The sequence below is a fragment of the uncultured Bradyrhizobium sp. genome (assembly GCF_936943645.1).
In the GTDB taxonomy this organism is placed as follows: Bacteria; Pseudomonadota; Alphaproteobacteria; order Rhizobiales; family Xanthobacteraceae; genus Bradyrhizobium.
On the sequence record NZ_CAKZJO010000049.1, the window covers coordinates 1 to 55118 of the forward strand.

57 protein-coding genes, 1 tRNA gene and 1 pseudogene (1 of these 59 running past the window's edge) are annotated in these 55118 nt (G+C 65.8%); 32 read left to right on the forward strand and 27 right to left on the reverse strand.

The annotated features are described in order from the left end of the window. Positions 1-158 precede the first annotated feature (158 nt). From Q0743_RS07920 to mgtE, 4 genes are all read right to left on the reverse strand, one after another. Positions 159-1151, reverse strand: coding sequence for a hypothetical protein (locus Q0743_RS07920; protein WP_298241008.1), 993 nt, complete (start codon positions 1149-1151; stop codon positions 159-161). A 49-nt stretch (positions 1152-1200) separates the two neighbouring features. After that, positions 1201-2019, reverse strand: coding sequence for an aldo/keto reductase (locus Q0743_RS07925; RefSeq protein ID WP_298241009.1), 819 nt, complete (start codon positions 2017-2019; stop codon positions 1201-1203). Between the two features lie 171 nt (positions 2020-2190). Further along, a complete protein-coding gene (locus Q0743_RS07930) occupies positions 2191-2502 on the reverse strand; it encodes a helix-turn-helix domain-containing protein (RefSeq protein WP_298241010.1) in 312 nt (103 codons plus the stop codon). Positions 2503-2839: 337 nt separating this feature from the next. After that, positions 2840-4261: a magnesium transporter gene (gene mgtE / locus Q0743_RS07935; protein WP_298241011.1), complete on the reverse strand. Its 1422-nt coding sequence runs from the start codon at positions 4259-4261 to the stop codon at positions 2840-2842. Positions 4262-4377: 116 nt separating this feature from the next. Between mgtE and Q0743_RS07940 the strand changes: the two genes are divergently transcribed. Together Q0743_RS07940 and Q0743_RS07945 are read left to right on the forward strand one after the other, a co-directional pair. Continuing rightward, entirely contained in the window at positions 4378-5151 is a 774-nt protein-coding gene (locus Q0743_RS07940; RefSeq protein WP_298241162.1) for a polysaccharide deacetylase family protein, read from the forward strand. Between the two features lie 179 nt (positions 5152-5330). After that, a complete protein-coding gene (locus Q0743_RS07945; RefSeq protein WP_298241012.1) occupies positions 5331-6605 on the forward strand; it encodes a polysaccharide deacetylase family protein in 1275 nt (424 codons plus the stop codon). A gap of 3 nt (positions 6606-6608) precedes the next feature. Here Q0743_RS07945 and Q0743_RS07950 read toward each other — a convergent pair whose 3' ends face one another. Continuing rightward, positions 6609-6983 (reverse strand): hypothetical protein, encoded by a 375-nt coding sequence (locus Q0743_RS07950; RefSeq protein WP_298241013.1) that lies wholly within the window; start codon positions 6981-6983, stop codon positions 6609-6611. A gap of 288 nt (positions 6984-7271) precedes the next feature. On the opposite strand from Q0743_RS07950, the gene Q0743_RS07955 reads away from it, so the two are divergent. After that, positions 7272-7529, forward strand: a complete 258-nt coding sequence (locus Q0743_RS07955; RefSeq protein ID WP_174719081.1) for a hypothetical protein — start codon at positions 7272-7274, stop codon at positions 7527-7529. A 21-nt stretch (positions 7530-7550) separates the two neighbouring features. Here Q0743_RS07955 and Q0743_RS07960 read toward each other — a convergent pair whose 3' ends face one another. The 8 genes and pseudogenes from Q0743_RS07960 to Q0743_RS07995 form a co-directional block, all read right to left on the reverse strand. Continuing rightward, positions 7551-7739, reverse strand: coding sequence for a hypothetical protein (locus Q0743_RS07960; RefSeq protein ID WP_298241014.1), 189 nt, complete (start codon positions 7737-7739; stop codon positions 7551-7553). A gap of 11 nt (positions 7740-7750) precedes the next feature. Then, on the reverse strand, positions 7751-8080 hold the full coding sequence (locus tag Q0743_RS07965; RefSeq protein WP_298241015.1) for a four-helix bundle copper-binding protein: 330 nt from the start codon (positions 8078-8080) through the stop codon (positions 7751-7753). Positions 8081-8195: 115 nt separating this feature from the next. Then, a pseudogene (locus Q0743_RS07970) lies at positions 8196-8453 on the reverse strand (NAD(P)H-dependent oxidoreductase); the annotation flags it as partial. 123 nt (positions 8454-8576) lie between these two features. After that, a complete protein-coding gene (locus Q0743_RS07975) occupies positions 8577-8777 on the reverse strand; it encodes a hypothetical protein (RefSeq protein ID WP_298241016.1) in 201 nt (66 codons plus the stop codon). Positions 8778-8779: 2 nt separating this feature from the next. Then, positions 8780-8986, reverse strand: a complete 207-nt coding sequence (locus Q0743_RS07980) for a hypothetical protein (RefSeq protein ID WP_298241017.1) — start codon at positions 8984-8986, stop codon at positions 8780-8782. A 489-nt stretch (positions 8987-9475) separates the two neighbouring features. Next, positions 9476-10282, reverse strand: coding sequence for an N-acyl homoserine lactonase family protein (locus tag Q0743_RS07985; RefSeq protein ID WP_298241018.1), 807 nt, complete (start codon positions 10280-10282; stop codon positions 9476-9478). Positions 10283-10293: 11 nt separating this feature from the next. Next, positions 10294-10683: a carboxymuconolactone decarboxylase family protein gene (locus tag Q0743_RS07990; RefSeq protein WP_008557256.1), complete on the reverse strand. Its 390-nt coding sequence runs from the start codon at positions 10681-10683 to the stop codon at positions 10294-10296. A 43-nt stretch (positions 10684-10726) separates the two neighbouring features. Beyond that, positions 10727-12064: an MmgE/PrpD family protein gene (locus Q0743_RS07995; protein ID WP_298241019.1), complete on the reverse strand. Its 1338-nt coding sequence runs from the start codon at positions 12062-12064 to the stop codon at positions 10727-10729. Positions 12065-12318: 254 nt separating this feature from the next. Between Q0743_RS07995 and Q0743_RS08000 the strand changes: the two genes are divergently transcribed. The 16 genes from Q0743_RS08000 to Q0743_RS08075 all read left to right on the forward strand — a co-directional run bounded on the left by Q0743_RS08000 (position 12319) and on the right by Q0743_RS08075 (position 27181). Next, positions 12319-13212, forward strand: coding sequence for an NAD(P)-dependent oxidoreductase (locus Q0743_RS08000; protein ID WP_298241020.1), 894 nt, complete (start codon positions 12319-12321; stop codon positions 13210-13212). A gap of 31 nt (positions 13213-13243) precedes the next feature. Then, the gene (locus Q0743_RS08005; RefSeq protein ID WP_298241021.1) at positions 13244-14638 is read left to right on the forward strand and encodes an MmgE/PrpD family protein; all 1395 of its coding nucleotides are present in this window, start codon (positions 13244-13246) and stop codon (positions 14636-14638) included. Positions 14639-14717: 79 nt separating this feature from the next. Next, the gene (locus tag Q0743_RS08010; RefSeq protein ID WP_298241022.1) at positions 14718-15653 is read left to right on the forward strand and encodes a branched-chain amino acid ABC transporter permease; all 936 of its coding nucleotides are present in this window, start codon (positions 14718-14720) and stop codon (positions 15651-15653) included. Then, complete coding sequence (locus tag Q0743_RS08015) at positions 15650-17425, forward strand: ATP-binding cassette domain-containing protein (RefSeq protein ID WP_367184862.1); 1776 nt, start codon at positions 15650-15652, stop codon at positions 17423-17425. The genes Q0743_RS08010 and Q0743_RS08015 overlap by 4 nt, the downstream gene beginning before the upstream one ends. After that, positions 17412-18119, forward strand: a complete 708-nt coding sequence (locus Q0743_RS08020) for an ABC transporter ATP-binding protein (protein WP_298241023.1) — start codon at positions 17412-17414, stop codon at positions 18117-18119. The genes Q0743_RS08015 and Q0743_RS08020 overlap by 14 nt, the downstream gene beginning before the upstream one ends. A gap of 32 nt (positions 18120-18151) precedes the next feature. Beyond that, positions 18152-19387 (forward strand): ABC transporter substrate-binding protein, encoded by a 1236-nt coding sequence (locus tag Q0743_RS08025; RefSeq protein ID WP_298241024.1) that lies wholly within the window; start codon positions 18152-18154, stop codon positions 19385-19387. Between the two features lie 33 nt (positions 19388-19420). Then, the gene (locus Q0743_RS08030; RefSeq protein ID WP_298241025.1) at positions 19421-20653 is read left to right on the forward strand and encodes an ABC transporter substrate-binding protein; all 1233 of its coding nucleotides are present in this window, start codon (positions 19421-19423) and stop codon (positions 20651-20653) included. Between the two features lie 30 nt (positions 20654-20683). Beyond that, positions 20684-21064 carry a carboxymuconolactone decarboxylase family protein gene (locus Q0743_RS08035; protein ID WP_298241026.1) on the forward strand — a complete coding sequence of 127 codons (381 nt, stop codon included), beginning with the start codon at positions 20684-20686 and terminating at the stop codon, positions 21062-21064. 15 nt (positions 21065-21079) lie between these two features. Beyond that, positions 21080-21850 carry an SDR family oxidoreductase gene (locus tag Q0743_RS08040; RefSeq protein WP_298241027.1) on the forward strand — a complete coding sequence of 257 codons (771 nt, stop codon included), beginning with the start codon at positions 21080-21082 and terminating at the stop codon, positions 21848-21850. A gap of 25 nt (positions 21851-21875) precedes the next feature. After that, positions 21876-22616 (forward strand): SDR family oxidoreductase, encoded by a 741-nt coding sequence (locus Q0743_RS08045; protein WP_298241028.1) that lies wholly within the window; start codon positions 21876-21878, stop codon positions 22614-22616. A gap of 23 nt (positions 22617-22639) precedes the next feature. Further along, on the forward strand, positions 22640-23356 hold the full coding sequence (locus Q0743_RS08050) for a GntR family transcriptional regulator (RefSeq protein WP_298241029.1): 717 nt from the start codon (positions 22640-22642) through the stop codon (positions 23354-23356). A 24-nt stretch (positions 23357-23380) separates the two neighbouring features. Continuing rightward, the gene (locus tag Q0743_RS08055) at positions 23381-24355 is read left to right on the forward strand and encodes a tripartite tricarboxylate transporter substrate-binding protein (protein WP_298241030.1); all 975 of its coding nucleotides are present in this window, start codon (positions 23381-23383) and stop codon (positions 24353-24355) included. A 146-nt stretch (positions 24356-24501) separates the two neighbouring features. Next, a complete protein-coding gene (locus Q0743_RS08060; protein ID WP_298241031.1) occupies positions 24502-24873 on the forward strand; it encodes a hypothetical protein in 372 nt (123 codons plus the stop codon). A gap of 1 nt (position 24874) precedes the next feature. Then, positions 24875-25441 (forward strand): DNA-binding protein, encoded by a 567-nt coding sequence (locus Q0743_RS08065; RefSeq protein WP_298241032.1) that lies wholly within the window; start codon positions 24875-24877, stop codon positions 25439-25441. A 238-nt stretch (positions 25442-25679) separates the two neighbouring features. Then, entirely contained in the window at positions 25680-26309 is a 630-nt protein-coding gene (locus Q0743_RS08070) for a DUF1326 domain-containing protein (RefSeq protein WP_298241033.1), read from the forward strand. A 50-nt stretch (positions 26310-26359) separates the two neighbouring features. Then, positions 26360-27181 (forward strand): DUF2182 domain-containing protein, encoded by an 822-nt coding sequence (locus Q0743_RS08075; protein WP_298241034.1) that lies wholly within the window; start codon positions 26360-26362, stop codon positions 27179-27181. A 131-nt stretch (positions 27182-27312) separates the two neighbouring features. Here Q0743_RS08075 and Q0743_RS08080 read toward each other — a convergent pair. Further along, a tRNA-Leu gene (locus Q0743_RS08080) sits at positions 27313-27397 on the reverse strand. A 165-nt stretch (positions 27398-27562) separates the two neighbouring features. Continuing rightward, the gene (locus tag Q0743_RS08085) at positions 27563-27805 is read right to left on the reverse strand and encodes a FliM/FliN family flagellar motor switch protein (protein ID WP_018647371.1); all 243 of its coding nucleotides are present in this window, start codon (positions 27803-27805) and stop codon (positions 27563-27565) included. 101 nt (positions 27806-27906) lie between these two features. Here Q0743_RS08085 and lipB point away from each other — a divergent pair, with 101 nt between their 5' ends. Beyond that, positions 27907-28644: a lipoyl(octanoyl) transferase LipB gene (gene lipB / locus Q0743_RS08090; protein WP_298241035.1), complete on the forward strand. Its 738-nt coding sequence runs from the start codon at positions 27907-27909 to the stop codon at positions 28642-28644. A 199-nt stretch (positions 28645-28843) separates the two neighbouring features. Beyond that, positions 28844-29557 carry a DNA helicase gene (locus tag Q0743_RS08095; protein ID WP_298241036.1) on the forward strand — a complete coding sequence of 238 codons (714 nt, stop codon included), beginning with the start codon at positions 28844-28846 and terminating at the stop codon, positions 29555-29557. Between the two features lie 43 nt (positions 29558-29600). Here the strand turns inward: Q0743_RS08095 and Q0743_RS08100 are convergent, their stop codons facing one another. Beyond that, on the reverse strand, positions 29601-30023 hold the full coding sequence (locus Q0743_RS08100) for a 4-oxalocrotonate tautomerase family protein (RefSeq protein ID WP_298241037.1): 423 nt from the start codon (positions 30021-30023) through the stop codon (positions 29601-29603). Between the two features lie 113 nt (positions 30024-30136). Here Q0743_RS08100 and Q0743_RS08105 point away from each other — a divergent pair, with 113 nt between their 5' ends. Further along, positions 30137-30991 (forward strand): LysR substrate-binding domain-containing protein, encoded by an 855-nt coding sequence (locus tag Q0743_RS08105; RefSeq protein WP_298241038.1) that lies wholly within the window; start codon positions 30137-30139, stop codon positions 30989-30991. A 4-nt stretch (positions 30992-30995) separates the two neighbouring features. On the opposite strand, the gene Q0743_RS08110 is transcribed toward Q0743_RS08105, so the two are convergent. From Q0743_RS08110 to Q0743_RS08120, 3 genes are read right to left on the reverse strand one after another with little or no spacing between them, the layout of a single operon-like run. Continuing rightward, entirely contained in the window at positions 30996-32432 is a 1437-nt protein-coding gene (locus Q0743_RS08110; protein ID WP_298241039.1) for a TIGR01777 family oxidoreductase, read from the reverse strand. Continuing rightward, on the reverse strand, positions 32429-33094 hold the full coding sequence (locus tag Q0743_RS08115) for a DUF4166 domain-containing protein (RefSeq protein WP_298241040.1): 666 nt from the start codon (positions 33092-33094) through the stop codon (positions 32429-32431). The genes Q0743_RS08110 and Q0743_RS08115 overlap by 4 nt, the downstream gene beginning before the upstream one ends. A 16-nt stretch (positions 33095-33110) precedes the next feature. After that, positions 33111-33668, reverse strand: a complete 558-nt coding sequence (locus Q0743_RS08120; protein WP_298241041.1) for a MarR family transcriptional regulator — start codon at positions 33666-33668, stop codon at positions 33111-33113. Between the two features lie 144 nt (positions 33669-33812). On the opposite strand from Q0743_RS08120, the gene Q0743_RS08125 reads away from it, so the two are divergent. Further along, positions 33813-35333 carry a PAS domain-containing sensor histidine kinase gene (locus Q0743_RS08125; protein WP_298241042.1) on the forward strand — a complete coding sequence of 507 codons (1521 nt, stop codon included), beginning with the start codon at positions 33813-33815 and terminating at the stop codon, positions 35331-35333. Between the two features lie 186 nt (positions 35334-35519). Here Q0743_RS08125 and Q0743_RS08130 read toward each other — a convergent pair whose 3' ends face one another. The 4 genes from Q0743_RS08130 to Q0743_RS08145 form a co-directional block, all read right to left on the reverse strand. Beyond that, positions 35520-35819, reverse strand: a complete 300-nt coding sequence (locus tag Q0743_RS08130) for an acylphosphatase (protein WP_298241043.1) — start codon at positions 35817-35819, stop codon at positions 35520-35522. Next, positions 35816-36682 (reverse strand): isocitrate lyase/PEP mutase family protein, encoded by an 867-nt coding sequence (locus tag Q0743_RS08135; protein WP_298241044.1) that lies wholly within the window; start codon positions 36680-36682, stop codon positions 35816-35818. Before Q0743_RS08135 ends, Q0743_RS08130 begins: the two co-directional genes overlap by 4 nt. Positions 36683-36846: 164 nt before the next feature. Further along, positions 36847-38862, reverse strand: coding sequence for an acetyl/propionyl/methylcrotonyl-CoA carboxylase subunit alpha (locus tag Q0743_RS08140; RefSeq protein ID WP_298241045.1), 2016 nt, complete (start codon positions 38860-38862; stop codon positions 36847-36849). Between the two features lie 175 nt (positions 38863-39037). Then, the gene (locus Q0743_RS08145; protein ID WP_298241046.1) at positions 39038-40120 is read right to left on the reverse strand and encodes a putative zinc-binding peptidase; all 1083 of its coding nucleotides are present in this window, start codon (positions 40118-40120) and stop codon (positions 39038-39040) included. A 222-nt stretch (positions 40121-40342) separates the two neighbouring features. Between Q0743_RS08145 and Q0743_RS08150 the strand changes: the two genes are divergently transcribed. From Q0743_RS08150 to Q0743_RS08165, 4 genes are all read left to right on the forward strand, one after another. Next, positions 40343-42832 (forward strand): PAS domain-containing sensor histidine kinase, encoded by a 2490-nt coding sequence (locus Q0743_RS08150; RefSeq protein ID WP_298241047.1) that lies wholly within the window; start codon positions 40343-40345, stop codon positions 42830-42832. Positions 42833-43037: 205 nt separating this feature from the next. Beyond that, on the forward strand, positions 43038-44312 hold the full coding sequence (locus Q0743_RS08155; RefSeq protein ID WP_298241048.1) for an MFS transporter: 1275 nt from the start codon (positions 43038-43040) through the stop codon (positions 44310-44312). 25 nt (positions 44313-44337) lie between these two features. Then, on the forward strand, positions 44338-45588 hold the full coding sequence (locus Q0743_RS08160) for an arsenic transporter (RefSeq protein WP_298241049.1): 1251 nt from the start codon (positions 44338-44340) through the stop codon (positions 45586-45588). Between the two features lie 97 nt (positions 45589-45685). Next, a complete protein-coding gene (locus Q0743_RS08165) occupies positions 45686-45922 on the forward strand; it encodes a hypothetical protein (protein ID WP_298241050.1) in 237 nt (78 codons plus the stop codon). Between the two features lie 67 nt (positions 45923-45989). Here Q0743_RS08165 and Q0743_RS08170 read toward each other — a convergent pair whose 3' ends face one another. Further along, positions 45990-47354 carry an MFS transporter gene (locus Q0743_RS08170; RefSeq protein ID WP_367184865.1) on the reverse strand — a complete coding sequence of 455 codons (1365 nt, stop codon included), beginning with the start codon at positions 47352-47354 and terminating at the stop codon, positions 45990-45992. A 24-nt stretch (positions 47355-47378) separates the two neighbouring features. Beyond that, complete coding sequence (locus Q0743_RS08175) at positions 47379-48143, reverse strand: GntR family transcriptional regulator (RefSeq protein WP_298241052.1); 765 nt, start codon at positions 48141-48143, stop codon at positions 47379-47381. A gap of 189 nt (positions 48144-48332) precedes the next feature. Here Q0743_RS08175 and Q0743_RS08180 point away from each other — a divergent pair, with 189 nt between their 5' ends. Genes Q0743_RS08180 through Q0743_RS08190 form a run of 3 tightly spaced genes read left to right on the forward strand, consistent with a single transcriptional unit; the run spans position 48333 to position 51364 of the window. Further along, complete coding sequence (locus Q0743_RS08180; RefSeq protein WP_298241053.1) at positions 48333-49532, forward strand: mandelate racemase/muconate lactonizing enzyme family protein; 1200 nt, start codon at positions 48333-48335, stop codon at positions 49530-49532. A gap of 11 nt (positions 49533-49543) precedes the next feature. Beyond that, on the forward strand, positions 49544-50311 hold the full coding sequence (locus Q0743_RS08185; RefSeq protein WP_298241054.1) for an SDR family oxidoreductase: 768 nt from the start codon (positions 49544-49546) through the stop codon (positions 50309-50311). Between the two features lie 21 nt (positions 50312-50332). Then, positions 50333-51364, forward strand: coding sequence for an L-idonate 5-dehydrogenase (locus Q0743_RS08190; RefSeq protein WP_298241055.1), 1032 nt, complete (start codon positions 50333-50335; stop codon positions 51362-51364). Here the strand turns inward: Q0743_RS08190 and Q0743_RS08195 are convergent. Next, entirely contained in the window at positions 51354-52268 is a 915-nt protein-coding gene (locus Q0743_RS08195) for a DUF3280 domain-containing protein (protein WP_298241056.1), read from the reverse strand. The two genes, Q0743_RS08190 and Q0743_RS08195, sit on opposite strands and share 11 nt — an antisense overlap. Positions 52269-52460: 192 nt before the next feature. Between Q0743_RS08195 and Q0743_RS08200 the strand changes: the two genes are divergently transcribed. Both Q0743_RS08200 and Q0743_RS08205 read left to right on the forward strand, forming a co-directional pair. Beyond that, a complete protein-coding gene (locus Q0743_RS08200; RefSeq protein ID WP_298241057.1) occupies positions 52461-53837 on the forward strand; it encodes a sensor histidine kinase in 1377 nt (458 codons plus the stop codon). After that, complete coding sequence (locus tag Q0743_RS08205; protein WP_298241058.1) at positions 53834-54496, forward strand: response regulator transcription factor; 663 nt, start codon at positions 53834-53836, stop codon at positions 54494-54496. The genes Q0743_RS08200 and Q0743_RS08205 overlap by 4 nt, the downstream gene beginning before the upstream one ends. Before the next feature lie 3 nt (positions 54497-54499). On the opposite strand, the gene Q0743_RS08210 is transcribed toward Q0743_RS08205, so the two are convergent. After that, positions 54500-55118, reverse strand: the 3' portion of a protein-coding gene (locus tag Q0743_RS08210) for an MBL fold metallo-hydrolase (RefSeq protein ID WP_298241059.1). It continues 353 nt past the right edge of the window; only the last 619 of its 972 coding nucleotides appear in the window; its start codon lies off the right edge, out of view — the gene reads right to left on this strand; the stop codon is at positions 54500-54502.

The window sequence follows — 55118 nt, forward strand, 5'->3', positions numbered from 1 at the left end:
GCCCGGCTCGCGATCAAGACGACCTCGAGATCGCCCCTCTTGGTGAGCCGGGATGGCCCACACATACGCCAAAACCGAATTTCGGTAAAGTGGAATATTCTTGCGCGCGTGGATTGACAGAGGCCGACACAGGGCGACGCCCATTCCGTCATCCGGAGCTAGCCTCCGAAATCCCGCGGGCTGAACGGCAGATCCATGATCTTCCATTCCTCGTACAGATTGGGCGGCAGCATCTTGTAGGGCTGGCAGTTCTGGATCGCGCTCATCGCGGACTTCATGAGCGCCACGCCCTTTGCCGACGGCGGGGCCTCGATCAGGATCGGCTCGCGCGCCAGCGTGCCGTCGGTCGCGAACACCGTGCGCAGCTTGATGTGAACGTTGTCGGCAGGGCTCAGTCCGGCGGGCAACTTCGCGCAGCTCCGCAAATGACGGCGCAACTCGGCGACGATCTCGGGCGGCAGCTTGGCTCCGATCGAATCCTTGGCGTCGCCGCCATCGTCCTTGGGAGCGTCCTTCGGCAGCGGCGCCGGCAATTCAGGCGGCAGGCCCAGCATGACGCCGTATTTGACGGTGACGTCAGGCTGCGGCGCCTGATAGGCAGGCGGCGGAGCGGACTGAGGCGGCGGTTGCTGTGCCTGCGGCTGCGGTGGCTGCGGCATCGCCTGAGGTGGCGGTTGCTGCATCGGCTGAGGCTGCTGCGGCGGCGGCTGTTGTTGCGGCGGCTGTTGCGGTGGAGGTTGTTGCGGCTGCGCGTTGGCCTCGCGCGGCTGCGGCGTCTGCGCGGGCTGTGGCTGCTTCTGTTGCGCCGGTTGCTGTGATGCTGGCGGCGAAGCCTGCGGCTTGTCCGCCGGCTTTGGGGCCGGCTCTGCCTTGTCGGTGAAATCAAGCTTCGGCAGCTTCAGCTCGGGCTCCGGCGGCTTCTCCTTGGGCTTTTCCTTGGGTTTTTCCTTGGCCTCCTCCTGGGCTTTCTCTTCTGCCTTGGCCTCCTCCTGCTTCACCTGCTCCGGCGTGACGATATCGACCGTCACTGTCTCCGGCTGCTGGCTGCGAAACGGATGGACTTCGCCGATCACGATGATCAGCGCCACCAGCGTCAGATGCGCGAGCACCGAGGCTGCAATGTCCGTCCGTATGAAGGTCCGCAGTTCCATCGCCTGATCTTGGATTGCCGCCCTGCTGTTAGCATACCGCGGTCTCCCCTCAATCCCATTTCGGGGCGAAGCCGAAATCGGTCAGACGGCCCTTCGGATTGGCGAGCGCGGCGATCTGGTTCATCTCGTCCGCCGACAGCTCGAAATCGAAGATCTCGATGTTTTCGGACAGCCGCTCGATGCGCGAGGTGCGCGGGATCGCAGCGACATTCTGTTGCACCAGCCAGCGCAGGCAGATTTGGGCCGGCGATTTGTGGTGGGCGCGCCCGATCTCGGCCAGCGTCTGGTCGGTCTTGATGCGCCCCTTGGCGATCGGGCTGTAGGCGACGAGGGCAAGGCCATGCTGGTCGCAGGCCGCCCTCACCTTCGCCTGGTCGAGATAAGGATGATATTCGACCTGGTTGCAGACGAGCGGCTCCGGCGACAGCGCCACCGCCTGCTCGAGCAGCGCCACCGTGAAATTGGAGACGCCGATGTGGCGGGTCAGCCCCATCGTCTTCGCACGCGACAACGCGCCCAGCGTTTCCGCCAGCGGCACGTGCGAGTTGGGCCAGTGCAGCAGCAAGAGATCGACGGATGGAAGCCGCAAGCGCGCCAGGCTCTCCTTGACCGAGCGCTCGAGATCATGGGGCGCGAAATGGTTGGTCCAGACCTTGGTGGTGAGGAACACGTCGTCGCGGCGCACGCCCGAGGAACGCAGGCCGTCGCCGATCTCGCGCTCATTGTCGTAGACCTGCGCGGTATCGATGTGGCGGTAGCCGAGCCGCAGCGCCTGCTCGACCACACGCGCGGCGGGCCTTCCGCTCAGCTCCCAGGTCCCGAGCCCGATCGCCGGAATTCTTGCGCCATTGGCCTCGACGAACAGCATGAGGACTCCTCTTCCGTTGCGGCAGCCCCTGACGTCATCAGGCCTCATTATGGACCCGGCCCCTGACGCTGCCAACGGAGGCGGCGGCAGTTCGGCCGGGATATTTGGCGCAGTGCTAACGGGAGGTTCGCGTCCGGCCGCGTCGGCGCGCGACGTCCGGCCCTTGAGGCATCAGGCTTTGGCGAGCGCCTGGAACACGGTATCCGGGGCATGTGCGATCACCGCGAGCAGTGCGCGGGCCGGTCCCCGCGGAGCCCGCTTGCCCTGTTCCCAGTTGCGGATGGTCTCGACGGGAACGCCGAGTTTTGCCGCGAACTCCATCTGGGTCAGGCAGGCGCGGCGGCGCAGATCGCGCACCGCGAGCGATGAGGTCTCGCCGGTCGCGACAGTGGCCGTGGGCTCGACCGCAGACGGCTGGACCGGAAATTCCTGTCCGTCCCGCAACTCAACGACCCGCCCGTCCGCCTTCAGCCGCAACCGCATGTCCAGTCCCCCAAGCGTGGGCGATGATGCGGCAGGTCGCTTAAGGTCGGATTAAAGATGACGGTCTCGTGCCCCGGACGCAGCGCATCGCGCCGCGTTTGCGGCGTCGTGCGCTGTTGAGCCGGGGCCCATCTGGCCGCGGAGTATGCCGCGTGCCGGGTCCCGGTTCTGCGCAGCAACGCGAAGAGCGTTGCAGCGCGCCCGGGACACAGAGCGAGGGCGCCGCTGCCCACCCCGTCATTGCGAGCGCAGCGAAGCAATCCAGACTGCCTCCGCGGAGACAGTCTGGATTGCTTCGTCGCAAGAGCTCCTCGCAATGACGGGGAGAGACCGCCCCCTACCTCAACCCGAACCACAGCGTGGCGATGCCGAGGAAGGAGAAGAACCCGACCACATCCGTCACCGTCGTCACGAACGTCCCCGACGCCACCGCCGGATCGGCCCGGACGCGCTCCAGCGCCATCGGGATCAGGATGCCGCCGAGCGCGCCGGCGACGAGGTTGCAGATGATCGCGAGCCCGATGACGATGCCGAGGCCCGGGATCTTGAACCAGGCCACCGCCGCGATGCCCGTGATCACCGCGAAGGCGAGCCCGTTGACGAGACCGACCAGCGCCTCGCGCATCACCACGCGCCAGGCGTTGGAGGAGCCGAGCTCGCGCGTCGCCAGCGCCCGCACCGCCACCGTCATGGTCTGGGTTGCGGCGTTGCCGCCCTGGCTCGCCACGATCGGCGCCAGCACAGCGAGCGCGACCATCTTCTCGAGCTGGCCCTCGAACAGGCCGAGCACGGAGGATGCCAGGAAGGCGGTGGCGAGATTGACCAGCAGCCAGTTGAACCGGCCGCGCGCAATGGTCAGGAAGGTATCCGACAGCTCTTCGTCGCTGGTGACGCCGCCGAGCGCCTTGAGGTACTCATCCGCCTCCTCCTCGATGACGTCGACGACGTCGTCGACGGTGATGACGCCGACCAGGCGGTCCTGGGTGTCGAGCACCGGGGCTGCGACCAGATTGTACTTGCCGAACATGCGCGCGACCTCTTCCTGGTCCTCCAGGACGGAGACGCGGCGGCGGTCCTCGTCGGTCAGCTCAGTCAGCGCCACCGGCCGACGCGCGCGCAGCAGCACGTCGAGCGGGACCGCGCCCTGCCAGTGCTGGTCCTTGTCGACGACGTAGATCTCGTAGAAGCGGTCGGGCAGATCCGGCGTCTCCCGCATGTAGTCGATCGCCTGCCCCACGGTGAAATCCTGGGGCACCGCGATGAACTCGGTCTGCATCCGGCGGCCCGCGGAATTCTCGGGATACAGCAGGCTGCGCTCGAGCGCGACGCGTTCGCGCAGCGGCAGCTTCTCGAGGATCTCCTCCTGCTCGGCCTGGTCGAGGGTCTCCAGCAGTTCGACCGCGTCGTCGGATTCGAGCTCGCGGACGCCCTCGGCGACCGTCTCCGGCGGCAGCTCGTCCAGGATCTCCTCGCGGACGCCCTCGTCGACCTCGTTCAGCGCGGAGAAGTCGAAGTCGGTCCCGGTCAGCTCGACCAGGCGGACACGGTCGTCGGGCTCGAGAGCGCCGATGAGATCGCCGAGATCGGCCTCGTGCAGCTCGGCGACGCAGGCGCGCAGCGATGCGCTGTCGCCGGCCTCGATCGCATGCGCGATCTCCTCGACGAATTCATGCCTGATTTCGCCGTCTTCATTGCGCATCGGCACGTGGTCGAGTACCGAATCCGCAGCGGTCGGGGCGCCGTCCATATGTTCATCCATGGTGCGCCTCGCCGTTTGACAGGTTGGAACGAGTGGTCTGGGCTGATGGTTCAGGCAATACCCACAAGGCGACTCCAAGCGCAATGACAAAGATGCTTCGACTGAGGTGGACCTCGATGTCGCTGGGCGCGGTGCTTGCGGCCCTTGCCGGCATCGCCTCGACCGATGCCGCCGAGTGTCCACGCAAGGACGCGCTCGGCACCTTCCGCGTGCTGAGCGTCGATGCCAGGACCACGCCGCGCGTCGGCCTGAAGAGCTTTCCGCAGACGCTGCCGCTCGCCGATCGCGAGGTCGTGCTGACCTTCGACGACGGGCCTTATCCGCCGACGACCTCGAAGGTGCTGGCGGCGCTGGCACAGGAATGCGTGCGCGCGACCTTCTTCCTGATCGGCCTGCACGCCTCCCAGTATCCCGACATGGTCAAGCGCATCGCCCGCGAAGGCCACACCATCGGCCACCACACCTTCTCGCATCCGTTCATGGCACGGATCCCGTTCGAGAAGGCCAGGAGCGAGATCGACCGCGGCATTTCGGCGGTCGAGACGGCGCTGCACGGGGTCTCAACCACGACGCCCTCGACGCCGTTCTTCCGCTTCCCCTATTTCGAGGCCACCCAGGCCGAGCTCGATCTGCTCCAGTCGCGCGGCATCGTCGTGTTCGGGGCCGATCTGTGGGCCAGCGACTGGAACGAGATGACGCCGGAGCAGGAGCTGAAGCTCGTCACCGAGCGCCTCGCGGCCAGCGGCAAGGGCATCGTCCTCTTCCACGACCCCAAGGCCCGCACCGCCGCGATCATGCCGGCCTTCCTGCGCTATTTGCGCGAGAACGGCTACCGGATCGTCCACATCGTACCGTCGGGCACGTCACAGAAGAACGCCGACGCGCGCTGATGCCGGAATGTCACGCCTGACCAAAATGGGGTGATTTGGGCCCTATTAACACTCTGTTCATGCTACGCCCTGCAAATGGACGGGGACTTTGTCTCGGGAAAGGCCCTTGGCGCCTGAACCGTTTCCTGATGTCTCCGACCTACTATGGCGGCAATCGCATATGAGGGCAGACCGGGTTCATGATCGGAAGTAGCGTTGTTTTGCGGACGCGATCGTGGATCGTCCTTTGCCTCGGTGGTTTCCTCGGATGTTCGGTCCTGGGAGCGCCGGCAGCGCGCGCGGCCGACTGTCCGGGCCATCCGGATGCGCTCGGGACGTCCCGCACCCTCGTGGTCGATCCGCGCGAGCATCCGCGCATCGGCACCATGCAGTACCGCGAGACGCTGCCGCTGAAGGATCATGAAGTCGTCCTGACCTTCGATGACGGTCCCTTGCCGAAATATTCCAACCAGGTCCTCAAGATGCTCGACGACGAGTGCATCAAGGCGACCTTCTTCATCATCGGCAGCCAGGCCAAGGCGAACCCGGAGGGCGTGCGCAAGCTGGTGGCGGCGGGGCACACTGTCGGCACCCACAGCATGAACCATCCGCTGACCTTCGACCGGATGGGGATCGAGAAATTCGAGCCCGAGATCAACGGCGGCATCGAGTGGACTTCGGCCGCGATGACCGATCCGTCAAAACTCGCGCCGTTCTTCCGCATTCCCGGCCTGATGCGCGCCGAGGGCGTCGAGAACTATCTGATCTCGCGCGGCATCCAGGTCTGGAGCGCCGACTTCCCGGCCGACGATTGGCGCCACGTGTCGTCCGACCGCGTCTATCAGCTCGCGATCCAGCGCCTGGAGGCCAAGGGCAAGGGCATCCTGCTACTGCACGACATCCAGGCCCGCACGGTGGCGGCGCTGCCGAAGATCATCCGCGACCTGAAGGCGCGCGGCTATCGCATCGTTCATGTGGTGCCGGCGACCGCCGACCGGCCGGCGACGCCGACCACGCCGGTGGAATGGCTGCTGCATCCGCCGACCGAGACCGTGCCGATCGCGCGCTGGCCGCGTGTCCCGAACTTCGTGTTCACGCAGACCAGGACGCTTCCGGCGCCCTCGCTCGCCGACCTCAATGCGCAGACCGAGCATCAGCCGCTGCTGCCGCGCCGGACCAAGGGCCAGATGGATATCGCATCCACCCTGCCCGTGCCCGGCAGCGCTCTCTTTGCGATCCCTGAAGGCTCGGTTGAGGTGCTGCTGTCGACGACGTTGTCGCGGCGCTCCGCAACGCGGCTGGCGATGGCGGCCGAGACGCCGCATGCGACCAGAGGCAAGACCGCAAAGGGCAAGGCCGCCAGGCTCCAGGCTCGGCACGCGCATGCGGCTCCGGCCGCACCGAAGCATGCCGCGCAGGCCAAGAGCGGTACGCCGCGCCCGACCCGCGTCGCCAGTCTGAAGAAGCGCGCTTAGCCCCTATTGCCGCATGATCGCGGCGACGCAGAGCAGCACGATCAGCGCGAGGAAGAACAGGTCCATGTAGGACTTGAGCTCGCCGTCGCGCCGCAGCCGGGCGACATCGGCGACGACCTGCTTGCGCGCGTTCGTGCCTCCGGAGCCGTCGTTGATCGGGCCCTGCAGGCGCCTCGTCTCGGCTTCGAGCTTCTCGATCTTCTGGAAAAAGTAGAACGCGCGGAGCGTCGAGACCGCGCGCATCGCGGCATAGACCAGCACCAGGATCGCCAGGATCGCCCGGTTCGGATATTTCTCCATGAAGTTCAGGCTGAAATAGACCACCGCCATGAACGCGAAGTTGGTGAAGAAGCGGTAGACGAAGCTGAGAAAAACCATGCTGGCTCGAGCCTTGAGAGAGAGCGCAACCGGGATCGTGTTGCGACATGCGGGATCGGGGGAACCAGACCGGAACGGCCGGCTGGGGTGCCGTGCAGGCCCGTCTATGCCAACTTTGTTTCAACAAAGATACTGCAAGTCGCCGCCTTTTAGCCACACGCCGCCATAATGCAAGCCGGACGACGGCCTTCGCCCTGCCCCCGCGCAGCGCACCCGCAACGGCTCAATGGCGATCTGGCGGAAGTCGCGATAGACTATCGCCGTGCCGCCACATCCGGGGTCTTGCCGATGCCGAAGAAGGGAATCACCGGCCACGACGAATGGGTTCTGACCGAGGCCCTCGCGACCGCGCTGGTCGCGCTGGAGCAGCTCGAACCCAAGCACCAGCCGAACGCGCATATGGACGACATCCGCAAGATGCTCTCGAGCGGCAAGGAGCCGGCGGCGGTGAGCCTGCATCTCGCCCAGGCCAAATGCCGCCTGTTTCCCGACCTCGACCCGCTGGAGATCTACCGGGAGTACGGCATCGGTGAGGAATATGGCTGACGCGACGGGCAGCGATCGCGCCTAAGGCCCGCCCGCCACCGATCCCGCGATCACCATGACCAGCGCGCCGAGGTCGATCCTGCCATTGACGGTCAGCTCCTCCGAGCTGCCCGCATCCCTGGCGCCGTCGACCTTGAGCGCTTGCGGCCGGTTGGCAGCCTGCCGCTGCAGCTCGCCGACGATGGCTTGCTTGAGTTTCTCTTCCAGCATGGGCTGCTCCTTCAGGCCGCCATCGCGCGGCAGGATTGTGCGCAGGAGCGGCACATGGCGACGCATTCGTCCATGCCGCCGACGCGTTCACAGTCCGCGGCGCATTCGGTACAGATTTCGGCGCACTCGCCGCAGGTATGCCGGTGGTGCGGGGTGTTGATCAGCATGAAATGCGCGGCCGTCCGGCATATCTCGGCGCAGGCCATCATCAGGCGGAAGTGTTTTGGCTCGACGTGCTTGCCGCCGGTCTCGAGGCAGTGGTTCATCGCGGTGCCGAGGCAGGTCTGGTAGCAGCTCATGCAGAGCGCGATGCAGCGGGTCATGTCTTCCGATTGCGCCATCCGTTCTCTCCTGTTGCGCATCGCCCCGCTCAACCAAGGCGGGGCAGCGCGCTTCGTTCCTGCGGCGAACGATCTCCGCCGACGATCAGGCAATCGAACCGCGAGGGTGTCATTTGAAATGACGGCCGGCGAGATGGCGCGGATAGGGCCAGCCCTTCAGCTCCATCGCCTTGGCTTCAACGGCCTTCTTGCCGTGCGTCGAGGTCGGATCGGGATTGCCGCCATCGGCGCAGACCATGCGGTCCATCATCGCCTTGAGGCCGGACGGCACATTGTATCAGTTCACCGGCGTCACGATCAGGATACCGTGAGCGGCAACCCAGAGCGGGTAGATCTCGTTCATCCAGTCGTGGGTCTTTGTAACGGCGTTCGAACGCCTCGCGCGAAAGCTTGACGGGCGGCATCCCCTTGCGAATTTCGACGTCCGTCATGCTGGCTCCCGGCAAAATCGGTCTCGTCCGACCAACCCGGGGCGTTGCGCGCGGTTCCTCAACCCTTACTGGCGAGCGACTTCCTGCGGCAGATCGAACCGGGCGATCCGCTGGTCCAGCCGCCACAGCTCGATGCGGTGGACCAGCACGAGCGCGGCGGCTTTGCGCTTGGCCTGCTCGTCATCGTCACAGACGATGTTGACGCACCCGAACACGTGCCCGTCCGGATCGATCTGGAACGCGCGATAGTGCTTGATGCTCGGCATGATCATTCGCCTCGTCTCGGGCTGACAGGTGCACTGAGCCAGTCGGTCAGGTTCGACGTCACTTCGTTCTGCTTGGCACGGCGCAGCAGCAGCTCACGCTCCTGGCCGGGCGGCAGGCTGAGTGCCCGCTCGCGGGCTCTTTCGGCAAAGGCGGCCAATCGCTCCTGGAGCGACTGGGTCTGTTTCTTGCGGTTGCGTCTGGCGGTCATGGGGCCTTCATCGTGGTTTGGAATGGACGGAAGGGCAGCGAGCGCCCAACAATGCTCGCAGCTTCCGCCGCCACGGACGGTTCCAGCATTTCAATAAGTTAACGCTGCGCGATTTTGCGCAAGCGACAGCCTCGCCCGAGTGGATCCATCGCTCTCGCGCAGCAAGTCATCGCACGACGAGGACACAAAAGCGGTCGCGGCGTAACCTCAGTTAAATTAGTCAGCGGCCCAAAGTGCAAATCTGCGAAAGTCGAGGGCGCAGCTTGGACTGGCACGAAGCGCGAACTGCGCTGCTGGAAATGGCCGCCGGGCGCGAAGACGTTCTGCATGTCGATGCAGAGATGAACGGCCTGCCTGATCCCGGCCGCTTCCGAGGCGCTGTCCCTCATCGTCCTCCACCGTCACACCCGCTCGATTGCGAATGCGGCGGCGAAGGCTTCGGTTCCGAACCAAAGCGGCACCCAGAGATCCGGAACTCGCCATGCGCGGCTACGCCGGCATTGCGGCCGGCGGCACGTCGAGGCGTACCGCGATGCCATCGAGGTCCGGGCATGGCGCGGGGTAGAGCTTCATGACCAGCGGATCATGGCCGGGAACGATGTGGTCCGCGTCAGGCGCTGCGGCGCGCAGCTTGTCGAAGCCGACCAGCATGTCGCCGACATGGAACGCCGTCGTGAACGGGCGCTCGCTGGCCATGTTCTCGTAGAAATGGCTGACATCGGAGGCGAGCACGACAGGGCCGCGGCGGGTGTTGACGCGGACGAATTGCAGGCCGGCGGAATGTCCGCCCGCCGCATGGACCGTCAGCCCGGGCGCGATCTCGGCATCGCCGTCATAGAACAGCACCCGGCGGGCGTAGTTCAGCCGCACGATGCCGCAGATGTCCTCGACCTCGAAGGAATGCGACAGCCTCGGATATTGCATGTAGCGGCCGGTGGCATAGGCGAGCTCGCGCTCCTGGAGATGAAACCGCGCGTTCGGAAACCGGTCGAAATTGCCGGCATGGTCGTAGTGCAGATGCGTGAGGATCACATCCTTGACCTCGGCAGGGTCGATATCGAACGCGCGAAGCGTCTCCACTGGACAGCGCAGGAACTCCCGCCTGCGCTGCCGGGCAATCTCCGCGTTGAATCCGGTGTCGACGACAAAGGTGCGCCCGCCTCCCCGCGCCAGCCACATGAAATAGTCCATCGGCATCGGCCCGTCATGCGGGTCGCCGCCGATGAAGTGCTCGCTCCGCTGCGCATCGCGCGTCGCGTAGCGGATGGCGAAGAGCTCGTAGTCGGGGTCAGCCATTGGACTGGCGCTCAGGAACCGGCCGCGTCGACCTCGTTGAAGGCCTCGCGCGCATTGCGGAAGGCGTCGATGCCGGCGGGCACGCCGCAATAGACCGCGACCTGGAGCAGGATCTCCTTGATCTCCTCCTTGGTCAGCCCGTTCTTCAGCGCGCCCTTGACATGCAGCTTCAATTCGTGCGGCCGGTTCAGCGCGCCGAGCATCGCCAGATTGACGATGGAGCGTGTGCGTCGATCGACGCCGGGCCGCGTCCACAAGGCGCCCCAGCAGAATTCGGTCGACCATTCCGCCATCGTGCGCGTGAACTCGTCGGCGCCCGCAATCGACTTGTTGACATAGTCCTCGCCGAGCACCTCTTTACGAACCTTGAGGCCCTTTTCGAACAGTTCGGTCTTGCTCATGATCGTCCCTTTCAGGTCTTGAGAGTTGCTGGTTGGCGGTTGTTCAGCGCGAGGCCAATGGCGGCCGCAGCGATTGCAGGAGATTGCCGAAATCATCCGCCGCCTCGAGCCGCCAGACGGCCTCGATGACGCGGTCCGCATCCCAATCGCTGCGACCTGTGCGGATGCCGTCGCGCAACTTCGCTTCGATATCGCGGTCCGACAGCGGCGCAGCCTGGCTGCCGCGCGGCGACGTGACGGTTTCCGTGAGCACATCGCCGGAGACCAGGCGCAAGCTGACGCGCGCGGCGCCGTCGGGCATTCCGCAGTCGAGCTCCGCCCTCACCTTCTGCCGCAGCCGCGCGATATCGGGCCGAACCACGGTCTCCTGCTCGAACTCGGTCACGCCGGCCGCGCCGAGCAAGAGGCCGCACGCCGCGCAATGATGAATGCTGACGCGCGCATCGCGCGCGTTGTTGACGGGGCGGTCGCCGCGGGCGAGCAGCAAGGCGGAGCCCTGCACCATCACCTGCTCGATCTGGTCGACGCGTGCAGCGATCCGCTCGCGCAGCAGAAGACCGGCATCGATCACCGCATGGAACACGATGCCGGCCGGATATGGCTTGTAGGTATTCTCAGCAATCTCCCAGGTCTCGCCGAGACCTTCGAACAGCCGTGCGTGATCGAGTTCAGCTCCCATGGTGCGGGCCCAGCCGAGCGGGCCTTCGATGGCGCGGGGGGCTGCCTCGAAGCCCTGCTGCGCCAGCAGCGCGGCGAACAATCCGTTCCGCGCCGCGTTGCCGACGCTGACATTCTTGGCGGCACTGGGCAGGTTCTCGACATTGCCGGCCGACTGGCTCGCCGCAATTCCGATGGCGTTCGCAATCCCCTCCGCCGGCAGGCCGAGCAGCTTCGCGCACGCTGCCGCCGCGCCGAAAATCCCGCAGGTCGAGGTGATGTGCCAGCCGCGCGCATAGTGGCGCGGCGATACCGCGTTGCCGATCCGGCACTCGACATCCACGCCGAGGATGAAGGCCGTCAGCACCTCGCGCCCCGTCGTCCTGCGCGTCTCCGCCAGCGCCAGCACGGCCGCGGCGACGGGCGCCGCGGGGTGAATGATCGTATCGGGGTGGGTGTCGTCGAAGTCGAGCAGGTTCGCCGAGACGGCATTGAGAAACGCAGCGCACATCGCATCCATGCGTTCGGAATGGCCGATGACCGTCGACGTCGCGGCGCCGCTGAACGGCGCCAAGGTGCGCATCGCGGCCATCACGACCGGATCGCGCGCGGAGAGAAGCGCCGTCGCAAAGAAATTGAGGATGGAGCGCCGCGCCTCGAGGCTCTGCGCCTGCATGTCTGCCCATGACGACGCCGCGACGAAGTCGGCGAGCGTCCTGCTCACGCTTGGAATCGGGTCTTGCGGCACGCGGGGCGTCTTCCTCGTTTGTTCGGACCTTATGACGATCCGCGGCAAACTGTCGACCCCAAATGTTATGCTTGACAGCTTGTCTGACAATCATAACAATCCCGACTACTGGCGCGGGTTCCCCTCGCCGCGACGATTGCGGCCGACACGGCCTGCGATCGACACGAGATCAACGACCACAAGATCAAGAAGGCGCGCCCGTTGCGGGACCGCGCGACAGGGAGTGAACGATGGCGGGAGAAACGCTCGGCGTGATCGGCACGGGCCGCATGGGCGGTCCCATGGCGGGACGATTGATGGACGCGGGCTATTCGCTCGTCATCTATGACACGCAGGCCGAGGCCACCCAACCGCTCGTCAAGCGCGGCGCGCTGCTCGGCAAATCGCCCGCCGACGTCGCCTCTCGCGCCGACATCGTGCTCGCCAGTCTGCCGACGCCCGACATCGTCAAGGCGGTCACGCTCGGCCAGGACGGCATCAGCAGCGGCAATCGCGCGAAGATCGTGGTCGACCTGTCGACCTCGGGGCCCGGCGCGGCAAAGCTCGTCGCCGAAGGCCTGAAGGCCAAGGGCATGACGCTGGTCGATGCGCCCGTGAGCGGCGGCATCAAGGGCGCGGTCAACGGCACCCTGGCCGTGATGGTCTCGTGCCCGCAGGCGACCTTTGAGACCGTGCAGCCGATCCTGAAGAACTTCGGCAAGCTGTTCTACACCGGCGACAAGCCCGGCGTGGCGCAGACCGCCAAGCTCGCCAACAATCTGATGGCGGCCGCAGCCCTCGTGATCACCTCGGAAGCCGTCGCCATGGGCGTCAAGGGCGGCGTCAACGCCAAGGTGCTGATCGACATCATCAACGCCTCGAGCGGCCGCAACAGCGCCTCCGAGGACAAATTCCCGCGCGCGGTGCTGCCCGGCACGTTCGATTTCGGCTTCACCACCGGCCTCTCCTACAAGGACGTCCGCCTCTGCGTGGACGAGGCCGAGGCCATGGGCGTGCCGATGGTCTGCGGCGCCGTGGTGCGGCAGATGCTTGCGATCACCAACGCCAAATACGGCGCCTCGTCCGACTTCACCTCGATCGCGAAAGTGCTCGAGGAGTGGGCGGGCGTGGAGATGCGCGGCTAAGCGCACGAACGTTCAGGGAGAGCGACCCGCGATGACGATCGGCCCGACCGGATCAGGCAAGATATCGCTCGCGCGCCAGATGGCGCGGAGCGTGCTTGCGCGCGATCTCGGTGATTTCGGGCCTGACGTCGTCGCAAAGGCAAAACTCTGCTTGCTCGACTTCCTGTCCTGCGCCTTCGAGGCGGCCCATCATCCCTGGAGCCGCCAGGCGGTCGCGATTGCGCAAGGCGGCGGCAGTGCGACGATCGTCGGAACGTCGCAGCTCTCCTCGCCTGCTGATGCGGCCTTCGCCAATGCCGTCATGGGGCATGGCCTCGTGCGCGAAGACATGCACGCCGCCAGCATCGCGCACCACGGCGTCGTGATCTGGCCGGCGCTGCTCGCGCTGTCGGAGCAGGCGCCGCTGCGCGGGGACAGGCTGCTCGCGGCCGCCATCATCGGCTACGAGACCGGCGCGCGGATCGGCCGCGCGCTGCTGACCTCCGACCTCGCGCGCCTCTATCGCCCGACCGGCCTCGTGGCCCCTCCGGGCGCGGCGCTCGCGGGAAGCTTTGCGCTTGGGCTGTCCGAGGACCAGGCCACCAGCGCCATCGCGATCGCGGCCAACACCTCAAGCGGGCTCAATGAATGGCCGCATGCCGGCGGCTCCGACATGTATTTCCATCCCGGTTTTGCCGCCAGCAACGCGATCAAGGCGATCGGCCTTGCCGCGGCCGGCGCGTTCGGCTCGGAGACGATCCTCGAAGGCGAAGCCGGCCTGTTCGCCGCCTACCGCCGCCAGGCGGCGCCCGAGAGCATCGTGCTGTTTCCGGACGGCGAATGCGAGATCATGGCCGTCTACAACAAGCCGGTCCCCGCCTGCAATTTCGCGCAGACAGCGGCCCAGGCGGCGCTTCGCGTCTCGCACGAGCTCGCCAGCACCGAGGCGATCGACCGCGTGGTCATCCGCGCGCCCGATGCCGCGGTGCGTTATCCCGGCTGCGACTCCATGGGCCCCTATCGGAACGCGCTCCAGGCCAAGATGAGCATTCCGTTCAGTGTTGCGGCGACGCTGGCCCGGGGGGACATCGAGGAAGACAACTACGCCGAGCTCGACGACGCCGACATCATTCGTCTCGTCGCGGTCACCGACCTCGAGGCCGATGCCAGTTTCACGGCCGCCTTCCCGGGCAAGCAGGGTGCGGAGGTGGCCGTGCGGCTGCGTGACGGCCGGACCATCCGGCACACTTTGCCCGACGTCGTCGCGGCAACGCCGTCAGATATCCGCACACGCTTTCGCAGCGCGGCCGCCGCAGTTCTCGGTGCGGACCGCGGCTGCCTGCTCGAGCAACTCATCGACGATTGCGAGCGGCTCGGCAATGCCGGCGACATCGCCGCGCAGTGCCGCCTGAACGCAACCGAACGGGCTTTACGATCGGCATCATAAGAAGTGCCGGAGAGTATGGGGGAAACATGGTCGACTGGGAGACCAGCCTAGAATCGCCGGCTGCGCGGAGGCAGGGCTGATGGAAGGATTCTTTCAAGCGCTCGCCGCGGGCCTTCTGATCGGCGCCGTCTACGGCCTGATGTGCGTCGGGCTCGGCCTGATCTTCGGCGTCATGCGCGTCATCAACTTCGCCCATGGCGATTTCATGATGCTCGGCATGTACACCGCCTTCTATCTCTTCACCGCTGCCGGCGTTCAGGCGGTGTTCGGCAACACAGTCGGGCCGTTCGTCGCCATCCTGCTGGCCGGGCCCGTGCTCGCCGTGTTCGGCTATTTCGTGCACCGGACGCTGATCTCGCACGTATCAGGCACGCGCACCGCCTCGCTCGAAGGCGAAGGCCATTACGCCCAGCTCATCCTCACGCTCGGCATCGCGCTGATCCTGCAGAACGGCGGCCTCATCGTGTTCGGCTCGGTGCTGGCCTCGATCCGCACGCCGCTGTCGAGCTCGGCCTGGGAGCTCGGCCCCTTCTTCGACATGAGCGTCTTCCTCAACAAGGCACGCAGCATCGACGCGGTCGTCTCGCTGGTGATGATGATCCTGCTCTCGCTCCTGATCACGCGCACCCGGATCGGAAAATCGCTGCGTGCCGCTGCGGACAATCCGACCGCCGCGACCTATATGGGCATCGACGTCGACCGCGCGCACCGCACCGCCTTCGCGCTCGGCTGCGGCATCACGGCGATTGCCGGCGGGCTGCTCGCCACCAACTACCCGTTCCACCCCTTCGTCGGCCTCGAATACGTCATCGTCATGTATGCCGGCGTCGTGCTCGGCGGCATGGGCAGCATCATCGGCGCGTTCTGGGGCGGCATGACGATCGGCCTCGTGCAGCAGATGTCGACGCTGATCCTGCCGACGCAATTGCAGAACGCGGCGATCTTCGCCGTCTTCCTCCTCATCATCTTCTTCCGTCCGCAAGGCTTCTTCGGGCGCATGGTCGAGAGGACATGACCATGTTGCGGATGCGATCCTTGCTGCCTCCCCTGCTCTTCACGCTCGCCTATGCGGTCGTGTCGCTCGGCGTCACCAACTCCTACTACCAGCTCATCCTGACGCTGGTGCCGGTGTGGGCGGTGTTCGGGCTGTCCTGGAATCTGCTCAGCGGCTATACCGGCCTGATCTCGTTCGGCCACGCCGCCTTCTTCGGCATCGGCGCCTATGCGACCGCGCTCGGCCAGATCTATTTCGACATCTCGCCCTGGCTGCTGATCCCGGTTGCGGCCATGCTCGGCGGCATCGCCGGGCTCCTGATCGGGTTTCCGACCTTCCGCCTGCAGGGCCATTACTTCGCGCTGGCGATGCTCGCCTACCCGCTCGCCATCCTCTACGTGTTCGAGTGGCTTGGCTTCCAGGAGGTGACGCTTCCGATCAAGCGCGACGCGCCCATCGCCTACATGCAATTCGCCGATCCCCGCTTCTACACCCTGCTGGGGCTCGCCATCATGCTCGCCACCATCGTGCTGACGCAAATGATCGAGCGGTCCCGCTTCGGCATGGCGCTGCTCGCGATCAAGCAGAACGAAGCCGCGGCCGAGGCCGCCGGAATCAACACGCTGGCCTGGAAGCTGCGCGCGATCACCCTGAGCGGGGCGATCGCAGCCGCCATCGGCGGGTTCTACGCACAGGTGCTGCTGGTCGTGACGCCGCAATCGGTGTTCGGCATGCTGGTGTCGGCGCAGGCGCTGACGGTCGCGATGTTCGGCGGCGTCGGCACGGTGTGGGGGCCGGTGATCGGCTCGGTGATCCTGATCCCCCTCGCCGAGATCCTGCACGCCGAAGCCGGCGCACGCATTCCCGGCATTCAGGGTGTGATCTTCGGCATTGCCATCGTCTGCGTCATCCTGATGGCGCCGGAAGGATTGTTCTGGAAGCTGCGCGATCTCGTGCGCAAGCGAAGCGCGAAGGCGACGACCGACGTTCCGCCGGAAGCAGCCGCCGCCAATGTCACGACGCTGAAGCCCGCGGCGCGGCAGCGCGCCGCCAAGGGCGAAGTCATGCTCGAGGTGAAGAACCTCTCGCGTTCGTTCGGCGGCCTCAAGGCCGTGCAGGACGTCAGCTTCAAGCTGCACAAGAACGAGATCCTCGGCATCATCGGCCCCAACGGCGCCGGCAAGACCACGCTGTTCAATCTGCTCAACGGCTTCCTGAAGCCGAGTCAGGGCGAGGTGCTGATCGACGGCCGCAACATGTCGGGCCAGCGGCCTCACGTGATCTGTGAGGCCGGCATCGGCCGCACCTTCCAGGTGATGCGGCCGTTCCTGCGCATGTCGATTCTCGACAATGTCGTGGTCGGCGCCTATGTGCGGGCGCGCTCCGACGACGAGGCGCGCAAGATGGCGGCCGATGCGGTCGTCCGCGTCGGGCTTTCCGCCGTCGCCGACCGTGTCGCCGGCGAGCTCTCCACCAAGGAGCTGCGGCTGATGGAGCTGGCCCGCGCGATCGCCGGCCAGCCGCGCATCCTGCTGCTCGACGAGACGCTCGCGGGCCTCGGCCACGGCGAAGCCGACGAGGTCGTCGCCGTGATCCAACAGCTCGCGCGCGACGGCATGACCATCGCCATCATCGAGCACACCATGCAGGCCATGGTCCGCCTGGTCGACAGCTTCCTCGTGCTCGACCACGGCGCCGTCATCACCGAGGGCCTGCCCGAGGTGGTGACGCGCGACAGCCGCGTGATCGAGGCCTATCTCGGCAAGAAGTGGGTGGGCCATGCTGCGAATTGAGGGATTGAGCGCGGGCTATTCGGCCAAGCCCGTCCTGAACGACGTCTCGATCGACGTCGGTGCAGGCCAGTTCGTCGCGATCGTCGGCCCCAACGGGGCCGGCAAGACCACGCTGTTCAAGACCATCTCCGGCATCGTCAAGCCGAGCGGCGGCACGATCATTTTCGACGGCGTCGACCTGCTCGCGGTGCCGCCGCCACAGCGCGCCCATCTCGGCATCGCCCACGTTCCGGAGGGACGCCAGGTCTTCCCGTCCCTGACCGTGATGGAAAACCTGGAAATGGGCGCGATGACCGAGAGCGGCCGCCGCGACTGGCAGGCCAACATCGAGCGCATCTTCGAATGGCTGCCGGTGCTGAAGGAGCGCCGCAACCAGTTCGCGGGCACGATGTCCGGCGGCCAGCAACAGATGCTCGCGATCGGCCGCGGCCTCGCCTCCTCACCGAAGCTGTTGATGCTCGACGAGCCCTCGATGGGCCTCGCGCCCTCGACTGCGGACTTCATCTTCGAGCGGCTGATCGAGATCCGGCGCCAGTCCGGGCTGACCATGCTGCTGGTCGAGCAGCGCGTCGCAGAGGCGCTGGAATCGGCCGATCACGGCTACGTCCTCGAAGCCGGCCATGTCGTGCTTCAAGGCAACAACGCCACGCTGCGCGCCGACGACCGCGTGCGGAAGGCCTATCTCGGCATGTGACCAACATAAGAACAAAGATCAGGGAGAACAGAATGAACAAGATTTCAAAGGGATTGAGTCGCCGCACCGTGCTGTCGGGCGCCGCCGCCGTCGGCCTCGCCGGCGTGGCGCGCGCGCAGGCCCCGGCAGAGATCAAGGTCGGGCTGATCGTGCCGCTGTCGGGCATCTACACCCGTCCCGGCCAGGTGATGAAGATGGGCGCCGAGATGGGCATCGAGCACATCAACGCGCAAGGCGGCATCAAGGCGCTCGGCGGCGCCAAGCTCAAGCTCGTCGTAATCGACTGCGGCGACACCACCGAGAAGGCCAAGAACGCCGCCCAGCGCATGGTGGCGCAGGAGCCCGACCTCGTCGCCGCCACCGGCGCCTACCTCTCCTCCTTCACGCTCGCGGTCACCGAGGTGACCGAGCGCGCCGAGCTGCCGGTGCTGACGCTGTCCTATTCGGACCTGCTGACCGATCGCGGCTTCAAATACATCTTCCAGACCGCGGCGACCGCAAGCCGCCAGTCCGAGCTCGGCCTGCCGACGCTGATGAAGCTCGCCGAGAACGCCTCGGGCAAGAAGCCGAAGACCGTGGCGATGCTGATGGACAACACCGCAACCTCGGTCGCGACCGCCAAGGCGCTGAAGGAAAAGCTGTTCGCGCAGGAAGGCCTCCAGCTCGTGGTCGAGGAAGTCTGGACCCCGCCGCTGTCGGATGCGACGCCGCTGATCCAGAAGGTTCGCTCGGCCAAGCCCGACCTGTTGCTGTTCATGCCGAATGCGGTGTCGGACGCCAAGCTCGGCCTCGAGAAGATCAGCGAGTTCGGCCTCGGTCAGGGCAAGATCCCGACCGTGTCCTTCAGCATCACCATTGCCGAGCCCGACATGCTGCAGAGCGTGAGCCCGGAGACGGTGCAAGGCATCATGACCATCGTCGCCAATTGGGGCTCGAAAGGCCATGAGGCGCTGATCGCCGAGCTCAAGGCCAAATACAAGGAGCCCTGGATGACACAGAACGTCATCTCGACCTATGGCGACATGTGGCTGATGAAAGAAGCGCTGGAGAAAGCCGGCAAGGCCGATCGTAACGCGGTCGCGCAGGCCTTCCGCACCATGGATGCCGGTCCGTCGAAATACTATCCGGGCGGCCAGCTCAAATTTGACGAAAAGGGCCGCCGCGTCGGCGCCGGCGTCGTCATCGTGCAATGGCAATCGGGCGTGCCAGTCACCGTTTACCCGCCCGAGCTCGCGCAGGCGCAGCCGTTCTGGCCGAAGAAATCCTGACAGCGTCGCGCAATTTTTGGGGAGGAGATTGTCATGACTGCAAAGAGCAAGATCACGCGGCGAACCCTGCTGGCCGGCGCATCCGGCACCCTGATCGCATCCCGCGCGGCCTGGGCGCAGCAGCCGTCGGAGGTGAAGGTCGGCCTGCTGGTGCCGATCTCCGGGCTCTACGCCCGTCCGGGAACGGTGATGCGCGAAGGCGCCGAGATGGCGATCGACCACATCAACACGCAAGGCGGCGTCAAGGCGCTCGGCGGCGCCAAGCTGAAGCTCGTCGTGCTCGATTCCGGCGATACCACCGAGAAAGCCAAGAACGCGGCGCAGCGCATGGTGGCGCAGGAGACCGATCTGGTCGCGGCCAGCGGCGCCTATCTCTCCTCGTTCACCCTCGCGGTGACCGAGGTGACCGAGCGCGCAAACCTGCCGATGCTCACCCTTTCCTACTCCGACCTGATCACCGAGCGCGGATTCAAATACGTGTTCCAGACCGCGGCCACCGCGGGTTCGCAGGCACGGCAAGCATTGCCCCAGATCATCAAGCTGGCGGAGACGGCCTCGGGCAAGCGGCCGAAGACGGTCGCGATCCTCACCGACAACACGGGAGCCTCGATTGCCTCCGCCAAGGCGATGCGGGAGGGACTGCTGGCTGAGAACCAGCTGCAGCTGATCGTGGACGAGACCTTCACGCCGCCGCTCGCCGACGCGACGTCGCTGGTGCAGAAGATCCGTTCGGCGAAGCCCGATTTGCTGTTCTTCCTGCCGACGGTGATCTCGGACGCCAAGCTGCTGCTGGAGAAGATGAACGAGTTCGGCCTCGGCCAGGGCAAGATACCGACGATCTCGTTCGGCATCGCCATCGCCGAGCCGGACATGCTGCAGACCGTCAGCCCGGAACTGCTCCAGGGCGTGCTGACCTGCGTCGCAAGCTGGGGCGCCAAGGGCCACGAGGCGCTGATCGCCGAATTGAAGACCCGCTACAAGGAGCCGTGGATGACGCAGAACGCGATCTCCACCTATGGCGACATGTGGGTGATCAAGGACGCGCTGGAGAAAGCCGGCAAGGCCGATCGCGTCGCCGTCGGCGAAGCGTTGCGCACCATGGATGGCGGTCCTTCGAAATATTACCCGCTGGGCGAAATCAAGTTCGACGAGAAAGGCCGCCGTGTCGGCGCCGGCATGACCATCGTGCAATGGCAGGCCGGCGTGCCGGTGACGGTGTTCCCGCCCGAGCTCGCGCTGGCAAAACCGTTCTGGCCGAAGAGCTGACATCCGCCCCAACAAGAAACGGAGACCACAATGGACAAGGCGACCTACGACCGCGGCCTCGAGATTCGCAAGAGCGTGCTTGGGAACGAGTTCGTCGACAAGGCGATCGCATCCGCGGACGAGTTCAACCGCCCGATGCAGGACCTGACCACGGAATATTGCTGGGGTTACGTCTGGGGCCGCGAAGGCCTGACGCGAAAGACGCGCAGCTTCCTCAATCTGGCGATGCTCTGCGCGCTCAACCGACCGCACGAGCTGAAGACCCATGTCCGCGGCGCGCTCGCCAATGGTGCGACCAAGGAGGAAATTCGCGAGGTCTTCATGCAGGTCGCGATCTATTGCGGCGTGCCGGCCGGCGTCGATGCCTTCCGCAATGCGAAGGAAGTCTTCGCCGAGCTCGACAGGACGTAGCGGAGCGTGGCTGCGATGAAGGGCAGATGGGCACTCGTGACCGGCGCAACCGCGGGCCTTGGCTTCGGCATCGCGGAAGGCCTCGCCGGTGCCGGCGCCAACATTGTCCTTCACGATCTCGTCGCGCCGAAGCAGGCCGCTGATGATCTCCGCGCCCGCTTCGGCGTCGAGGTCGTCGCGGCCGGCGTCGATCTGTCCCGGCGCGAGTCCATCGAGGCCATGATGGCGGACCTGCTCGACCGCTGCGGCGCTATCGACATTCTCGTCAACAACGCGGTCGTCAGGCATTTTTCGGCGATCGAGCAGTTTCCGCCCGACCGCTGGAACGACGCGCTGGCCGTCAATGTGTCGGCGCCGTTCCACCTCATCCGCCTGGCGCTGCCGGCAATGAAGCAGCGCGGCTGGGGCCGGATCATCAATCTGGGCTCGATCTATTCCAGCCGCGCGGTCGAGGACCGCATCGACTACGTCACCACCAAGACGGCGCTTCTGGGCATGACCCGCGCCGTCGCCATCGAGACGGCGCGCAGCGGCATCACCTGCAACACGCTCTGCCCCGGCACGCTGCCGACGCCCGCCATCCTGAACAAGATCGCGACGATGGCCGAGGCCAGCGGCCGTCCCGTCGCGGACGTGACGCGCGACTATCTCGGCGAGCGACAGCCAACGCAGCGCTTCATCGAGCTGGAGGCGGTCGCGGCCATGGTCGTCTTCCTCTGCGGTCCGGCCGCAAACGACATCACCGGCGCCAGCCTGCCGATCGACGGAGGCTGGTCAGTGGCATGAGAACATCGGAAATGGGAGTGCTGCGATGACTGAACGATCAGGCCAGACCGTCGTACTGACCGGTGCTGCCGGCGGCATGGGACGCGCCATCACCAAGGCGCTGCTGGACAGCGGCCGCCGTGTCGTGCTGGTCGACCGCGACGCCAAGGCGCTTGAAGCGCTGGCGGCAACAGCAGGCGATGCGGTGTTTCCGATCCGGCTCGACGTCAGCGACGCCAAGGCCGTCGATCGCCTGCCCGATGCCATTCCCGGTCATTTCAAGCCGGTCGACGTTCTCATCAACAATGCCGGGCACGACATCGGCGGCCGGACGCGCTTCGACATCGGCGCGGCGGACGACTGGTCCAACATCATCCAGACCAATCTGATCGGCCTGATGCGCGTCACGCGGGCGATCCTGCCCGGCATGGTCCAGCGCAATGCCGGCCATGTCGTCAACATCAGCTCCATCAACGCGGTGCGGATCGTGCCCGACATGGCGGCCTACAGCACCAGCAAGGCGGGCGTGCACATGTTCACCGAGACCCTGCGGGGCGAGCTGGCGGACACCGCGATCCGGGTCACCGAGCTGCAGCCGGGCCTGACCCGGACCAACATCATCCTAACCCGCTACCGCGGCGATCAGCAGAAGGAAAAGGAGTATTTCGACCAGTTCAGGATGGCGCTCGATCCGGCCGATATCGCGCGGTCGATCGTCTTCGCCCTTGACCAGCCCGCCCACGTTCAAATTGCCGAAATGATGATTCTGCCTGTAAACCGGTACTGATTTTTCCCAACCAGGACCAGGACATGGAAAGACGCCGTGAATTGCAGTCGACACTCCGCATCGAGGACGTCCCGACCGTCCGGGCGATGGTGGCGCAGAAGCTGCGCGAGGCGATCATGTCCGGAACGCTGAAGCCGGGCCAGCGCCTGGTCGAGCGCGAGCTCTGCGAGATGATGGGCGTCAGCCGCCCCTCGATCCGCGAAGCGCTGCGAGCGCTCGAGGCCGATGGGCTGGTCAATACGGTGCCGCACCGCGGCCCCGTGGTGTCCACAATCAGCCTCGATGAAGCGCGGCAGCTCTACGCGGCGCGCGCGGTGCTCGAAGGTTTTGCCGGCCGCGAATGCGCCAGGCTGCACGATCCCGAGGTCGCGCGCCGGATCGGGGAAGCGCTGACGCGGTTGAAGGCGGCCGCAGCCAAGCAGGATCTCGTCGGCAGCCTCGAAGCCAAGACCGATTTCTACGCGGCGCTGATCGGCGGCTGCCGCAATGCCTTCATCGAGCGCATGCTCAAGCCGCTGCACGACCGCATCCAGCTGCTGCGGATCACCTCGATGTCGCAGCCGAAGCGGATCAACAAGAGCCTGCGCGAGGTCACCGCGATCTGGCGCGCGATCCAGAACGGTGATCCTGACCTCGCCGAGCGTTGCTGCGTCGACCACATCAACGCAGCTGCGGTGGCCGCGCTCGACATGATCGAAAAATCGTCGGCAGCCAAGGAGGCGGCGCCTTCCGACGACTAGAACAATGCCGCCAGGGAGTGTTCGATGAAGTTTCTCGTACGATCGCTGTTCCTGCTGCTTCTGCTCTGCCCTCGCCACCCGGCGATCGCGGACGACTACCCCGCCCGCCCGGTCACGGTCATCGTGCCGTTCTCTGCCGGCGGTCCCGGCGACGTCATCGCGCGGATCCTCGGCAGCGCCATGAGCGCGACGCTGAAACAGTCCGTCGTCATCGAGAATGTCGTCGGCGCCGGCGGCACCCTCGGCACCAACCGCGTCGCCAAGGCGGCTCCCGACGGCTACACCTTGCTGCTGATGCATGTCGGCCAGGCCACCGCCCCTGCCCTCTATGCCAAGCTGCCGTTCGACCCCGTCGGCGATTTCGCCACGATCGGGCTCGTCACCGACGTGCCGATGATCCTGGTGGCGCGGCCGAACTTTCCCGCCAAGAATCTCGGCGAGCTGATCACGCAGATCCGCAGCGCCGGCGACAAGATCACCTTCGGCAATGTCGGCCTCGGCTCGGCCTCCCAGCTCTGCGGCCTGATGTTCATGAGCGCGACCGATACCAAGCTCACGCCAATCTACTACAAAGGCGGCGGACCGGCGCTGAACGACGTCATCGCCGGCCACATCGACGTCTATTGCGATCCCGCGACCGGACCGACGCCTTATATCCAGTCGAACACGATCAAGGGCTATGCGATCACCAGCAAGAAACGCGTGGCGACGCTGCCTGACGTGCCGACGTCGACCGAGGCCGGCGTTCCCGCATTCGACGTGACGACGTGGTATGGTCTCTACGCACCGAAGGGCACGCCGAAGCCCGTGGTCGACCATCTCGTCAGCGCGCTGCAGACGGCGCTGAAGGACCCCGCCTTGATCAGCCGCTTTGCCGAGCTCAGCATGGCACCGGTCGAGCCCGAGCGCGCCACGCCGGAGGCGCTGGAATCTTTCCTGAAAGCCGAGATCGTCAAATGGGCGCGGATCATCAAGGCCGCCGGAATCGAGCCGCAATAGGCGCCGGCATCAAACCACAGAGCTAAGAGCGATCCGAAGGGGCGCACGGCGTTCGTCGAACAGGGCGCCGCCACCGCACGTGTCTCGAAATTCGGGAACCGCCATGTTAGACAAAAGTAGATTTTGTCCAACATGGGTAACTTGCCATGACGAAGGGATCAGCAAGCAAATCCCCAACGCGCCAGGGCAAGCGAGCGGCTGGCGCGACCAAGGGTAGCTCGGGGCAGAAGGCTCTTCATCGGGAGGCAACGACGAGCCGGCTTGTCGTGAGCAAGGCGCGTTTCGAGGCGGTTATGCGAGCTGCGGAAAGGTCGGGCCTCCTGAGCAAAAAAGGCGGCCGTATCGGCGGCAGGGTGAGCTTGGCCTTGGTGAGGCAGGCCAAACAGCAGACAGGCATCAAGACGGATACAGACTTGATCGAGTTTGCCCTGGCGACGGTCGCGCTCGAGGACAACTTCGCAGAAGCGTTCAAGGAGTCTCGCGCCAAGGTCGACCCGAAGCTGAAGCTCGGCTTTTAGGGTGGCGGAGTTGGATTTCGACGCTGCCCGGCGGTGGGCGCGCTTCGATCCGCGACGAACCCTGGCACGACGAAGCGACTACGAGCTGCCGTTCGTCGATCCGAATTCGATCGGTGGACAAGGACTCCTGCTCGAGACTTCCGTGTACATCGATCAGATGCAGGGTCGCTCGCCGAGTCTCCTGGACGATCTGATCGCGCAGCGACAGGTCAATCATTCGACTGTCACCATCCAGGAACTGATGCACACGGTCGGCGTATTGGATCCATCCGACGCGCGAACCGCGAGTGTTATCGAAGTGATCGGCAAGCAGATCAGAGCAATGCCGCCACATCGCATCTTTGCGCCGGACACCGAGGTCCTCGGACGCGGTGCGCTGTTGTCGGGGATACTCTGCCGTCTCCAAGGCTACGAGAAGGACGCCAAGCTTCGCGCGCTCCAGGATTGCGTGCTATTCCTTCAAGCGCAAAAGCTGGGACTAGTTGTCCTGACCGCGAACGTCGGCGACTACGATATTCTGCTTCAGCTCATCCCAGCAGGACGTGCGCTGTTCTATCGCGCGAAATGAATTCAGCTTGGATCGGCGATGCAATCAGGATGAATCGTCGTCGCGTTTCTGGTTGCTGCTTAAGCGTGATCTTCTCGGAAAATCGCCGCTCACCTTTCCGGATCATGCCTTGTCTCGCCTTCTTCGACATATTTCGGTTATCGAAACGGCTTGCGGCGCCGTCCGACGAGGCGTAGCTTTCAACTCTACGTAGCTCATTCGAAAGCTTCTATCGGGTTCGGCCAGGCGGGAGAAAGCAATGGCGGATGTCCCATGGCACCTTTCCGGTGATTATTTCGAGAATTGCAGCTGCAGCATCGTGTGTCCCTGCCTGGTGTCGGCGGCGCCCCCGTTGACCGCGCGACCGACCGAGGGGTTCTGCAACGTACCGCTGATCTTCCACATCGAGAGCGGCCGCTATGGCGACATCGCGCTCGATGGATTGAACGTGCTCGTCATCCTCCAAGCGCCCGGGGTCATGGCAGACGGAGACTGGTCGGTGGCCGCCTATATCGATCAGCGCGCCGATGACGAACAGACCGAGGCGCTGGCTGCGATCTTCACCGGCGGTGCCGGCGGTCCGATGGCCGCGTTCTCGCCGCTGATCAGCAAGAACCTCGGGGTGCGCAAGGTCCCGATCACGTTCCGGATCGAAGGCAAGACGCGCTCCGCGGAAATCCCTGGCATCCTGCACATGTCCGTTGATGCGTTGCCGACCATGCACCCGAGCGGCGAAATGTGGGTGAACATCGGCCATCCGGTCAGTCCCGATGCCATGGTGATTGCGGTCGGCGCCCCCGGCAATACGTTCAGCGATCACGGCATGCGCTGGGATAATTCCGGCAAGAACGGCCTCTATGCGCCGATCCGCTGGTCGAACCAGGCTTGATGCAACTCCTGATACCGGCCCTGCGACGAGGCCGGCAACGTCCATCGCAAATGACCGACAGCGCCCTGGAAACCGTGCTGCGGCGCGATCGCTGGGTCGTCGGCGGCGCGATCGCCCTCATTGTCGTGCTGGCGTGGAGCTATGTGATCTGGATCGCCAACGACATGGACATGGGCGGCATGGACATGACCGACTTCCGCATGATCCCGGCCGGGACCGGAATCATGCTGCCGGCCAACGAGCCGTGGCGCGCGATCGAGTTCGCTTACGTGTTCCTGATGTGGGCGGTGATGATGGTCGGAATGATGGCGCCGTCGGCTGCGCCCATGATTCTGATGTACGCCCGCGTCGGCCGACAGGGCAAAGCGCGGGGCAAGCCGTTCGCCGCGACCGGCTGGTTTGCCGCCGGTTATCTCCTCGCCTGGTGCGGCTTCTCGCTCGCAGCGACCTTTCTGCAATGGGCGATCGAGCGGGCAGCCCTGCTGGATTCGCGGATGACGATCGCGAGCAACCTGTTCGGCGCCATCGTGCTGATCGCGGCGGGTCTCTATCAGTGGACAGCGCTCAAGGACGCCTGTCTCGCCCAGTGCCAATCGCCATTTCTGTTCCTGATGCGCCACGGCGGCTTTCGCAGTGACCCGCGCGGCTGCCTGCTGCTGGGACTACGGCATGGAGGCTATTGCGTCGGCTGCTGCTGGATCCTGATGGCGCTGTTGTTCGTGGGCGGCGTGATGAACGTGCTTTGGATCGCGCTCTTGGCGCTGCTTGTCCTGCTCGAGAAACTCACGCCGGCCGGACGTTGGATCGCGCGCGCCGCCGGCATTGCATCTGTGGCCGCGGGCGCTTGGCTGCTGACGTTGGGGCCACAATAACTGAGGGGGCGCCGACGCTGGGCGGCGCTGGTGAGGTGGCCGGCGCACTTTCTCGTCGTCGCGCCGCAGGAACGCGGCAAGCTCCGGGCTCCAGCCCGGAAACCTCAATGATCGTAAAGAGATAATGAGCCTGGTGCGCTCGGAGGGACTCGAACCCCCACGATTTTACTCACTGCCACCTCAAGGCAGCGCGTCTACCAGTTCCGCCACGAGCGCTTTGGGGATGCCGGCTTGAGGCTTTGAGGGCCGGCCGGATCAACGGCGCCGATCTAACAAATCCATCAGAGGGGTACAAGCCTGCAAAGGCCCAGAATTCCACAAGCTTTGCAGGAAAATTCGGGCCGCTCGCCCGAATCGGCCTTGAGGGCAGTACCCGGGTCGCTACCGGGTCCCCGGCGAACGCGGCAGCATCTGCTTGACCTCGACCGCGATCCGGTTGCGATCGACCAGCACGACGCCGGAGGCGACCGGCAGGTTGTTGGCCAAAACCTTGACCTCGTCGGCTTCGGTTGCGTCGAGCTCGATGATGGCGCCGCGGGAAAGACGTAATACCTGATGGATCGGCATCGTGGTCGTCCCGAGGACGACCATGAGATCCACGGTGACTTTATCGAGGGTGGGCACTGTCAGGACCGCCGCAAACTGGGACTGGGACTTGAATTCTGGGGCTTGGCCATAGGACTTGGCATTTGCTCCCGAGATCATCACCACGTTATGGTTAGCCAATGGTTAATTCACCGCAAAACCCGCGCCAACAGCTCGATTTGACGCCTTTTTCCGCCACAGGCGGCGCGCCCGTCGAGTGGCGAATCTCGGATGCGCCGGTGCCCTACCCGGACGCGGTGGCCGCCATGGAAGCCCGGGTCGCCGCCATCGCGGCGGGCGAGGCCCCCGAGCTGGTCTGGCTGCTCGAACACCCCCCGCTCTACACCTCCGGCACCTCGGGCAAGGAAGGCGACCTGCGCGATCCCCGATTCCCGATCTTCGCCACGGGGCGCGGCGGCCAGCTGACCTATCACGGGCCCGGCCAGCGCGTGGCCTACATCATGCTCGACCTCAAGCGCCGCCGGCCTGATGTCCGGGCCTATGTCGCGAGCCTGGAGGAGCTGATTCTGAAGACGCTCGCCGCCTTCAACGTCCGCGGCGAGCGGCGCGAGGACCGGGTCGGCGTCTGGGTCAAACGGCCCGACAAGGGCGAAGGCTTTGAGGACAAGATCGCGGCGATCGGCGTGCGGCTGAAGCGCTGGGTCTCGTTCCACGGCATCGCGATCAATGTCGAGCCGGAGCTGTCGCATTTCGCCGGCATCGTGCCGTGCGGCGTCGTCGATCCCCGCTACGGCGTCACCTCCCTGGTCGATCTCGGCCAGCTCGTAAGCATGGAAGATGTCGACATCGCGCTGCGCCAGGCGTTCGAGGAGCTGTTCGGACCGACCCGCGCGCTGCTGCCGGAAGCGGCGGTCTGACATTTTCCCGTTTGAGCCCGGTCGTGCGAGCTCTCCGCTTCCGGCGGAATCGGCTAAGCTTGTCTCAGGCGCCGCCCACGCCTCCCCCCTCCGCCGGGAAAGCAGACCTCATGCCGGGCGATGAGACCACCGGCCGACTGTTCGAGCACCGGGCATAAGGAGGGATTGCGCTTTCAGCTCGCAACGGGAGGTTTGGACGATGAGACTCTCTGCGCCTATCTATCATCTGAAGCGACAAGCCAAGCGCCTGTCCCGCGAAGCGGGCATTCCCCTGCACGACGCACTCGATCGCATCGCCGCGACGGAAGGCTTTTCCGCCTGGAGCATGCTCGCAGCGAAAGCGGCTGCACTCACACCTGCCAGCAGGCTGTTCCCGCAATTCCGGCCCGGCGACCTCGTGCTGGTCGGCGCGCGGCCCGGTCAGGGCAAGACGCTGATGAGCCTCCCGCTTGCGGTGGAAGCCATGAGGTCGGGCCATCGCGCCGCGTTCTTCTCGCTCGAATACACCGAGAAAAACGTGCTGGATCGCCTGCGGGCGATCGGCGCGGAGCCGGCGCAGTTCGGCACATTATTCGAGATCGATTGCTCCGATGCCATCAGCGCCGATTATGTCCTGAAGCAAATGGCCACAGCGCCTCGCGGCACCTTCGTGGTGATCGACTATCTGCAACTGCTCGACCAGAGACGCGAAAACCCCGATCTGACCATTCAAGTGCGCGCATTGAAATCGTTCGCACGCGACCAGGGGCTGATCGTCGTCTGCATCTCGCAGATCGATCGATCCTACGATCCCGCGGTCAAGCCCTGCCCTGATCTCAGCGACGTCCGCTTGCCGAACCCGCTGGACCTGACGCTGTTCGACAAGACGTGCTTCCTGAACAATTCCGAAGTCCAGTTCAGAGCTGCGAGCTGACTGCAACAGGGCCGCGGGTGAAAGCACCCGCGGCCTTCTGCAATCACGCCGCCTTCAGCGCAACCGCGAGCTTGCTGGCGATGTAGCGGCGCTCCTGGGTCAGGCCGCCGAAGCCGTAGGCGTCGCCCTTGACCTCGTCGACATGGGCATAGGTCTCGGGATGCAGCGGTCCCAGGATCTCGGCCATGCGCTTGAACATGGCGGCGAGATAGGCCGCCTTCTCGTCCTTGGTGTTGGTGCCTTCGGTGACGTGGATGTCGAGCCAGTAGCTGGCGAGCTTCTGCTCGGCCAGCGACCGGCCGCCGGCGAACCAGTCGTCGGCGTCGACCGACTTCACGATGATCGCGGTCACCTTGGGATCCTTGTGCAGGATATTTGCCGTGAGCTCGGACACCGCGTTCGCGATGTCGGCCTTCAGCGAGGGCGACTGGCGGGAGGTGGTGTAGGACACGGTGATCAGCGGCATGGTGGTTCTCCTCAAGATGCTGCGCGGGTGTTGCGCGGCGTCGAGGAGAAGCTAGACCTTCGTCCGTCATTTTGGTATCTTATCCTTATTGATACCAGTGATAACTATATGTAATGACAACAACCCTCGACATCGCCACAGTCCAGGCCTTCCTGCTGGTCGCCGACCTCCAGAGCTTTACGCGTGCGGCCGAAGCACTCGGCACGACGCAGGCGGCGGTGAGCCTCAAGCTGCAGCGGCTGGAGACGCTGCTGGGCAAACGCCTGGTCGAACGCTCGCCGCGCGCAGTCCGGCTCACGGCAGACGGCGCCGCATTCCTCGATCGCGCCCGCGCGCTGATGGCGGCGCACGACCTCGCGTTGTCAGGCGAGGCTTCTGCCACGCAGTCGCTCTCGCTCGGCATTTCCGACCATGCCGCCGGACCCGAACTGGTGCCGCTGCTCGAACGCCTGCACGCGATGTCCTCAAACCTCACGCTCGCTGTCACCATCGGCTTCTCGCGCGAGATGCAGGATGCCTATGACGCGGGCGAATTGGATGCCGTGATCGTCCGCCAGGAAGGCAGCCGTCGCGGCGGCGAGAAGCTGGCCGAGGACGAGTTTGGCTGGTTCGCATCACGCCGGTTCACACTGCCGAAAGGCGAAGCGCTGCCGCTTGCGACGCTCGCCCCGCCCTGCGGCGTCCGCGCCCTTGCCGTGCGTGCACTCGACAAGGCCGGCCTGCCCTGGCGCGAGCGCTTTGTCGGCGGCGGCGTCACGGCGGTGGTCGCCGCCGCGCTCGCGGGACTTGCGATCGCGCCCCTGGCGCGGCGGATCGCACCGCCCGGACTGATCGATATCGGGCCTGCGCACGAGCTGCCGAAGCTCGGCAGCTCCAAGGTGATGCTGCATTCAAAGGTCAGCGATCCCGCCAAGCTCGCGGCGCTTCGCGTGGTGGCGGCGACGTTCCGGAGTGTCGCTGCCACCTGACGTCTCACAGGATCGCCTCGAATGCACTGCGCAGCGTTTCGTGCCGGAACACGAAGCCGCGGCTCAGCGCCTTGTTCGGCAGCACGCGCTGGCCACCGAGCAGAAGCTCATCGGCAAAGCCGCCGCCGATCCGGCGCAAGAGGCCGCCGGGGATGCGGAACACTGCGGGCCGGTGCAGCCGGCGGCCGAGCTCTTCGGTGAATTTTGCGTTGGTGACGGGGATCGGCGCGGTGGCGTTGACCGGCCCGGCCAGATCGGGTGTCGCCATCACGTAGGCGATCAGGCGAATGAGATCGTCGCGCTCGATCCAGGACATCCACTGCCGCCCGGTGCCGAGCGGACCGCCGAGGCCGAACTCGAACGGCGTCAGCATGCGCGTGATGAAACCGCCTTCGGTGCCGAGCACGAGGCCGATGCGCAAACAGACGACGCGCACGCCGAGCTCCTCCGCCGGCCGCGCCGCCGTCTCCCAGGCTGCGCACAGTTCATGGCTGAAGCAGGCGTGCGACTTCGCAGACTCCGTCAGCACCTGGTCCGCCCACAATCCGTACCAGCCGATCGCAGAGCCGCTGACCAGCACCTCGGGCTTGCGGTCGAGCCGCGCGATCAGCTTGACCACTTCGCCCGTGATGTCGATGCGCGAGCCGATGATCTTCGCCCGCTTCGCCTCGGTCCACAGGCCGTTGCCGATCGGCTCGCCTGCGAGATTGACGATGGCGTCGATCTCTGTGTCGGAGGCGAGCTGATCGAGGCTGGTGACCAGCGTCACCGGCGGCGGCAGCATCTCGGCCTTGGCGGGATTGCGGATGAGCGCGATGACGTTGTGCCCCGCCCCGCTGAGACTCGCTGCGAGGCGGCTCCCGATGAAGCCGGTGGCCCCTGTGATCAGTACGGTCTTGCGTCCCTGAAGCTTCTCGACCAGTCCGTGCGCGGGAGCGCTGCGCATGCGGCCAAGCCGGCGCATCGCCGCAAAGTCCCTGACGCCGCAGAGCGAGGCGCCGACCGCGCAGGCCGTGGCGGCGATGCTGAGCAGACCCTGATTGACGACCATTACACCGAACGGTTGCATCGCCCAGTCGATCAGCACCGGCAGCAGCAGCACCAGGATGGCGCCGTAGTTGATCGCGAGCAGCGTGTGATTGATGCGCTCGCTCGGCGGCAGTCTCCGACTCAAATCCTCCTCGACGAAATCCATCAGCGTGATGACGATCTCGGCGACCAGCACGGCGACGATCAAGAGCGCCAGCGCGCCATAAACCTCGAGCCAGCCGAGCAGCAGGAACAAGAGCGCATAGAGCATGTTGCGGATGCCGTGCAGCTTCAGCTCGAAGCGCTGCGACGGACGCCAGGCCAGGCGCTCGGTGAACTCGTGGTGATAGAAGGTGTCGAACACGCCCATCACGATCTGGATGGCGATGAGGGTCCACAACAGCGCGGTCATGACACGGTCTCCCTGAACACGGCGGACTGGTGGATCAGCGCGCCGTAACGCGGATGAATGACATCGAGGGTGAAGCGGAAGGCGCCCGCACCGAGATCGCGGTGCGTCACGGTGAGATCGCCCGGCGTGAGCCATTGCGGCAGCGGGAGCCACAGGCGTCCGAGCTGGAGGCCGTAACCGGCGCTGCGGAAGGTCAGCGTCTCGCCTTCGACCGCGATCCGCAGCGCCATGGAAATGCCGAAGCCGACATATTCCTCGAGCCCGGTCGGGCCGGCGAAACGCTTGGCGGAATGGATCACTTGCGGAAAGCCGCGCTTGCGCGCGCAGATGCGGGTCCAGGTCTGGCCGCCGGTCGCGGCATCCTCGGTGACGCTGACGATCATGGGAACGCCGACGTCGCGGCCCGTCGGCAGCGGCCCGCCGATCATGCGCACCGCTTGTGCGAGCCACCAGCCGATCTCGCTGAACGAGACCTCGTCGACGACACCGACATAGACCACGCTGTCGCCATCAGCCACGCGCTTGGAAAAGCGCCGCCAGGTCGCCAGCGGCAGGCGGCCCCAATCCTCGTCCGACAGCAACGCGCGGAAGCGGCGGTCGTCGAGCAGTTTTGTGTGGGCGGATGTCGATGCGCTGGAGCCTGGTAATCGAGCCGACGTCATCGCACCCTCCTCGAACCTATTTGACCTTGCCCGACGGCAGCAGGTTGGCGATCTTCTCGCCAAGCTTCATCAGCGCGACCAGCCGCGGCCGCGGCACCTTCAGCATCTGCATGAACCAGTGGTCGGCGAGTTCGGTGAAGGCGAGCATCTCCTTCAGCCGCTTGCTCGCGACCGGATTGATGGTGGGATCGCCGGCGGCATCGGACACGCAGGCCCGGAGCGCCGCGATCGCCGGATCGAGCTCCCGCTCCTTGCGGCGCGCTGCGATGCGGGCTGCGACCTCCCAGATGTCGGTCTCGGCCTCGTAATGGTCGCGGCGGTCGCCGAGGATCGGCACGCGCCGGATCAGGTTCCAGGCCAGCAGCTCCTTCAGCGAGTTGGAGACGTTGGAGCGTGCCATGCCGAGCACGTCGGCGATGTCCTCCGCCGTCATCGGCGCCTCCGCAAGATAGAGCAGCCCGTGGATCTGGCTGACCGAGCGGTTGACGCCCCAGCCATCCCCCATGTCGCCCCAATGCAGGATGAAGCGCTCGACGGCGGCTGGGAGTTTCTTTTTTCCGGTCATTTCTGTCATAACAGAAATATCTGACGTGACTGCGTCGCTGTCAAGTGGGTGTCTGGATGCCGTCGGCACCGGGAGATTTGCCTAAAAATATCCCATGCTTCGGGAACCATTCGACCCCTCCGGCGTTTGCCCCGGTCGAGGCGGGGTCCCGGAATGGTCGAAAAGTTCAGTCAACAGAGAGACTTGTTCGAAAGCGAACGCAGTTTCCGACTGTTGGTTGAGGGAGTCGCGGACTACGCCCTCTACATGCTCGATCCCAACGGGATCATCACCAGCTGGAACATTGGCGGCGAGCGCATCAAGGGCTATTCGCCTCAGGAAATCCTCGGCCAGCATTTTTCCCGATTCTATACCGACACCGACCGCGCCAACGGCAAGCCGGCCCGTGCGCTCGGCATCGCCCGGGAAAAGGGCCGTTACGAGGAGGAAGGCTGGCGCGTCCGCAAGGACGGCACGTTCTTTTGGGCGAGCGTCGTGATCGACCCGATCTACGAGGACGGCCAACTTGTCGGATTCGCCAAGATCACGCGCGACATCACCGAACGCCGCAATGCGCAGATCAAGCTCGAGGCGATGCAGAAGCAACTCGCCGAGTCCCAAAAGTTCGACGCGCTTGGGCAACTCACCGGCGGGGTCGCGCACGACTTCAACAACCTCCTGATGATCATCAGCGGCAGTCTTCACATGCTGAAGCGAGGCGCCGACGACGAGACCAAGGTTCAGCGCGCCATCTCGGCCATCGAGACCGCCGCCAAGCGAGGCGCGGCGCTGACCAACCAGCTCCTCACCTTCGCGCGGCGGCAGAGCGTCAATCCGCAGGCGATCGACTTTGCCGAACGCATCGCGGCGATCCGCGAGGTGCTCGATGCCGGTGTCGGCAGCTCCGTACGTCTGACCCTGGACGTCGGCCGCGACATTTGGCCGATCACGACCGACGTCTCCGAGCTCGAGACCGCCCTGCTCAACCTCGTCATCAATGCCCGCGACGCCATGCCCGACGGTGGCACGGTGACGATCGGCGCACGCAATGTCGTGCTGGACGAGGCGCCGTTTACCGGCGACTTCGTTGCGATCGACGTCGTCGACACCGGGCTCGGCATTCCCTCCGACGTTCTCGACAAGGTCTTCGAGCCGTTCTTCACGACCAAGCCGATTGGAAAAGGCACGGGCCTCGGCCTGTCCCAGGTGCACGGCTTCGCCCATCAGGCCGGCGGCACGGTGAGGGTCGCAAGCGCGCTCGGCAAGGGCACGACGTTCACCATCCTGCTGCCGCGCGGCGAAGACATTCCCATGCCCGAGGCGCCGGCAGAGGCGGCGTTCCACGGCAGCGGCACGGTGCTGCTGGTGGAGGACAATCCGGATGTCGCTCTCGTCAGCACCGGCCTTCTGGAGCAGCTCGGCTACCAGGTGCGCCGGGTCGCGGACGCCGAAGCCGCCTTGCGCGAGATCGAGAAGAACGGCGTCGACTTCGTGTTCTCCGACATCGTCATGCCCGGCAAGATGGACGGCCTCACCCTCGCCCATCATCTCCGCCAGCTTCGCCCCGGCCTGCCGATCCTGCTCGCCACCGGTTACAGCGAAGTCGCCGCCGGCGTGCTCGGCGACTTCCCGATCCTGCGCAAGCCCTACGAGATCCACGAGCTCAGCGAGGCGATCGCCAAGCTGCCGAGGTGATTTTCTCTTCGCCTCTCCCCGCGTGCGGGGAGAGGCCGGAATACGCGCTGAAGGCGCGAATTCCGGGTGAGGGGGAGTCTCCGCAAGGGCAACTCTGACCGTCCTCGCGGAGACTCCCCCCCCCCCCCCCCCCCCCCCCCCCCCTCACCCCAACCCTCTCCCCGCAAGCGGGGCGAGGGAGCAGACCTACACCGTCGGCAGTACCGAAAACGCTTCCCCTGCCCGCCGCAAATTCAGCTCGTCCGCACCGGCGGTCTCGCTGGTCACGCTGTCGACGCGCGAGGACGGCGGGCCGTGACGGCAGAGTGCGACCATGTCGGCGACGTGCTTGGGCGAGCCCGCGAACAGCGCTTCCACGGCGCCGTCGCGGCGGTTGCGCACCCAGCCTTCGAGACCGCTCGCGGTAGCCTGATACTCCACCCAGGCCCGATAACCGACGCCCTGCACGCGCCCGCGGATCATGACCTGGAGGATCGCCCGACTCATTTTTTCAGCCCGAGCATGTCGGCGCTGCGCGCCTTGACGTCGGCCTCGCGCATGACACGGGCCGTCAGCTCCGAAGATGCGAGACCCTTGAGGCTTTTCGGCGGCGTGCCCTCGCGCAGAGCCTTCAGCGTCTCGTAGACCGCCTGTGTCGCCGCGGCGATCGGCGCATGGCCCTGGAGCGCGATGCGGACGCGCTGGCTGGCGAGATAGTCGAGCGCGCTCAAATCCTCCGGCGCCCCGCCGAGCACGATCGGCAGGCGCGTCGCGGCGGTGACCGCCTCGAGCTCGGCGCGCGACTTGATGCCGGTGAAGAACAGCGCATCGACGCCGGTGGCCTCATAGGCCTTGGCGCGCTTGATCGCATCCTCGATCGAGGTGATCGAGGCAGCGCCGGTGCGGCCCATGATGACGAGCGAGGCATCGCTGCGGCCATCGAGCGCCGCCTTCATCTTGCCGACGCCCTCCTCCAGTGAGATCAGCTGCGTCTTCGCCTCGCCGAAGGCAGCCGGCAGCAGCGTGTCCTCGATGGTGAGTCCGGCGGCGCCCGCCGCCTCCAGCTCCTGCACCGTGCGGCGGACATTGAGCGGATTGCCATAGCCGTGATCGGCATCGACCAGCACGGGAAGCGCAGAGGCGCGCGACATCCGGCGCATCTGCTCCGCAAGCTCGGTGAGCGTGATCAGCGTGATGTCGGGGTCGCCAAGCACGGCGAGCGAGGCAACCGATCCGCCGAACATGCCGATGGGAAAACCGAGATCCTCGGCGATGCGGATCGAGATCGCGTCATAGACCGAGCCCGGATGGACGCAGGCCGGGCCCGTCAGGATGGATCGCAAAGTCTCGCGGCGGGAACGAAAGGCCATGGGTGCTGTCTCGGTTAAGTCACGGAGGCCGCAACATACTCCGTCATTGCGAGCGAAGCGAAGCAATCCAGGAATGCATCCGCGGAGACAGGCTGGATTGCTTCGTCGCGAAGGGCTCCTCGCAATGACGGTGTCCGTGGGGCCCTGCGAGAGCCCACTCACACCTACGCAAACTCCAGGATCAGCGCGTCCACCGCGAGCGTCGCGCCGGCGCTGGCGTGGATCTTCTTCACGGTGCCGTCCTGCTCGGCGCGCAGCACGTTCTGCATCTTCATGGCTTCGACCACGGCGAGCGTCTCGCCGGCCTTGACTTCCTGCCCCTCGGTCACCGCGATCGAGACCACGAGGCCGGGCATCGGACACAGCAGCTTCTTGCCGGTGTCCGCGGCCGTCGTCACCGGCATCAGCCGTGCCGAGGTCGCTTCCGCTTCGGTCCAGACATAGACCGGCACCTCGACGCCCTGATGCGCCAGACGAATGCCGTTCGGGATCGGCCGCGCCTGCACCGCGACGAAGTGACCGTCGATGGTGCCCTGCCAGACCGGGTCGCCCGGCTTCCACGGCGAGGCCAAGAGATGCGCGTTGCCAGCCTTGCCCTCGGCGTCGAGGAAGCGGATCGCGATGGCCTCGCCCTCGCGTCCGACCTCGAGCTGGATTTCCTGGCGGTCGAGCCAGACCGCGCGACGGCGCTCGCGCTGCACGACGCGGCCGCCCATCTGGCCGGAGATCTGCCGCTTGCGCTCACCGAGCACATGATCGATGGCGGCGCCGACCGCGGCGATACGCCGGGCGACCTCGCCTTCGGGCACGCGCACCGCAAAGCCCTTGGGAAACTCCTCGGCGATGAAGCCGGTCGACAGCCGGCCCTCGCGCCAGCGCGGATGATGCATCAGCGCCGACAGGAACGGGATGTTGTGCCTGATACCATCGACATAAAACGAGTCCAGCGCGGTCGACTGGGCCTCGATCGCAGCGGCACGCGAAGGCGCGTGGGTGACGAGCTTGGCGATCATCGGATCGTAGTGGATCGAGATCTCGCCGCCTTCCTGCACGCCGGTGTCGTTGCGGATGGTGATGCCGTCCCTGCTGGCTTCCGCCGGCGGGCGATACTTCACGAGCCGCCCGATCGAGGGCAGGAAGTTGCGGAACGGGTCTTCGGCATAGAGACGCGATTCCACCGCCCAGCCGGTGAGCGTGACGTCCTTCTGCGCGATGGCGAGCTTCTCGCCGGCGGCCACGCGGATCATCTGCTCGACGAGGTCGATGCCGGTGACGAGCTCGGTGACGGGATGCTCGACCTGCAGGCGCGTGTTCATCTCCAGGAAGTAGAAGCTCTTGTCCTGGCCTGCGACGAACTCGACGGTGCCGGCGGAATCGTAGTTGACGGCCTTGGCCAGCGCCACCGCCTGCTCGCCCATCTTGCGGCGGGTGGCCTCGTCGAGCAGCGGCGACGGCGCCTCCTCGATGACCTTCTGGTTGCGACGCTGGATCGAGCACTCGCGCTCGCCGAGATAGATGACGTTGCCGTGCTTGTCGCCGAGCACCTGGATCTCGATGTGGCGGGGATCGACGATGAACTTCTCGACGAAGACGCGGTCGTCGCCGAACGAGGCCTTTGCCTCGGCCTTGGCGAGGTTGAAGCCTTCGGCGACCTCGGCCCTGGAATGGGCGATGCGCATGCCCTTGCCGCCGCCGCCGGCCGAAGCCTTGATCATCACGGGGTAGCCGATCTCGTCGGCGATCTTCACCGCGTGCTTGTCGTCCTCGATGACGCCGAGATAGCCCGGCACGGTCGAGACCTTGGCTTTCGCAGCCGCCTTCTTGGATTCGATCTTGTCGCCCATCGCGGCGATCGCGCCGGGGTTCGGGCCGATGAAGACGATGCCGGCCGCCTCCAGCGCGCGCGGAAACGCCTCGCGCTCGGACAGGAAGCCGTAGCCGGGATGCACGGCTTGCGCGCCCGTCTTGCGGCAGGCCTCGACGATCTTCTCGATCACCAGATAGCTCTCGGCCGCCGCGGGCGGCCCGATCAGCACGGCCTCGTCGGCCATCTCGACATGGAGAGCGTCGCGGTCGGCCTCGGAATAGACCGCAACCGTCTCAATTCCCATCTTGCGAGCGGTCTTGATGACCCGGCAGGCGATTTCGCCGCGATTGGCGATCAGAATGCGTTTGAACATGCTTTTCTTGAGTCTCGACCTTGGGCGGGACCCTTCCCTGGCCGTTGGGGCCTTTGGGGCGGGCCGTGTGGCTCCCGTGGTACAGCAAAATCGGCCGGAGGCAACGGTCTAAATCCGGCTCGCGCTGGCGTACCAGCGCAAGACCGAAACCGGCCTGACGAGCCCTTGGAACGACCTACGGCTTCCCGGGCCTCGACACGGACTTGGCGACGTCCCGGACCAGGCCATGAATGAAGCCGAGCTTGCCGACCACCGCGGGCGACAGGATGAAGGGATAGAGGTCACGCAGACCCATGGCCCGGTTGACGCTGTTCATGGCGAAGGTGAAGGGCAGCCATGCGTTGACCAGCGCCTCGACATCGCGTGCCTCGTAGGGGTTGAAACGGATACGTGCCGTCAACTCCCCGTCGCGGTCGACCTTGGGGCGCACCTCCATGCCGAACTCACCGGCCATCTCCAGGGTGTCGACGATGTGGAGGTAGTGCGCCCAGGTCTCGGCGAAGTCTTCCCAGGGGTGCATCGTGGCGTAGGCGGAGACGAAGTTCTGCTGCCAGTCCGGCGGCGCGCCTTCGGCATAATGACGCTGGAGGGCCTGCCCATAATCGGTGGAATCGTCGCCGAATACCGCACGGCATTCATCGAGCTTGCCGCCGCCCTGCACCAGCACGTCCCAGAAATAGTGCCCGACCTCGTGGCGGAAATGCCCGAGCAGCGTCCGATAGGGCTCGCCCATCTCGAGCCGGCGCCGCTCGCGCTCGATATCGTCGGTCTCGGTCAGCGCGATCGTGATCAGGCCGTTGTCGTGACCGGTCATCACCCTCTCGCCGCTCTGCGGATCGTCGGCGAGGAAATTGAAGATCAGACCATGCTCGGGGTCGTCGTGCCGGGTCCGGAGCGGCAGCTTCCAGCGGATCAGGGAATAGAACAGACGGTGTTTCGCCACCTCCAGCTCGCGCCAGCCGGCAAGCTGGGCGGGGTCGGACAGATCGGGCACGATGCCGTTGTGGCGGCAGGCGCGGCAATAGCCGTTGCCCTCGCCCGGATCCGTCAGCCAGTTGCAGGCATCGTACTCGGCATTCCGGCACAGCATCCGGCTTTCGCCCTTGTCGGCCAGGACCCTCCAGGCCTCTCCGTCGGGCTCGATGGCCGACATCGTCTCCTTCTCGGGCAGGAAGGCGACGCGGTGGCCGCACCGTTCGCAGGCGCGGTTCTCGAAATAGATGACGTTGCCGCAGGACTGGCAGACAAACAGCTTCAAGATTTATCCTCTTCGAAAAGAGAGTCTTATCGATGGGCGATGTGGCGCCTCGCGAAGACGCATCCGCCGCTGCATCGTTCCAATGTCCGGAACAAAATGCCAGACCGGGCGTTTTCTGACCGCAGTTTTCCTCGTTCCGGCTGGCCGCCGGCCTTTCCAGACAGCCGATTTCCTCTAAGCAATGGTCATCACGCGCCGTCTGTGTGAATATCGGTCCGGCACGTGCGCCCCCGCATGACAACGGCCGATGCCTTGAACGATCCCTCGAAAGACCCCTTGCCCGAGACCGCCGCCGCCGAAAGGCTGCGCCAACACCTCGAAGACGTCGCGCGCGAGCGCGACAACGCCTATCGCGCGCTCCAGGAGCGCGAGGCCGAGCTGGCGCGCATCCAGCGCATCGGCAAGGTCGGCGGCGTCGAGGTCGATTTCCGCGAAGGCTTCAAGAACCGCCGCTCGCCCGAATATCTGATCATCCACGGCCTCCCCCCGGAAGCGGCCGACGAGTCGCACGAGGACTGGGTCAATCGCATCCATCCCGAGGATCGCGAGCCGACCGTCAGACATTTCTTCGAGGCTCTCGCCGGCGCGAGCGAAGACTACAGCGCCGAATACCGCATTGTCCGCCCCAATGACGGCGAGACCCGCTGGATCCGCGTCGTCGCCAAGATCGAACGCGACGGCGAGGGTCGCGCCATCCGCCTCGTTGGCGCCCATATCGACATCACCGATCAGGCCCTGGCCCGCGAGACGCTGCGCGAGAGCGAAGAGCGCTTTCGGCTGATCGCCGACAGCGCGCCGGTGCCGATCTGGGTGACCAAGCTCGACCGCACGCGATCCTTCGCCAACCAGGCCTATGTCGACTTCGTCGGCCTGCCCTACGACCAGGCCATCGCCTTCGACTGGCGCAAGGTGCTGCATCCCGACGACCTGCCGCACGTGCTGCAGCAATCCGTGCAGGGCGAAGCGTCGCTCAAGCCCTTCGTGCTGGAAGCGCGTTACAGGAACGCCAGCGGCGAATGGCGCTGGCTGCGCTCGGAATCGCAGCCGCGCTGGGATCCGACCGGCAAGCACATCGGCTTCATCGGCGTCGCCCACGACATCACCGTCGCCAAGCAGGCCGAGATCGAGCTCAGGCGGCTCAACGAGACCCTTGAAGAGCGCATCGCCGAGCGCACGGCCGAGCTCGAGGCCAACGAGTCCCGGCTGCGCGCCATCCTGGCCACCAGCAACCAGTATCAGGGGCTGGTCAACCTCAAGGGCGAATTGCTCTACGCCAACCGCACAGCGCTCGACGGCATCAAGGCGAGCGCCGCCGACGTGATCGGAAAACCTTTCTGGGACACGCCCTGGTTCACCGGCACCGACGGCATGACGGCCACGGTGCGCGAAGCCTTCAATGCCGTGCTCAAGGGCGAGGCCGTGCGGCTGGAGATGCGCCTGCGCCTGCCCATCGGCGAGCGCGATTTCGACTTCGGCATGCGTCCCGTGCTCGACCGCCACGGCAACATCACCGGCGCCGTCCCCGAAGCCGTCGACATCACCGAGCGCCGCCGCGGCGAGGAAGCGCTGCGGCAATCGCAGAAGATGGAGGCGATCGGCCAGCTCACCGGCGGTGTCGCGCACGACTTCAACAATCTCCTCACCATCATCCGCTCCGCCACCGATTTCCTGCGCCGCCGCGAGCTGCCGGAAGAGCGCCGCCGCCGCTATGTCGACGCGATCTCCGAGACGGTCGAGCGCGCCTCCAAGCTGACGGCCCAGCTCCTGGCCTTCGCGCGCCGGCAGCCGCTGAAACCCCAGATCTTCAACGTCGGCAACCAGGTCGAGGGCGTCGCACAACTGGTCCGTCCGCTGGTCGGCGGCCGGATCGAAATCGCGGTGGAGATCCACGATGCCGACTGCTTCACCGTCGCCGACATCGCCCAGTTCGAGACCGCGCTGATCAACCTCGCCATCAACGCCCGCGACGCCATGGACGGCGAAGGCCGCCTCACCATCGCCGTGCGCAAGGTCTCCGGGATTCCCAGCCTGCGCGCGCAATCGGCGCGCGGCGGCGAGTTCGTCGCCATCTCCGTCACCGACACCGGCAGCGGCATCGCCCCGGACCATCTCGACTCGATCTTCGAGCCGTTCTTCACCACCAAGGAGGTCGGCAAGGGCACCGGCCTCGGCCTCAGCCAGGCGTTCGGCTTCGCCAAGCAGTCCGAGGGCGACATCGCGGTGACGAGCACGCAAGGCGAAGGCGCGACCTTCACCATCTACCTGCCGCAGGCCCAGAGCCCGGCTGCCGAGAAGGAGGCCGCAGCCCTGACCAGCGAGGCCGCCACCACCGGGCGCGGCTACCGCGTGCTCGTGGTCGAGGACAATGACGATGTCGGCCGATTCTCGACCGAGCTGCTGGAAGATCTCGGCTATGTCGTCCGCCGCGTCGCCAATGCCAATGCGGCGCTTGCCATCCTGGGGGAGAACGAATTCGCCGTCGATCTCGTCTTCTCCGACGTGATCATGCCCGGCATGAACGGCGTCGAGCTCGCCGGCATCATCCGTGAGCGCTATCCCGGCCTGCCCGTCGTGCTCACCTCCGGCTACAGCAACGTGCTCGCCGAAAACGCCCATCGCGGCTTCGAGTTGATCCAGAAGCCGTATTCGGTGGAATCGCTCTCGCGCATCCTGCGCAAGGCGATCACGGAGAAGCTGTCGGTAGCGCGGTGAATGCCGGCCAAACCTACGGTGTCGTCCCGGACAAGCGCGCCTCAAGCGCGCGCCGATCCGGGACCCATAACCCCAGAACGGCGTTGTACCGCTAGCTGGTAACCGCGCGTCGTCGCAAAACTCGGTCCTGTGGTTATGGGTCCCGGATCTGCGCTTACGCTTGTCCGGGACGACAGCGGAGTGTTTGACTTCGATCGAGAAACCGATGCCCAGCGAAAATCCCGATCAAGCCAGGCAAGCCGGCCGCGCGCTGGATGCAGCGAACTTCTTCCTCGCCGACGTCCGCGACGGGCTCGGCCCTTACCTCGCCGTCTACCTCCTCACTGAGCAGCACTGGGACGAGGCGCGGATCGGCCTCGTAATGTCGGTCGCGACCATCGCCGGCATCGTGGCGCAGACGCCGGCCGGCGCCCTGGTCGATGCGATGCGGGCGAAGCGGCTGGTGATGGGCGTCGCCGCGATCATGGTGACGGTGGCGTCGCTGTCGCTGCCGCTGTTTCCGAGTTTCCTCCCGGTCGCGATCTCGCAAGGCATTGCGCAGGCCGCCGCCGTGGTGTTTCCGCCGGCGATCGCCGCCGTCTCGCTCGGCATCTTCGGCCACGCCGCCTTCACGGGGCGCATCGGCCGCAACGAGACCTTCAACCATGCCGGCAATGCCGTTGCGGCCGCACTGGCGGGTGTCTCCGCCTATTGGTTCGGCCCGACGGTCGTCTTCTATCTGCTCGGCGCGATGGCGATCGCGAGCCTTCTCAGCATCCTCGTCATTCCCGCCCGCGCCATCGATCACGACCTGGCGCGCGGGCTGCATGATGCCGACACGGATGCGCAGCGGGACACGCCGTCAGGGCTCGCCGTGCTGCTGACCTGCCGCCCCCTGCTCGTCTTTGCGATCTGCGTGCTGCTCTTCCACCTCTCCAACGCGGCGATGCTGCCGCTGGTCGGGCAGAAACTGGCACTGCAGGACAAGAACATGGGCACCAGCCTGATGTCGGCCTGCATCGTCGCGGCGCAATTGGTGATGGTACCGTTTGCGATGCTGGTCGGTGCGGGGGCCGACCGCTGGGGTCACAAGCGGTTCTTCCTCGCGGCGCTGTTGATCCTCCCGATCCGCGGTGCACTTTATACGTTCTCGGACAATCCGTTCTGGCTGGTCGGCGTGCAGCTGCTCGATGGCGTCGGCGCCGGCATCTTTGGCGCGATCTTCCCTGTCATCGTGGCCGATCTCATGCGCAACACCGGCCGCTTCAACGTCGCGCAGGGCGCGGTCATCACCGCCCAGAGCATCGGCGCGGCGCTGTCGACCACACTGGCCGGCTTCGTCGTCGTCGGCGCGGGCTACAGCGCGGCGTTCATCACGCTGGGCGCCGTTGCTGCGATCGGCGCCGTGATCTGCCTTCTCGCGCTGCCCGAGACACGACATGGTGCCTCCCGCCCGCAGGGGAAGACAGCAGCGCCAGCATCCGCTATCGCTGCCGAATGAACGCATCTCGCATCAAGGACTGAACGTGCCGTCTGACGCCATCTGGGCCTGGAGCATCATCGTCGTCGCCACCGCAGGCGTCATCATCCGCCCCTTTCGCCTGCCCGAGGCGATCTGGGCCGTGATCGGCGCGGGCGGCCTGGTGCTATCGGGCCTGCTGCCGTGGCAGGATGCGCTGGCCGGCATCGAGAAAGGCGTCGACGTCTACCTCTTCCTGATCGGCATGATGCTGATCGCCGAGCTGGCACGGCTGGAGGGCCTGTTCGATTATCTCGCGGCGCTCGCGGTGGAATATGCGGCCGGCTCGCCGCAGCGGTTGTTCCTGCTGATCTATCTCGTCGGCACGCTGGTGACCGTGCTGCTCTCGAACGATGCCACCGCCATCGTGCTGACGCCGGCGGTCTACGCCGCGACGCGCGCAGCCGGCGCCAAGCCGCTGCCTTATCTCTTCGTCTGCGCCTTCATCGCCAATGCCGCGAGCTTCGTGCTGCCGATCTCCAACCCCGCCAATCTCGTCGTGTTCGGCGCGCGGATGCCGCAACTGACGGAATGGCTGCGGCTGTTCGCCCTGCCCTCGGTCGCCTCGATCCTGCTGACTTACGTGGTGCTGCGCCTGACCCAGCACCGCGCGCTGAAGGAGGAGACGATTGCGCGCAGCGTGCCGCATCCCAGGCTCAGCCGCGGCGGCAAGCTGACGGCCGTCGGCATCGTCGCGATCGGCATCGTGCTCGTGACCGCATCGGCGCTGGACAGGCAGCTGGGCCTGCCGACCTTCATCTGCGGCAGCGTGACGGCCGTGATCGTGCTGCTGCTCAGCCGGCAATCGCCATTGCCGGTGCTGCGGGGCGTGTCCTGGAGCGTGCTGCCGCTGGTCGGCGGACTTTTCGTCATGGTGGAGGCGCTGATCAGGACCGGCGTGATCGCGAAGCTCAGCGCGCTGCTGCATCAGGCGGTGGCGCAATCGGTGCCGAAGGCGGCCTGGAGCGTCGGCATTGCCACCGCGCTCGCCGACAACATCGCCAACAACCTGCCCGTCGGCCTCGTCGCCGGCTCGGTTGCCGCCAGCGATCATCTGCCCGCCCCCGTCGTCAGCGCCATCCTGATCGGCGTCGACCTCGGCCCCAATTTGTCAGTGACCGGCTCGCTCGCGACCATTCTCTGGCTGGTGGCGCTGCGCCGGGAAAAGATCGAGGTCGGCGCCTGGCCGTTCCTCAAGCTCGGTATGCTGGTAACCCCGCCGGCCCTGATCGCGGCTTTGGCCGCCGCGATCCGATAAACGTGCCTTGTTTGCGGCGCATCAATGTCGCCGCCACAGCTGGAGCTATACTTCAACTTGTCGCGCAGCCTCATTGGGCGCGGCAAGGAGGTTCATCATGCAGATCCAGTCAAAGGCATTGCCGCAGAGCTTTTCCCTGCGCCGCTCATATCAGAGCTTCATCGCACCCAGCCGGAGCGGGGCGGAAACGTCCCACCCGCTGCTGCTCCTCGCAGTCGTGGTGCTGGTGACCCTGTTCGCGATGGTGGAGATCGACCTGCACAGCGCCCAGCTTCAAGCGCTCGGCCTGCTCGGCCACGGGATGGGAATCGATCCGGTCTTCCTGAGCCCGTAGTCACTGGCCCAAAACATCCCGACGCGGGACCCGATCGCGGCCGAAGCCGCGACCGGGCAGCGCTTCGTCAGTCGTTCTCGTAGCCGTACACTTCCGGCAGGATGAAGATTGCAGCGAGCAATCCGATCACCGGGAAGATCGCGACGAACAGCGTGGCATTGGCCTGCCCGATCGCAGCGAACAGCGTCGGGAACAGGAAGATCGCCAGGAACGACGGCAGCTTCACGAACATGTAGGCGAAGCCGCTGGCAGTGCCGCGATATTGCGGCCGGGCGACCATGGTCGGGATCGTCATGCAGTTCGACGCATCCCAATAGTGACCCCAGAGCATGCCGGCGGCCGCGAACGGCAGCAGCATCTTGTTGTCGGTGTAGAGCGCGAAGGCCGCGACCAGCAGCGACACCAGCACGATCGAGAAGCCCGCAATCGCGATGCCGCGATGGCCGATCTTCGGCGTCAGCAGCGGTCCGACCCAGCCCGACAGGGCCGCGAAGGAGAACAGCGCCATCGTCACCAGATTGATGCCGAGCACGCTCGACACGCCGACCATCACGAACAGCACCGGCAAATAGAACGCGAAGGTCGAGAACTCGCTTGCCTGGGCGAAACACGCAATCCAGCCATACAGCGTGGCGCGCCAGCGGATCGGGTCCTTCTTGAGGTCGGCGAGGAACGCACGGGTGCTCGTCTTGGGAACCACGACATCCTGATCCGGCAGCATATCGAGATTGTCGTTGAACATCTCGCGCGCGACCTGCTTGGCCTCGCGGTAGCGCCCCTTCTGCACCAGCCACACCGCCGTCTCCGGCACGTCGTGGCGCATCAGAAGGATGATCAACGCCGGCACCGCACCGAGGCCGAGCGTGACGCGCCATAACGTCTCGTGATGGATGTCGAGCAGCAGGAAGATCACGATGACGCCGATGGTCAGAACCTCGCCGACGGCGAACATGAACTGCCAGCGGTTGCCCATGACCTCGCGCTCACCCTTGGCCATGGATTCCATGATGTAGGTGTAGCCGGTCGAGATGTCCGAGCCGAGCGGGATGCCGAGCAGGAAGCGGATCACGATGAGCCAGGTGACGTCAGGCACGAAGGCCTGAGCCAGCGCCAGCACGATGAACATCACCATCGTGACCAGGAACATGACGCGACGGCCGATCTTGTCGGAGAGCCAGCCACCGAGCAGTGCGCCGATGAGCGCACCGCCCTGGGTGCCCGCCGCGGCAAGGCCGAGCATCAGCGGATCGGGATTGTACTGCTCCTTGATGAAGATCAGCACGAAGGCGATCGAATAGAGGTCCCAGGCTTCGACCAGGATCGAGGCCATCATCAGCCAGCCGACCTTGTTGCCCTTGGGACTGTAGTTGGTGATGAGGTAGCGCACCGCGGCTTCGCTCGCGGTCGGTTGTGGCATCGCCATCGTTGACATGTCTGGTCCTCTCTTTTGGATTCTCTACGTGCCGAGCAGCGGCTCGATGCTGCAATCCAGCAGGCGCGGGTCGATCCCCGCCTCCATGCCCGCGAACATCGAATCCATGAAGTCGATCAGGGCATCGCTCGCCTTGACCGCGTCCTCGACGCGGCGGCCGGCAACTGCGGCCAGAATGGCGAGATGATGATCGATCGTGCCGGACAGATCGGTCTGCCCCGGCATGAAGCGGTGATGGATGTAGCCGATGCGGCGATACAGCGTATGCAGCGGCCGCAGCGTGTGCACCAGGAACGGCTCGCCGGCGGCTTCCAGCACCAGCGCGTCGATGCGGCGGTCGATATGATTGAATTCGTCGAGCGTCAGGCTGGCGCGGCGCTCGCGCAGGAGGCGCTCGATATGCAGGGCCTGATTGCGATGCGAGAGGCTGGCGCGATCGGCCGCAAGGCGGATCACGAAACGCTCCATGTCGCGGCGCAGGCCCAGCAGCATGCGCTCGCGCGCAAGATCGATCGGCGCAATCCGCAGGCCGTGCCGCGGACGGATGATGATGAGCGTGTCGGCGGAGAGACGATTGACGGCGTGGTGCACCGGCGTACGGCCGAAGCCGGTGATCTCCTGCAATTCCAGCATGGTCATGAACTGGCCGGGCTTGAGCTCGCAATGAACGAGCAGCTCCTCGATCTTCTGATAGGCCAACTCGAAGAAATTGACGCGGTTGCGCCGCGAGGGCCTGCCCTCGCCGTCGTCGGCTCTCACCACCTCGAGGGCGCGCTTGCGCCGTGCCATGTGTCGTCCTCCCCGTCCGCCCGCGTTCTCGGTGCTGTTGCGTCCGCCGGAGGACGCCTCGTTTGTGATATCCTTAAAACATGTTGTGATATATTACAAGCGGGCGTAAGACTGCGCCCAGCTCGCCGCCAGGCGGCCCGAAAATGACAAACAAGCGGGCGTTATGTTCCCAAAGGGAGGATTGTTGCCGTGAAGATCATGTCGATCGAGACCCTGCGCACCGAGGAATTCTCCAATGTGATCTGGGTGCGCGTCCACACCGACACCGGCGTGATCGGGCTTGGCGAGACGTTCTACGGTGCGGGCGCGGTCGAGGCGCAGATCCACGACACCTTCGCCGGCCGCCTGCTCGGCCGCAATCCCCTGCACATCGAGGCGATCCACCGCGACATGCTGAACCTGCCGATGGCGCAGTCCTCCACCGGAGTCGAATATCGGGCGGCGTCCGCGATCGACATTGCCCTGTGGGATCTGTTCGGCAAGGTCTGCAATCAGCCGGTGCACCAGATGCTCGGCGGGCTCTGCCGCGACAAGCAGCGCATCTACAACACCTGCGCCGGGACGCAATATGTCCGCTCCACCAATATCAGCCCGGTCTCGAACTGGAATCTCGGCGCGTCCAAGGGACCGTACGAGGATCTCGACGGCTTCATGAACCGCGCCGATGCGCTGGCCGAGAGCCTGTTGGAGAGCGGCATCTCGGCGATGAAGATCTGGCCATTCGATCCGGCGGCGCAGGAAAACAAGGGACTCTACATCACCGCCGCCCAGATGAAGCAGGCGATCGAGCCGTTCGAGAAGATCCGCAAAGCCGTCGGCGACAAGATGGAGATCATGGTCGAGCTCCACTCGCTGTGGAACCTGCCGACCGCCAAGCAGATCGCGCGCGCGCTCGAGCCGTACAAGCCGACCTGGTACGAAGATCCGATCCGGATGAACTCGCCGCAGGCGCTGGCCGAATACGCCCGCTCGACCGACGTCTGGGTCTGCGCCAGCGAAACGCTGGGCTCGCGCTTCCCCTACAAGGACATGCTCGACCGCGACGCCATGCATGTGGTGATGGCGGATCTGTGCTGGACCGGCGGCCTCACCGAGGGCCGCAAGATTGCCGCGATGGCCGAGACCTATCACCGCCCCTTTGCCCCGCATGACTGCATCGGGCCGATCGGCTTCATCGCGGCCATCCACATGTCGTTCAGCCAGCCCAACACGCTGATCCAGGAATCGGTGCGCGCGTTCTACAAAGGCTGGTACAACGAGCTCGTCACCACGATGCCTGTTATTAAGGACGGCTACGTCTTCCCGATGGAAGGTCCCGGCCTTGGCGTCGACCTTCTGCCCGCCGTATTCGACCGCTCCGATCTGATCGTGCGCCGTTCCAACGTCTAAGGATTCTCGAGATGAGCACCTCCCTCTTCGATCTCTCCGGCCGCACCGCGCTCGTGACCGGCTCCTCTCGCGGGCTCGGCCGCGCCATCGCCGAGGGCATGGCGAAGGCAGGCGCGAGGATCATCATCAATGGCGTCGACCCCAAGCGCGTCGAGCAGGCCGTCGCCGAGTTTCGCGCCGCCGGGCATCAGGCCGAAGGCGCCGCCTTCAACGTCACCGACGAGCCCGCCATCATCGCCGCCTTCAACGACTTCGACAAAAAGGGCATCGCCGTCGACATCCTCGTCAACAATGCCGGCATCCAGCACCGCAAGCCGCTGGTCGAATTCACCACCGACGAATGGCGCAAGGTGATCGAGACCGACCTCACCAGCGCCTTCGTGATCGGCCGCGAGGCCGGCAAGCGCATGATCCCGCGCAAGCGCGGCAAGATCATCAATATCGGCTCGCTCGGCAGCGAGCTCGCCCGCCCCACCATCGCGCCCTACACCGCGGCCAAGGGCGGCATCAAGAACCTGACCCGTTCGATGGCGGTCGAATGGGCCCAGCACGGCATCCAGGCCAACGCGATCGGCCCGGGTTACATGCTGACCGACATGAACGAGGCGCTGGTCAACAACACCGATTTCAACACCTGGCTGATGGGCCGCATTCCCTCCAAGCGCTGGGGCAAGCCGGACGAGCTGGTGGGCGCGGCGATCTTCCTCGCCTCGGACGCCTCCACCTACGTCAACGGCCAGATCATCTATGTCGATGGCGGCATGATCGCCGCGATGTGATCGCAGACAAAGGAGCAGACCATGCGCGCCGTCGTCATCCACGCCCCGAAAGACCTGCGGATCGACAGCTACCCCGATCCGGCACCCGGCCCGGGCGAGGTCCGCGTCAAGATCGCAAATGGCGGCATCTGCGGCTCCGACCTGCACTACTACCACCACGGCGGTTTCGGCGTCGTGCGCATCCAGCAGCCGATGGCGCTGGGTCATGAGATCGCGGGCGTCGTGGCCGATGTCGGTGACGGCGTCAGCAGCGTGAAGGCTGGCACGCGCGTGGCGGTCAATCCGAGCAAGCCGTGCGGGCAGTGCCTGCACTGCCAGGAGGGCATGCGCAACCAGTGCCTCGACATGCGCTTCCTCGGCAGCGCGATGCGCTTTCCCCATGTGCAGGGCGGTTTTCGCGAGTTCATCACGGTCGACGCCACCCAGGCGGTGCCGATCGCGGACAAGCTGTCGCTGGCGGAAGCTGCGGTCGCCGAGCCGCTGGCGGTGTGCCTGCATGCCGGCAAGCAGGCCGGCCCCCTGCTCGGCAAGCGCGTGCTGATCACCGGCTGCGGCCCGATCGGTGCGCTGATGATTCTGGTCTCGCGCTTCGGCGGTGCATCCGAGATCGTGGTGACGGACGTCGCCGAGGCGCCGCTCGCGGTCGCCAGGAAGCTCGGCGCGACGCATGCCATCAATGTTGCGGCAAATGCTTCGGCGCTCGACCCGTGGCGTGCCGGCAAGGGCGTGTTCGACACGCTGTTCGAGGCCTCCGGCAACCAGGCCGCGCTCCGCACCGCGCTCGACGTGCTCCGCCCCGGCGCGACGCTGGTCCAGCTCGGCCTCGGCGGCGAGATGACGCTGCCGATCAACTCCATCGTCGCCAAGGAATTGCAGCTCCGCGGCACCTTCCGCTTCGATCCCGAGTTCGAGCTGGCGGTGCGGCTGATGGGCGAAGGCCTGATCGACGTGAAGCCGCTGATCACGGCCGCCATGCCGTTCGAGAGCGCGGTCGCGGCCTTCGAGCTCGCCAGCGACCGCTCGCAGTCGATGAAGGTTCAGCTCACCTTTTAGCAGCGTCGGCGGCCTGCTGACTCTCGATCAGCCGGTCGCTGACCAGGCGAACCGCGCCGCGCTTCCAGGAATAGTCGGCGCCGAGGCGCAGGCCGCTGTCGCCGCGCGCCAGCACCGCGCCGGTGCGGGCATCGCGCAGCTGGAAGCCGAGCGTGTATTCGGTGCGGCTGACCCGCCGCACCACCCCGATCAGCGATTGATCCGCGCCCAGCTTCCGGGCGACCGCGGCCTCGCAGCCGCCGCAGTCTCGTAGAGCACCCGCCTTCGCCGCCTCGCCGCCCGCGCCGCCGACGTCGACGATGCGGTAGCGGCCGGACTGGCCAAGCACGTCACGCACACCGCCGGTGGTTTCGGCGAGATATGACGCGTCTGAAGCGGCCAAGGTGCTTCCTGACGCCGCCGTCATGTCCTCGAGCTCGAACTCGAACACGGCGAGCGCGACCGGCGCAGGCGTGCCGAGCGCCGCGATGACCTCGCGGGCGAGGAACGTTTCGGCGCGGTCCCAGGCTTCGTCGTTGTCGCCGCGGAAGGTATAGAGCTTCTCGAACAGGACCTTCGCGGCCGTGGTGTCGATCACGGCGACGCGCGCCCATTGCACCAACGTGCTCGTCTTCTGGACGCCGCCGACGACCTTGAATTTCGCATCGCCTTGCCGGGCGGGCGTGAGCTGATAGCGCTTGTCCGCCCCGACGTCCCGCCGCAGCGCGACCATGAATGCGCCCAGCCGCTTCTCGTGGACGGCGGTCTGGTCGACCGGTTCGCCGGACGTATCCAGATACTGGAAATCCTCGATCGACACGCGCGCCGGAGTTGCGGCGGCCGCCTCGGTGCCCGCGCCGGCAGGCCGGACGCCCACGAGGACGGCCAGGAGAAAAGCAGAGAGGATCAACCGGGAGAGGTGCATGTGCGGGGCCTCGCTGGATCGAGCAGTCCGCAAATCTCGGCAGCAGCCCTCGGCCCTGCAACGGCGACCGTCCCGGCGAGCGCCGGGAAAATTTCACGCCATTGCACTGCAGTAACGCGTAGCGCTTTCCGCGGCCAGCGTTCTGCCGTTTAATGCGGAAGCGACAAACCCGTTCGCACAAGGTGCCTCTCGATGTGGAACCGCCCGAGATTCGATCTCAAGGTCCGTTTGACGTTGCGCGTGGCCGCGATCTCGGCCGCCTGCTTCGCCGGAATCTCCGCCTATTTCCTCATCACGGCCGATCGCGAGGCCCATGCGCGCATCGACGGCATCGCCACGATCGTCGCAAAGTCGCTGGAGCTGCAGCAGGGCAAGGTTCAGTGGGTGGCCGGCCCGCGCGACTTTCCCAACCTCGACCCCGTCGCCGCCTATGTGATGACGCCCGGCCTGTGCCTGGCATTCCGCGGCGCGAGCGGCGAGATGCTGCAGCGGTTCTGCAGCGGTGCGCCCGCCCCGGCGAGCCCGCCGCCGCAGGCCTTTACGGCCTTCTATCGCAGCCTGTTCGACCCCGGCCGTGAAGCATCGCGGCCCGTGATCGTGCGCGGCGCCAAGCTCGGCGAGACCGTTGTCTCGGTCGATCCGGCGGTGCAGACCGCGGAGGCCTGGCATGAGGCCGGCCGCCTGATGATCGCACTTGCGATCGCGCTGCCGCTGCTGTGCCTCTTGGTTTACGCCGCGCTGGCGCGCGCGCTGCGTCCGACCCGCCTGATCTGCACCGGCCTCGAACGGATCGCGGCCAACGACCTCTCAGCGCGGCTGCCGCCGTTCGATCTCGCCGAGCTTTCCGCGATCCGCGACGGCTTCAACCATCTCGCCGAAAGCCTCGACACCGCGCTGGCCGAACGCAGCGAGCTGACGCGCAAGCTGATCGCGCTGCAAGACGACGAGCGCCGCCATCTCGCGCGCGAGCTGCACGACGAGTTCGGCCAGTCGCTGGCCGCGATCCGCGCGCTGGCCTCCTCCGCCCGCCAGACCGCCGTGCAGGACTGCCCCGCCATGCTCGGTGAATGCGACGGCATCGCGCGGACCGCGACGGGCATGATGGAGACGCTGCGCGGCGCGCTGTTCCGGCTGCGCCCGCCCGATGTCGAGGAGCTCGGCCTCGTTGCGAGCCTGGAAGGCCTGGTCGCGGGCTGGAACGGACGCAGCCGCGGCGAGACGCGCTTTTCGATCCAGTTCGACGGCGCCGTCGAGACGCTGCCGGCCACGATCAGCGCCAATCTCTACCGCATCGTGCAGGAGGCGCTGACCAATGCCGCCAAGCACGCCGGCGCCACTGGCGTCGGCGTGCATTTGACGATGGCGACAAGCGAGATTGCGCTTGCCATCGACGACGACGGCCGGCCCGGCGATGCCTCCAGCAAGTCCGGCATGGGCCTGCTCGGCATGCGCGAGCGCGTTGCGGCGTTGCGCGGCCGGATGAGCTTCGAGGCCGGCGCCAATGGCGGCTCGGCGCTTCGCATCGTCATTCCGGTGGCCGCCGCCGAGGTGCTGGAGCATGCGGCATGAGCGATGCCGATGCCTCCATCCTTTTGGTCGACGACCATTCCGTGGTCCGCGAGGGCTATCGCTCCGTGCTGCAGAAGCAGCCGGGCCTTCGCGTCGTCGCCGAGGCCGCCGACGGCGCAGAAGCCTATCGTCTGTACAAATCCGAGACGCCCGATCTCGTCATCATGGATCTGAGCATGCCCGGCATCGGCGGCATCGAGGCGATCAGGCGGATCCGGCAGTGGGACAAGGGCGCAAGGATCCTCATCTTCACCATGCACCAGAATGCGGGCTTCGCCGTGCAGGCGATCCGTGCCGGCGCCAGGGGCTACGTCACCAAGACCAGCCCGCCCGAGACGCTGGTGCGGGCGGTGATGGACGTGCTCGCCGGCAAGATCGCCATCAGCCCCGACATCGACCACGAGCTGGCGCTGAGCCGGCTCGGCGGCGAAAGCTCGGCCGCCGACGTCCTCACCGCGCGCGAGTTCGAGGTGCTGCGGCTGCTGCTGGCCGAGAAGACGACGGACGAGATCGCCGAGACGCTGCATGTCAGCCCGAAGACGGTGGCGAACCTGCATTCCCTGATCAAGGACAAGCTCGGCGTCGGCTCCGACATCGAGCTGGTCCGCCTCGCGCTGCGCCAGGGACTGTTGACGGAGCCGGATCTGGGCGAGGCCTGATCGTCATCCGCCGCCAGGCGCAAGCCTCGTTCCATCGGGCGCAAATGCCTCGACCGTGTCGCCGATCGCAAACGACATCATATCGCGGCCGACGAGCAGAGGTCCCTTGTAGCCCGTGCGCGTGCGCAGGATCAGCGGCTCCTCCGGGATGTCGGGCACGGGCTTCACGGTGCCGAACACGATGTGGGAGTAGACCGCCAGCTTCGGTTTGGCGGCCGCGAAGATCTGGCCCGCCTCTTCCGGCGAGGTGTGGTGCGCCTGAATGTCCTTGTAGACCGGGCTCTTGATCAACAACTCCGGCTCGATGACCGCGACCTCGTGGATCAGCAGATCGGCACCCTCCGCCGCTTTCGCTACCCGCTCGTCGTATTTGGTGTCACCGGACAGCACAACCTTGTGGCCGCCATATTCGACGACGTAACCGAACGACGGCTTGATCTTCTCGCCGTGATTGACCTCGATCGCGGTGACCTTGACGCCGTTGTTGTCGTAGACCGGCCCGGCCTCGATATCCTTCGCGGCAAATCTGATCGCCTTGGGATCGAGGTGTTCGTCATCGATGCGAATGCGGATGTCGTCGGCAAAGGCCTTCGTCAGGTTCTCCGTCATCGCAACCGTGCCC

Bases quoted from the DNA above. Each gene is read 5' to 3' on its own strand.
- Q0743_RS08135 (WP_298241044.1), bottom strand. From the start codon at position 36,682: ATGGCCTTTCGTTCCCGCCGCGAGACTTTGCGATCCATCCTGACGGGC.
- Q0743_RS08020 (WP_298241023.1), top strand. From the start codon at position 17,412: ATGCTGCGAATTGAGGGATTGAGCGCGGGCTATTCGGCCAAGCCCGTC.
- Q0743_RS08130 (WP_298241043.1), bottom strand. From the start codon at position 35,819: ATGAGTCGGGCGATCCTCCAGGTCATGATCCGCGGGCGCGTGCAGGGC.
- Q0743_RS07920 (WP_298241008.1), bottom strand. From the start codon at position 1,151: ATGGAACTGCGGACCTTCATACGGACGGACATTGCAGCCTCGGTGCTC.
- lipB (WP_298241035.1), top strand. From the start codon at position 27,907: ATGGTTAATTCACCGCAAAACCCGCGCCAACAGCTCGATTTGACGCCT.
- Q0743_RS07930 (WP_298241010.1), bottom strand. From the start codon at position 2,502: ATGCGGTTGCGGCTGAAGGCGGACGGGCGGGTCGTTGAGTTGCGGGAC.
- mgtE (WP_298241011.1), bottom strand. From the start codon at position 4,261: ATGGATGAACATATGGACGGCGCCCCGACCGCTGCGGATTCGGTACTC.
- Q0743_RS08120 (WP_298241041.1), bottom strand. From the start codon at position 33,668: ATGACAGAAATGACCGGAAAAAAGAAACTCCCAGCCGCCGTCGAGCGC.
- Q0743_RS08105 (WP_298241038.1), top strand. From the start codon at position 30,137: ATGACAACAACCCTCGACATCGCCACAGTCCAGGCCTTCCTGCTGGTC.
- Q0743_RS08010 (WP_298241022.1), top strand. From the start codon at position 14,718: ATGGAAGGATTCTTTCAAGCGCTCGCCGCGGGCCTTCTGATCGGCGCC.
- Q0743_RS08125 (WP_298241042.1), top strand. From the start codon at position 33,813: ATGGTCGAAAAGTTCAGTCAACAGAGAGACTTGTTCGAAAGCGAACGC.
- Q0743_RS08205 (WP_298241058.1), top strand. From the start codon at position 53,834: ATGAGCGATGCCGATGCCTCCATCCTTTTGGTCGACGACCATTCCGTG.
- Q0743_RS07940 (WP_298241162.1), top strand. From the start codon at position 4,378: ATGTCGCTGGGCGCGGTGCTTGCGGCCCTTGCCGGCATCGCCTCGACC.
- Q0743_RS08100 (WP_298241037.1), bottom strand. From the start codon at position 30,023: ATGCCGCTGATCACCGTGTCCTACACCACCTCCCGCCAGTCGCCCTCG.
- Q0743_RS07965 (WP_298241015.1), bottom strand. From the start codon at position 8,080: ATGGCGCAATCGGAAGACATGACCCGCTGCATCGCGCTCTGCATGAGC.
- Q0743_RS07955 (WP_174719081.1), top strand. From the start codon at position 7,272: ATGCCGAAGAAGGGAATCACCGGCCACGACGAATGGGTTCTGACCGAG.
- Q0743_RS07980 (WP_298241017.1), bottom strand. From the start codon at position 8,986: ATGACCGCCAGACGCAACCGCAAGAAACAGACCCAGTCGCTCCAGGAG.
- Q0743_RS07975 (WP_298241016.1), bottom strand. From the start codon at position 8,777: ATGCCGAGCATCAAGCACTATCGCGCGTTCCAGATCGATCCGGACGGG.
- Q0743_RS08095 (WP_298241036.1), top strand. From the start codon at position 28,844: ATGAGACTCTCTGCGCCTATCTATCATCTGAAGCGACAAGCCAAGCGC.
- Q0743_RS07990 (WP_008557256.1), bottom strand. From the start codon at position 10,683: ATGAGCAAGACCGAACTGTTCGAAAAGGGCCTCAAGGTTCGTAAAGAG.
- Q0743_RS08165 (WP_298241050.1), top strand. From the start codon at position 45,686: ATGCAGATCCAGTCAAAGGCATTGCCGCAGAGCTTTTCCCTGCGCCGC.
- Q0743_RS08025 (WP_298241024.1), top strand. From the start codon at position 18,152: ATGAACAAGATTTCAAAGGGATTGAGTCGCCGCACCGTGCTGTCGGGC.
- Q0743_RS08075 (WP_298241034.1), top strand. From the start codon at position 26,360: ATGACCGACAGCGCCCTGGAAACCGTGCTGCGGCGCGATCGCTGGGTC.
- Q0743_RS08035 (WP_298241026.1), top strand. From the start codon at position 20,684: ATGGACAAGGCGACCTACGACCGCGGCCTCGAGATTCGCAAGAGCGTG.
- Q0743_RS08060 (WP_298241031.1), top strand. From the start codon at position 24,502: ATGACGAAGGGATCAGCAAGCAAATCCCCAACGCGCCAGGGCAAGCGA.
- Q0743_RS07985 (WP_298241018.1), bottom strand. From the start codon at position 10,282: ATGGCTGACCCCGACTACGAGCTCTTCGCCATCCGCTACGCGACGCGC.
- Q0743_RS08155 (WP_298241048.1), top strand. From the start codon at position 43,038: ATGCCCAGCGAAAATCCCGATCAAGCCAGGCAAGCCGGCCGCGCGCTG.
- Q0743_RS08000 (WP_298241020.1), top strand. From the start codon at position 12,319: ATGGCGGGAGAAACGCTCGGCGTGATCGGCACGGGCCGCATGGGCGGT.
- Q0743_RS07960 (WP_298241014.1), bottom strand. From the start codon at position 7,739: ATGCTGGAAGAGAAACTCAAGCAAGCCATCGTCGGCGAGCTGCAGCGG.
- Q0743_RS08115 (WP_298241040.1), bottom strand. From the start codon at position 33,094: ATGACGTCGGCTCGATTACCAGGCTCCAGCGCATCGACATCCGCCCAC.
- Q0743_RS07925 (WP_298241009.1), bottom strand. From the start codon at position 2,019: ATGCTGTTCGTCGAGGCCAATGGCGCAAGAATTCCGGCGATCGGGCTC.
- Q0743_RS08140 (WP_298241045.1), bottom strand. From the start codon at position 38,862: ATGTTCAAACGCATTCTGATCGCCAATCGCGGCGAAATCGCCTGCCGG.
- Q0743_RS08185 (WP_298241054.1), top strand. From the start codon at position 49,544: ATGAGCACCTCCCTCTTCGATCTCTCCGGCCGCACCGCGCTCGTGACC.
- Q0743_RS08030 (WP_298241025.1), top strand. From the start codon at position 19,421: ATGACTGCAAAGAGCAAGATCACGCGGCGAACCCTGCTGGCCGGCGCA.
- Q0743_RS08195 (WP_298241056.1), bottom strand. From the start codon at position 52,268: ATGCACCTCTCCCGGTTGATCCTCTCTGCTTTTCTCCTGGCCGTCCTC.
- Q0743_RS08050 (WP_298241029.1), top strand. From the start codon at position 22,640: ATGGAAAGACGCCGTGAATTGCAGTCGACACTCCGCATCGAGGACGTC.
- Q0743_RS08175 (WP_298241052.1), bottom strand. From the start codon at position 48,143: ATGGCACGGCGCAAGCGCGCCCTCGAGGTGGTGAGAGCCGACGACGGC.
- Q0743_RS08005 (WP_298241021.1), top strand. From the start codon at position 13,244: ATGACGATCGGCCCGACCGGATCAGGCAAGATATCGCTCGCGCGCCAG.
- Q0743_RS08040 (WP_298241027.1), top strand. From the start codon at position 21,080: ATGAAGGGCAGATGGGCACTCGTGACCGGCGCAACCGCGGGCCTTGGC.
- Q0743_RS08190 (WP_298241055.1), top strand. From the start codon at position 50,333: ATGCGCGCCGTCGTCATCCACGCCCCGAAAGACCTGCGGATCGACAGC.
- Q0743_RS08070 (WP_298241033.1), top strand. From the start codon at position 25,680: ATGGCGGATGTCCCATGGCACCTTTCCGGTGATTATTTCGAGAATTGC.
- Q0743_RS07945 (WP_298241012.1), top strand. From the start codon at position 5,331: ATGATCGGAAGTAGCGTTGTTTTGCGGACGCGATCGTGGATCGTCCTT.
- Q0743_RS08055 (WP_298241030.1), top strand. From the start codon at position 23,381: ATGAAGTTTCTCGTACGATCGCTGTTCCTGCTGCTTCTGCTCTGCCCT.
- Q0743_RS08045 (WP_298241028.1), top strand. From the start codon at position 21,876: ATGACTGAACGATCAGGCCAGACCGTCGTACTGACCGGTGCTGCCGGC.
- Q0743_RS08170 (WP_367184865.1), bottom strand. From the start codon at position 47,354: ATGTCAACGATGGCGATGCCACAACCGACCGCGAGCGAAGCCGCGGTG.
- Q0743_RS08015 (WP_367184862.1), top strand. From the start codon at position 15,650: ATGACCATGTTGCGGATGCGATCCTTGCTGCCTCCCCTGCTCTTCACG.
- Q0743_RS07950 (WP_298241013.1), bottom strand. From the start codon at position 6,983: ATGGTTTTTCTCAGCTTCGTCTACCGCTTCTTCACCAACTTCGCGTTC.
- Q0743_RS08110 (WP_298241039.1), bottom strand. From the start codon at position 32,432: ATGACCGCGCTGTTGTGGACCCTCATCGCCATCCAGATCGTGATGGGC.
- Q0743_RS08200 (WP_298241057.1), top strand. From the start codon at position 52,461: ATGTGGAACCGCCCGAGATTCGATCTCAAGGTCCGTTTGACGTTGCGC.